The 56,952-nt window shown below is 59.6% G+C and carries 56 protein-coding genes and 1 pseudogene (1 of these 57 only partly in view); 13 read left to right on the forward strand and 44 right to left on the reverse strand.

Annotated elements, in window-relative coordinates; all coding sequences use genetic code 11:
• Positions 1-104 precede the first annotated feature (104 nt).
• From PQR42_RS40135 to PQR42_RS40160, 6 genes are all read right to left on the reverse strand, one after another.
• Positions 105-482 (reverse strand): hypothetical protein, encoded by a 378-nt coding sequence (locus PQR42_RS40135; protein WP_408495273.1) that lies wholly within the window; start codon positions 480-482, stop codon positions 105-107.
• Between the two features lie 20 nt (positions 483-502).
• Positions 503-829 (reverse strand): hypothetical protein, encoded by a 327-nt coding sequence (locus PQR42_RS40140; RefSeq protein WP_408495275.1) that lies wholly within the window; start codon positions 827-829, stop codon positions 503-505.
• The gene (locus tag PQR42_RS40145; protein ID WP_408495277.1) at positions 826-1,854 is read right to left on the reverse strand and encodes a D-2-hydroxyacid dehydrogenase family protein; all 1,029 of its coding nucleotides are present in this window, start codon (positions 1,852-1,854) and stop codon (positions 826-828) included. Before PQR42_RS40145 ends, PQR42_RS40140 begins: the two co-directional genes overlap by 4 nt.
• A gap of 54 nt (positions 1,855-1,908) precedes the next feature.
• Positions 1,909-2,508: a glutathione S-transferase N-terminal domain-containing protein gene (locus tag PQR42_RS40150; protein ID WP_408495279.1), complete on the reverse strand. Its 600-nt coding sequence runs from the start codon at positions 2,506-2,508 to the stop codon at positions 1,909-1,911.
• 7 nt (positions 2,509-2,515) lie between these two features.
• Positions 2,516-4,168: an MFS transporter gene (locus tag PQR42_RS40155; protein ID WP_408495281.1), complete on the reverse strand. Its 1,653-nt coding sequence runs from the start codon at positions 4,166-4,168 to the stop codon at positions 2,516-2,518.
• 142 nt (positions 4,169-4,310) lie between these two features.
• Positions 4,311-5,249 carry a LysR family transcriptional regulator gene (locus PQR42_RS40160; protein ID WP_408495283.1) on the reverse strand — a complete coding sequence of 313 codons (939 nt, stop codon included), beginning with the start codon at positions 5,247-5,249 and terminating at the stop codon, positions 4,311-4,313.
• A 144-nt stretch (positions 5,250-5,393) separates the two neighbouring features.
• On the opposite strand from PQR42_RS40160, the gene PQR42_RS40165 reads away from it, so the two are divergent.
• From PQR42_RS40165 to PQR42_RS40200, 8 genes are all read left to right on the forward strand, one after another.
• Entirely contained in the window at positions 5,394-7,073 is a 1,680-nt protein-coding gene (locus PQR42_RS40165; protein WP_408495285.1) for a thiamine pyrophosphate-dependent enzyme, read from the forward strand.
• 41 nt (positions 7,074-7,114) lie between these two features.
• Positions 7,115-8,572 (forward strand): NAD-dependent succinate-semialdehyde dehydrogenase, encoded by a 1,458-nt coding sequence (locus PQR42_RS40170; RefSeq protein ID WP_408495287.1) that lies wholly within the window; start codon positions 7,115-7,117, stop codon positions 8,570-8,572.
• 66 nt (positions 8,573-8,638) lie between these two features.
• On the forward strand, positions 8,639-9,976 hold the full coding sequence (locus tag PQR42_RS40175; protein WP_408495289.1) for an MFS transporter: 1,338 nt from the start codon (positions 8,639-8,641) through the stop codon (positions 9,974-9,976).
• Positions 9,977-10,089: 113 nt separating this feature from the next.
• Entirely contained in the window at positions 10,090-10,917 is an 828-nt protein-coding gene (locus PQR42_RS40180) for an HTD2 family dehydratase (RefSeq protein WP_408495291.1), read from the forward strand.
• 24 nt (positions 10,918-10,941) lie between these two features.
• Positions 10,942-12,102, forward strand: coding sequence for an acyl-CoA dehydrogenase family protein (locus tag PQR42_RS40185; protein WP_408495293.1), 1,161 nt, complete (start codon positions 10,942-10,944; stop codon positions 12,100-12,102).
• A gap of 12 nt (positions 12,103-12,114) precedes the next feature.
• Positions 12,115-13,293, forward strand: a complete 1,179-nt coding sequence (locus tag PQR42_RS40190; RefSeq protein WP_408495295.1) for a CaiB/BaiF CoA transferase family protein — start codon at positions 12,115-12,117, stop codon at positions 13,291-13,293.
• Positions 13,294-13,353: 60 nt separating this feature from the next.
• The gene (locus PQR42_RS40195) at positions 13,354-14,181 is read left to right on the forward strand and encodes an HpcH/HpaI aldolase/citrate lyase family protein (protein WP_408495297.1); all 828 of its coding nucleotides are present in this window, start codon (positions 13,354-13,356) and stop codon (positions 14,179-14,181) included.
• Between the two features lie 28 nt (positions 14,182-14,209).
• Complete coding sequence (locus PQR42_RS40200) at positions 14,210-14,935, forward strand: hypothetical protein (protein ID WP_408495299.1); 726 nt, start codon at positions 14,210-14,212, stop codon at positions 14,933-14,935.
• A 796-nt stretch (positions 14,936-15,731) separates the two neighbouring features.
• Here PQR42_RS40200 and PQR42_RS40205 read toward each other — a convergent pair.
• From PQR42_RS40205 to PQR42_RS40220, 4 genes are all read right to left on the reverse strand, one after another.
• Positions 15,732-17,174 carry an aldehyde dehydrogenase family protein gene (locus tag PQR42_RS40205; protein ID WP_408495301.1) on the reverse strand — a complete coding sequence of 481 codons (1,443 nt, stop codon included), beginning with the start codon at positions 17,172-17,174 and terminating at the stop codon, positions 15,732-15,734.
• Positions 17,175-17,253: 79 nt separating this feature from the next.
• On the reverse strand, positions 17,254-18,558 hold the full coding sequence (locus tag PQR42_RS40210; protein ID WP_408495303.1) for an MFS transporter: 1,305 nt from the start codon (positions 18,556-18,558) through the stop codon (positions 17,254-17,256).
• A 78-nt stretch (positions 18,559-18,636) separates the two neighbouring features.
• On the reverse strand, positions 18,637-21,687 hold the full coding sequence (gene ydiJ / locus PQR42_RS40215; protein ID WP_408495305.1) for a D-2-hydroxyglutarate dehydrogenase YdiJ: 3,051 nt from the start codon (positions 21,685-21,687) through the stop codon (positions 18,637-18,639).
• A gap of 223 nt (positions 21,688-21,910) precedes the next feature.
• Entirely contained in the window at positions 21,911-22,717 is an 807-nt protein-coding gene (locus PQR42_RS40220) for a phytanoyl-CoA dioxygenase family protein (protein ID WP_408495307.1), read from the reverse strand.
• 104 nt (positions 22,718-22,821) lie between these two features.
• Between PQR42_RS40220 and PQR42_RS40225 the strand changes: the two genes are divergently transcribed.
• Entirely contained in the window at positions 22,822-23,730 is a 909-nt protein-coding gene (locus tag PQR42_RS40225) for a LysR family transcriptional regulator (RefSeq protein ID WP_408495309.1), read from the forward strand.
• 709 nt (positions 23,731-24,439) lie between these two features.
• Here PQR42_RS40225 and PQR42_RS40230 read toward each other — a convergent pair.
• From PQR42_RS40230 to PQR42_RS40355, 26 genes and pseudogenes are all read right to left on the reverse strand, one after another.
• The gene (locus tag PQR42_RS40230; RefSeq protein ID WP_408495311.1) at positions 24,440-25,666 is read right to left on the reverse strand and encodes a cell envelope integrity protein TolA; all 1,227 of its coding nucleotides are present in this window, start codon (positions 25,664-25,666) and stop codon (positions 24,440-24,442) included.
• 14 nt (positions 25,667-25,680) lie between these two features.
• Positions 25,681-28,008: a hypothetical protein gene (locus tag PQR42_RS40235; protein WP_408495313.1), complete on the reverse strand. Its 2,328-nt coding sequence runs from the start codon at positions 28,006-28,008 to the stop codon at positions 25,681-25,683.
• 399 nt (positions 28,009-28,407) lie between these two features.
• Positions 28,408-28,586: pseudogene (locus PQR42_RS40240) on the reverse strand (IS3 family transposase); the annotation flags it as partial.
• Between the two features lie 244 nt (positions 28,587-28,830).
• Entirely contained in the window at positions 28,831-29,145 is a 315-nt protein-coding gene (locus PQR42_RS40245; protein WP_408495315.1) for a TrbM/KikA/MpfK family conjugal transfer protein, read from the reverse strand.
• 11 nt (positions 29,146-29,156) lie between these two features.
• The gene (locus PQR42_RS40250) at positions 29,157-29,615 is read right to left on the reverse strand and encodes a hypothetical protein (protein WP_408495317.1); all 459 of its coding nucleotides are present in this window, start codon (positions 29,613-29,615) and stop codon (positions 29,157-29,159) included.
• Complete coding sequence (gene stbB, locus PQR42_RS40255; protein ID WP_408495319.1) at positions 29,615-30,328, reverse strand: StbB family protein; 714 nt, start codon at positions 30,326-30,328, stop codon at positions 29,615-29,617. The genes PQR42_RS40250 and stbB overlap by 1 nt, the downstream gene beginning before the upstream one ends.
• 76 nt (positions 30,329-30,404) lie before the next feature.
• Positions 30,405-32,078, reverse strand: a complete 1,674-nt coding sequence (locus PQR42_RS40260; protein WP_408495321.1) for an LPD7 domain-containing protein — start codon at positions 32,076-32,078, stop codon at positions 30,405-30,407.
• A complete protein-coding gene (locus tag PQR42_RS40265; protein ID WP_408495323.1) occupies positions 32,075-33,856 on the reverse strand; it encodes a type IV secretory system conjugative DNA transfer family protein in 1,782 nt (593 codons plus the stop codon). Before PQR42_RS40265 ends, PQR42_RS40260 begins: the two co-directional genes overlap by 4 nt.
• A 2-nt stretch (positions 33,857-33,858) precedes the next feature.
• Positions 33,859-34,215, reverse strand: coding sequence for a hypothetical protein (locus PQR42_RS40270; RefSeq protein ID WP_408495325.1), 357 nt, complete (start codon positions 34,213-34,215; stop codon positions 33,859-33,861).
• A 9-nt stretch (positions 34,216-34,224) separates the two neighbouring features.
• Complete coding sequence (locus tag PQR42_RS40275; RefSeq protein ID WP_408495327.1) at positions 34,225-34,785, reverse strand: hypothetical protein; 561 nt, start codon at positions 34,783-34,785, stop codon at positions 34,225-34,227.
• A complete protein-coding gene (locus PQR42_RS40280; RefSeq protein WP_408495328.1) occupies positions 34,782-35,072 on the reverse strand; it encodes a hypothetical protein in 291 nt (96 codons plus the stop codon). The genes PQR42_RS40275 and PQR42_RS40280 overlap by 4 nt, the downstream gene beginning before the upstream one ends.
• Entirely contained in the window at positions 35,069-35,296 is a 228-nt protein-coding gene (locus tag PQR42_RS40285; RefSeq protein WP_408495330.1) for a DUF3717 domain-containing protein, read from the reverse strand. Before PQR42_RS40285 ends, PQR42_RS40280 begins: the two co-directional genes overlap by 4 nt.
• Entirely contained in the window at positions 35,293-35,556 is a 264-nt protein-coding gene (locus PQR42_RS40290) for a hypothetical protein (RefSeq protein WP_408495332.1), read from the reverse strand. Before PQR42_RS40290 ends, PQR42_RS40285 begins: the two co-directional genes overlap by 4 nt.
• Positions 35,553-36,590: a P-type DNA transfer ATPase VirB11 gene (virB11, locus tag PQR42_RS40295; RefSeq protein ID WP_408495334.1), complete on the reverse strand. Its 1,038-nt coding sequence runs from the start codon at positions 36,588-36,590 to the stop codon at positions 35,553-35,555. The genes PQR42_RS40290 and virB11 overlap by 4 nt, the downstream gene beginning before the upstream one ends.
• Before the next feature lie 54 nt (positions 36,591-36,644).
• Positions 36,645-37,307 (reverse strand): hypothetical protein, encoded by a 663-nt coding sequence (locus PQR42_RS40300; RefSeq protein WP_408495336.1) that lies wholly within the window; start codon positions 37,305-37,307, stop codon positions 36,645-36,647.
• Positions 37,308-37,318: 11 nt separating this feature from the next.
• A complete protein-coding gene (locus tag PQR42_RS40305) occupies positions 37,319-38,671 on the reverse strand; it encodes a TrbI/VirB10 family protein (protein ID WP_408495338.1) in 1,353 nt (450 codons plus the stop codon).
• Positions 38,672-38,689: 18 nt separating this feature from the next.
• On the reverse strand, positions 38,690-39,601 hold the full coding sequence (locus PQR42_RS40310; RefSeq protein ID WP_507028579.1) for a TrbG/VirB9 family P-type conjugative transfer protein: 912 nt from the start codon (positions 39,599-39,601) through the stop codon (positions 38,690-38,692).
• Positions 39,598-40,440: a VirB8 family type IV secretion system protein gene (locus PQR42_RS40315; RefSeq protein WP_408495378.1), complete on the reverse strand. Its 843-nt coding sequence runs from the start codon at positions 40,438-40,440 to the stop codon at positions 39,598-39,600. The genes PQR42_RS40310 and PQR42_RS40315 overlap by 4 nt, the downstream gene beginning before the upstream one ends.
• Positions 40,441-40,448: 8 nt before the next feature.
• Positions 40,449-40,592, reverse strand: a complete 144-nt coding sequence (locus tag PQR42_RS40320; RefSeq protein ID WP_408495382.1) for a hypothetical protein — start codon at positions 40,590-40,592, stop codon at positions 40,449-40,451.
• 149 nt (positions 40,593-40,741) lie between these two features.
• Positions 40,742-41,614, reverse strand: a complete 873-nt coding sequence (locus PQR42_RS40325; RefSeq protein WP_408495380.1) for a TrbL/VirB6 family protein — start codon at positions 41,612-41,614, stop codon at positions 40,742-40,744.
• Between the two features lie 69 nt (positions 41,615-41,683).
• A complete protein-coding gene (locus tag PQR42_RS40330) occupies positions 41,684-41,929 on the reverse strand; it encodes a hypothetical protein (RefSeq protein ID WP_097397545.1) in 246 nt (81 codons plus the stop codon).
• Positions 41,919-42,692 carry a TrbJ/VirB5 family protein gene (locus PQR42_RS40335; RefSeq protein ID WP_408495340.1) on the reverse strand — a complete coding sequence of 258 codons (774 nt, stop codon included), beginning with the start codon at positions 42,690-42,692 and terminating at the stop codon, positions 41,919-41,921. Before PQR42_RS40335 ends, PQR42_RS40330 begins: the two co-directional genes overlap by 11 nt.
• A 25-nt stretch (positions 42,693-42,717) precedes the next feature.
• On the reverse strand, positions 42,718-45,237 hold the full coding sequence (locus tag PQR42_RS40340; RefSeq protein WP_408495342.1) for a VirB4 family type IV secretion system protein: 2,520 nt from the start codon (positions 45,235-45,237) through the stop codon (positions 42,718-42,720).
• A 50-nt stretch (positions 45,238-45,287) separates the two neighbouring features.
• Positions 45,288-45,725: a VirB3 family type IV secretion system protein gene (locus PQR42_RS40345; protein WP_115783676.1), complete on the reverse strand. Its 438-nt coding sequence runs from the start codon at positions 45,723-45,725 to the stop codon at positions 45,288-45,290.
• Between the two features lie 7 nt (positions 45,726-45,732).
• A complete protein-coding gene (locus PQR42_RS40350; RefSeq protein WP_408214857.1) occupies positions 45,733-45,996 on the reverse strand; it encodes a hypothetical protein in 264 nt (87 codons plus the stop codon).
• A gap of 152 nt (positions 45,997-46,148) precedes the next feature.
• A complete protein-coding gene (locus tag PQR42_RS40355) occupies positions 46,149-46,808 on the reverse strand; it encodes a lytic transglycosylase domain-containing protein (RefSeq protein WP_408495344.1) in 660 nt (219 codons plus the stop codon).
• A 524-nt stretch (positions 46,809-47,332) separates the two neighbouring features.
• Here PQR42_RS40355 and PQR42_RS40360 point away from each other — a divergent pair.
• A complete protein-coding gene (locus PQR42_RS40360) occupies positions 47,333-47,620 on the forward strand; it encodes an Arc family DNA-binding protein (RefSeq protein WP_408495346.1) in 288 nt (95 codons plus the stop codon).
• 71 nt (positions 47,621-47,691) lie between these two features.
• On the opposite strand, the gene PQR42_RS40365 is transcribed toward PQR42_RS40360, so the two are convergent.
• The 8 genes from PQR42_RS40365 to PQR42_RS40400 all read right to left on the reverse strand — a co-directional run bounded on the left by PQR42_RS40365 (position 47,692) and on the right by PQR42_RS40400 (position 53,784).
• Positions 47,692-48,684: a fatty acid desaturase gene (locus tag PQR42_RS40365; RefSeq protein ID WP_408495348.1), complete on the reverse strand. Its 993-nt coding sequence runs from the start codon at positions 48,682-48,684 to the stop codon at positions 47,692-47,694.
• Positions 48,650-49,369 (reverse strand): autoinducer binding domain-containing protein, encoded by a 720-nt coding sequence (locus PQR42_RS40370; RefSeq protein ID WP_408495350.1) that lies wholly within the window; start codon positions 49,367-49,369, stop codon positions 48,650-48,652. The genes PQR42_RS40365 and PQR42_RS40370 overlap by 35 nt, the downstream gene beginning before the upstream one ends.
• A 14-nt stretch (positions 49,370-49,383) precedes the next feature.
• On the reverse strand, positions 49,384-49,647 hold the full coding sequence (locus PQR42_RS40375) for a hypothetical protein (protein WP_408495352.1): 264 nt from the start codon (positions 49,645-49,647) through the stop codon (positions 49,384-49,386).
• A 315-nt stretch (positions 49,648-49,962) separates the two neighbouring features.
• On the reverse strand, positions 49,963-51,024 hold the full coding sequence (locus tag PQR42_RS40380) for a hypothetical protein (RefSeq protein WP_408495353.1): 1,062 nt from the start codon (positions 51,022-51,024) through the stop codon (positions 49,963-49,965).
• 257 nt (positions 51,025-51,281) lie between these two features.
• A complete protein-coding gene (gene mnmH / locus PQR42_RS40385) occupies positions 51,282-52,310 on the reverse strand; it encodes a tRNA 2-selenouridine(34) synthase MnmH (RefSeq protein WP_408495355.1) in 1,029 nt (342 codons plus the stop codon).
• Positions 52,311-52,904: 594 nt separating this feature from the next.
• Entirely contained in the window at positions 52,905-53,123 is a 219-nt protein-coding gene (locus tag PQR42_RS40390) for a hypothetical protein (protein ID WP_097397556.1), read from the reverse strand.
• Complete coding sequence (locus tag PQR42_RS40395) at positions 53,123-53,470, reverse strand: hypothetical protein (protein WP_408495357.1); 348 nt, start codon at positions 53,468-53,470, stop codon at positions 53,123-53,125. Before PQR42_RS40395 ends, PQR42_RS40390 begins: the two co-directional genes overlap by 1 nt.
• Positions 53,470-53,784, reverse strand: a complete 315-nt coding sequence (locus PQR42_RS40400; protein WP_408495359.1) for a hypothetical protein — start codon at positions 53,782-53,784, stop codon at positions 53,470-53,472. Before PQR42_RS40400 ends, PQR42_RS40395 begins: the two co-directional genes overlap by 1 nt.
• An 86-nt stretch (positions 53,785-53,870) precedes the next feature.
• Between PQR42_RS40400 and imuA the strand changes: the two genes are divergently transcribed.
• The 3 genes in view from imuA to PQR42_RS40415 are tightly spaced (at most 6 nt apart) and all read left to right on the forward strand, a layout consistent with a single transcriptional unit that may run on beyond the window.
• On the forward strand, positions 53,871-54,578 hold the full coding sequence (gene imuA, locus PQR42_RS40405) for a translesion DNA synthesis-associated protein ImuA (protein ID WP_408495361.1): 708 nt from the start codon (positions 53,871-53,873) through the stop codon (positions 54,576-54,578).
• Positions 54,508-55,977, forward strand: coding sequence for a Y-family DNA polymerase (locus PQR42_RS40410; RefSeq protein WP_408495363.1), 1,470 nt, complete (start codon positions 54,508-54,510; stop codon positions 55,975-55,977). Before imuA ends, PQR42_RS40410 begins: the two co-directional genes overlap by 71 nt.
• A gap of 6 nt (positions 55,978-55,983) precedes the next feature.
• Positions 55,984-56,952: the start of an error-prone DNA polymerase gene (locus tag PQR42_RS40415; RefSeq protein ID WP_408495365.1), read on the forward strand. 2,181 nt of this gene lie beyond the right edge of the window; only the first 969 of its 3,150 coding nucleotides appear in the window; it begins with the start codon at positions 55,984-55,986; the stop codon falls past the right edge of the window.

The following is a 56,952-nucleotide window of genomic DNA, read 5'->3' on the forward strand; positions in this document are numbered from 1 at the left end:
GTAGGAATCCGAAATTTATCGGCAGCCAAAATCAATAACGCAGCGACCTCTTCGGCAAGTGCTCCACCTGAATCGCAATCTGCCAAGGTTTGCCGATACGTCGATTACGGGATCGGGGAATGGTCCGTTCCCATCAAAAACCCCCTCAGCTGCCGCTCCGCTTCGAATACTTCGTGAAGAGGAGCCCTTCCGAGCTGGGCGTCATACAGCGTCAGCAGCGCTTCAAAGTCGCTGATTAACTCAGACGCGAGCCGCCACTCCCCCGTCTCGTGAGCGTGCGCCAGGGTGTTCTCGACCGCATATTCGGCGGTCTTGAACTGCTCCACCAGTTGGTTGCCATAACCAGCACGCTGCAGATACCAGCTCAGGTACACCGCGCGCATAAGTTCATTGACCAGATGGCTGTTGCCATGTCCGTCGCGGCATGCGACCAGCGCGAGATGACAGGACAGCGACCGTTCACTGGCGGAGGCCCGATTCATCGGCAATAGAAGTGCTTTCGTCAGCGGCCTGCGGGCTCGGCCGGGGGATCTGTTTCGCCTGGAAGACATTTTTTCGACATTGCGACGCCGGGAAGCGATTGATTATAGCGAAGCCTCATCAGAGATACGGCCGCGACGACAACCAAGGGCCGAGTTCGGACCCTATGCGGCCAGCCGAGGCGCGGCGGCAAATGCCCGCTGAACATCCGGATTCGGCCGTTCACGATGCGCTGCGTCGCTTGTTCGTTGGTCAGGAAGAAAGCCGGTTCGCCGGCTTCGATCCGTGATGCGATTGGGTTGTCGCTGCGAAACACGGCCAGCCGGGCGTCTTGTACAGCGTCCGTCAAGGCGTGATTCCATCAAGGCGCTCCGGCGCAGTTCGCTCACCGGCGGCCAGATGAGTTAGCAGGTTTCTGAACGCCGAGCCGAACAGGATTTCATAGCTGTTCTTCTCGACGTATCCGAGGTGCGGCGAACACAGACAGTTCTCCAGGTGCCGGAGCGGATCGTCTTGCAGCAGCGGTTCGGTGTCGTAGACGTCCAGGGCCGCCATGCCCGGACGACCCTGCCCGAGCGCGCGCACGAGCGCCCCTGGCGCTACCACGCCCGCACGGCTCGTATTTACGAAGAGACTGGTCGGCTTCATTCGGGACAGGTCTTCGTACGTGACTGCGGCAAGCGTCGAATCGCTTTGCCGCAGATTCACCGACAGAACATCGGACTGTTCGAACAGCGCTTCGCGCGAAGACGCGCTCTGGAATCCGTCCGCGAGCGCAGCGGCGCGCGATCGGTCGCTGCCCCAGACCTGAATCTTCATGCCGAAAGCAGCGCCGTAGCGCCCGAGGATCCTGCCGATCCGGCCATAGCCCCAGATGCCCAGCGTGTCGCCATGCAGTGAAACACCAATGCCGAACCCGCGTGGAAACGCAGGATCTTCGAGGCCGCTGTATTGCCAGCGGCCCTGGTCCATGTATCGTAGGTACTGCGGCAGCCGTCGACGAGCCGCGAGAACCAGTGCCCACGTCAGTTCGGCAGCCGAGACGCCGTCACTCTCGCCCTCGATGATCGCAATGCGGCGCTCCGTGCATGCGGCGATATCGATATGTGCGGTGCTGTCGCGTGCTACCCGTCCCGTCTGCACAATGACACGCAGCCGTGGCAGACGCTCGATGACCTCGCGGGTCAGGCGGGTCCGCTCGCGGATCAGCACGGCGATGTCGGCGCCCGCGAGGCGCGCAACGAGCTCATCGCCGGAGTCCGCCCATTCGCGGTGAACAACGATGTCGGCTTGCGGCAGCCGTTCGCGCAGCAACGCAAATGCGTGGAGATGGCGTACGAGGTCCTGGAAGTCATCGAGTACGACTATTTTCATGGCGGTGTCTGTGGCAGTCATGGCCTGAACCAGAAGAGGATGATGTAGCGACGCTCACGCGGTCGACCGGGTCGCAACCATGCTCTCGCGCGCCGACACATCGTCGAGCCACGCGGCAAGCGAGGGCTGCGCCGCGCGCCACGGGATGCCCGGAAAACGGAAATCGAGGTAAGCCAAAGCGCAGGCAATCGATATGGCGCCAATGCCGAAGCCCGAAGGCGACGCTTCGTGCGCCAGCGTCGTCACGCCCCGTTCGATCACTGCGCGCCAGCGACGCAACCAGTGCGTCGACTGCATTGCTTCAGGCCGCCTGAGTTCGAGGACGGACGCAACCGCCGCGTCCATCAACCCGTCTCCGAGCGCCTGGGCGCGCAGCGCAGCGATCCGCGCTGGGCCGTCTGGCGGAACGAGCCGCGGGCTGCCGCCAAGCATGTCCAGGTATTCGCAGATCAGCGGACTGTCGAAGAGCGTCGTATCACGCGTGCGCAGCGCCGGCACCTTGCCGAGCGGATTGGCGGCCAACAATTCGGGCGCATCGTCATGCGGACTCAACGCCGTCTCCTGCAGGACATCCAGCAGTCCGCGCTCTCGGGCAAGAACGCGTATCTTCCTCGCGAACGGCGAACCAGGGCTGTAGAAAAGCTGCATCGTCATCGTGTGCTCATCCATCGATGTCGACGCCCCTCGTTTCGCGGATGAACAGCGCCGCGACGATGAACGTAAACCCGGCAATCACGCTGGGATACCACAGCCCGCTATAGATATTCCCGCTCGATGCGATCAGCGCGAACGACACCGTAGGCTGCAGGCCGCCGAACCAGCCAGTCGCAATGTGATAGGGCAGCGACAGTGACGTATAGCGAATGCGAGCAGGAAACATTTCTACCAGCATCGCGCCGAGCACCGAATAGCTCATGGCCGCGTAGATCATCAGCAGGATCAGAAGGGTCATCACGCCAGGAATGTTCATCTGCTCTGGCGCGGCCTTCAGCGGATAACCCGCCGATTTGAGTGCAGCACCAAGCGCGGACTTCAGCGCCACTTCCTTCGCTTTCGCGTCGGCAGGCGCCAGCCCCTTGGCGTCGTACGACTCGATACGTTGCGAGCCGATGACGATCACCGCATTGCTGCCCGCGGACGCACTCTGCGTCGAGTAATTCGCCGAAGCCTGTGCAAGTGCGAGCTTGGCGATATCGCAGGAGCTGGTAAATTTCTTGGTGCCGGTCGGATTCATCTGGAACGAACACGTATCGGAATCGACGAGCACCGAAACGGGCGCCGTGGCTTGCGCCGCGGCAAGCGCCGGGTTGGCAAAGTGAGTGAGACCGCGGTAGATCGGGTAGAACGTCAACGCGGGCAACAATAAACCGACGAGCAGGATTGGCTTGCGTCCGATCCGGTCCGACAGCCAGCCAAAGAACAGGAAGAACGGACAACCGACCGCAAGCGCGACGATCACCATCAGATTGGCCGTGCCGATGTCGACCTTCAGCGTCTGCGTCAGGAAGAACAGCGGAAAGAACTGGCCGGTGAAATACACGACCGTCTGGCCGGCACACAATCCGAAGAGCGCAAGCAGGACGGCACGCAGGTTTTCCCAGCGGCCGAACGCCTCCTTGAGCGGCGCTTTCGACGAGCGGCCTTGCGCCTTCATCTGTTCAAATACCGGCGACTCACTCATCGAGAGCCGGATATAGAGCGAAATGCCGAGCAGGATCACTGATACGAGAAACGGAATGCGCCAGCCCCAGACGTCGAACTCCGGGCCACTCAGCTTGATGCTCGCCATCACGACCAGCAGCGACAGCACCATGCCCGCAGTGCCGGTGGTCTGAATCCACGCCGTGAAATAGCCGCGCCGCTCCTTCGGTGCGTGTTCAGCGACGTAGGTCGCCGCCCCGCCGTATTCGCCGCCGATGGCGAGACCTTGCACCATGCGCAGCACGATCAGCAGCACCGGAGCGAGCACACCCACCTGCTCGTAAGTCGGCAGCACGCCCGTCAGGAATGTGGCGGCGCCCATCACAACGATCGTCAGCAGGAACGTGTGCTTGCGCCCGACGATATCGCCGAGCCGGCCGAACAGCATCGCACCGAGCGGCCGCACGATGAACCCCGCCGCAAAGCCTAGCAGCGCGAAGATGAAGCCATACGTGGGACTGACGCCTGCAAAGAAGCGCTTCGCGATGACTGCCGCGACACTGCCATAGATGAAGAAGTCGTACCACTCGAACACGGTCCCCAGCGAGGACCCGAAAACGACTTTGCGCTCCTCCGCCGATAACGAGGGCCGACTCGTCGTGATAGTTGCCATATTGCTGTCTCCTGTTTTTTTGATATGTCTTCGTGCGAGCGTATTCTTTCGCCCGCACCGGACAAACAGCAATGGCTTAGGTGTTATAGCAGATGTGCCAAAATGGCATCGCCCAGCAAGCGAACCGGAAATGAGCTTGCGTTTATGTCTCCAGCGCGACGAGCCCGAATCCGTCCGCCTTGTCCGCGACGAGTTCCGTGACGAGGGTCTTGATTTCCTGCTCGACGAGGCGAATGCCGCGCGTGATTGGACGCCGGACCGCTGTCGCGAGCATCAGTTTCGTCTGCAGATCCGGCGCGGCGATACGGTGCGCGACCAGCGTACCCGCCGCCAGTTCTTTGAGCACCGCCGGTTTGGCCAGCACCGTGCACGCCAACCCGGAGACCACGATCTGCTTGAGCAGTTCGAGTGTGTCGACCTCGTATTCCACGTTCAGCCCGATGCCCGCGTCGCTCGCCGCGTATTCGAGGGTGCGCCGCAGTCCGTGATTGCGGGTGGGCAACACGAGTGGCACCTCGCTGAGCGCAGACAGCGTCGCCTCGGTGGGCAGATCGAAAGCCGTATCGGCGCTCGGCATAATGAAGAACAGTTCGGCCGCCGCGAGCGGATCGACCGCGACGGTCGACGAGCGCCGTGCATCGTGAAGGACCGCCATATCGAGCCGCCCGTCAACGAGCCATTCGTGCACATAGCCGCTGTACCCGGACACGACGTTTACGCGTAATTGCGGATATTTGTCGCGTGTTGCGGTGATGAGCTTGAGGCCGAACAAGTTACATACCGTCGGCGTCAGCCCCACCGTGACAAGGCCGCATGGAGAGTCGCGCTCTGACTGAAGGTCAGCGGGAATCGCCGCGAGCTGGCGCACGAGCGGGCGCGCCCGCTGGAGCAGCGTTTCGCCCTCCGGTGTCAGCGACACGCCCCGCCCGTGGCGATAAAAAAGACGTACGCCGCACTCCTCTTCGAGCTTCTGGATTTGCCGCCCCAACGCGGGTTGCGCGATGCCCAGTACCGTCGCCGCTTTCGAAAAACTGTCGAACGCCGCCACCTGCATCAGCAGTTCGAGCCGCCGTAGATCCACCTTTCCTCCGCTGCCAGAACGGCATAGCTGATATGCCAGCTATCTAATTGATATCGATCCGGGATCATACAACAATGCCCCCCATAGCTAGCTCACCGGCGCCCTGCAGTTGCGCCGGCCGCACAAAACCCTCGACTCCACGTCATGAAGCACAACGAACTGACTACCTCTTCACACGCACTTCTGTCCGTTTTTGCCGCCAACGGCATTGACCGGATCTTTCTGGTACCTGGCGAAAGCTATCTCGGCATTCTCGACGCGCTAGGCGATTTCCCGGAGATCGACGCCGTCACGTGCCGGCATGAAGGAGGCGCGGGCTTTATGGCATGCGCGGATGGGCGTCTGACGCGGCGTCCGGGTGTCGTCATGGTGAGCCGCGGACCCGGCGCGACGAATGCGTCGATTGCCGTGCACACGGCCCAGCAAGACGCCATTCCGCTGATCCTGGTGGTTGGGCAGATTCCGAAAGCCGATCTGCGCAAGGAAGCGTTCCAGGAAATCGATTATCAGAAGATGTACGGATCGATCGTGAAGTGGGTCGTCGAAGTGACCGAACCGGAGCAACTCGCCACGGCGGCATTCAAGGCCATCCGGATCGCGACCAGTGGTACGCCGGGTCCGGTGGTGCTCGTGATTCCCGAAGACATCCAGCAACAGGCCGTCGAACCTCAGGTATGGCAGGCGGCGCCGCTCGCGTCGACCGTGCCGCAGCCCGGGACCGTCGACCGGATCGCGGAGCTCCTCGATAATGCGGAACGACCGTTGATTATCGCAGGCGGCGCGCTCGGCGCGCCGGGTGGCCGCGAAGCGCTGCTGCGCCTCGCGGAGAAATATCACGTGCCGGTTGCTGTGTCGTTCCGGCAGCAGGATCTCTTTCCGAACCAGCATCCGCTCTATGCCGGCGACCTCGGCCTCGCCAACCCGCAGGACCAGATCAACCTGTTCGAGACGAGCGACCTGATCTTCGCGCTCGGGACGCGCATGGGCGATATCACGACGCAAGGCTATCGCTTCCCGCGCCTGCCGCGTCCGACGCAAATCTTCGTGCATTGCTACCCGGACGAGCATATCGTCGGGCTGCATTTCGCAGCGGATATCGGAGCCGTGTGCGACCCGGCGGCGCTCGCCGATGCGCTGGTTGCAGCCTCAGGATCGCGTGCTTCCTCCCCCCAGCGAACCGAGTGGTCACGCAGCGTGCGCGCCATCGCAGCGCGCATCGCGAAGTGGCCCGAGCAGAACGCTGACGATGGCGTGCCGTTCGTCGACGTCGTGCGCTCACTCGCAACGCTGGCGCCGGCGGACGCTGCGCTCTGTCTCGACGCGGGTACGTTCGCCGCGCCCGTCTACCGGCATTTCCCGTTTCGCTACCCGCAACGGCTGATGGCGCCGCTCTCCGGCGCGATGGGTTACGGCACGCCGGCGGCAATCGCGACACAGTTGCGCAACCCTCGCCAGAAGACCATCTGCCTTGTCGGCGATGGAGGTTTTCTGATGACAGGCAACGAAATGATCGCGGCCGTCGAGCGTGACTTGCCGATCCTTTTCATCGTGTCGAACAATAACTGCTACGGCTCGATCCGCATCCACCAGGAGCGCGCCTATCCGGGAAGGCATGTCGGCACCACACTCTCCAACCCCGATTTCATCCAGATCGCACGCGCGTTCGGCGTCACGGCCGAGCGCATTTCGGCTGCGCATGAAATCGATGCAGCGATCGCACGCGGCCTCACCGCGCAGGGGCCGTACTTCATCGAGGTGACGACAAGCCTCGCGACCGTCCTTCCCGCTGCGCCGGCTCAAGCCGCTGGCCGCTCAGGAGATTGAGGCATGCGTCCAGACATCCTCAACCGCAAAAGGAACCCGATATGTTGAAACTTCAACGAGCGGACCTCTTTCGCGAGGCCGCTTACGTCGGCGGCGAATGGTCCACAGGAAATGGTCACACGTGGGTCCCGGTACACAATCCGGCGACGGGCGCGCAGCTCGGCCGTGTGCCGTCGCTCACGCGCGCGAATGTCCAGGAAGCGATCGCCTCGGCAAATGCCGCGTTTGCGCAATACCGGCAATGGACCGGCAAGGCGCGCGGCGCTGTGCTGCTCAAATGGGCGGCGCTGATGCTCGAACACAAGAACGATCTCGCGCAGATCATGACCGCCGAGCAGGGCAAGCCGCTTCGCGAGGCCCAAGGAGAAATCGACTATGCCGTGTCGTTTCTCGAGTGGTTCGGTGAAGAAGCGAAGCGCGTCTATGGCGATACGATCCCGGCGCCGCGCGGCAATCAGCGCATCACGGTGATTCGCCAGCCGGTAGGCGTATGCGCGGCGATCACACCATGGAATTTTCCTTCGGGCATGGTCACGCGCAAGGTCGCGCCCGCGCTCGCAGCGGGCTGCACAGTCGTGCTCAAGCCGGCTCCGCAAACGCCCTTCTCCGCGCTCGCGCTGTGCGTGCTGGCCGAAGAAGCCGGCCTGCCTAAAGGCGCATTGTCGGTTGTCACCGGCGATGCCGTGGAAATCGGCGCAGCCCTGACCGAAAGCGAAACGGTGCGCAAGCTGTCGTTCACCGGCTCGACCGCGGTGGGCAAGAAACTGATGGCCGCCTGCGCCGGCACGGTCAAGAAAGTGTCGCTGGAACTGGGCGGCAACGCGCCCTTCATCGTCTTCGACGACGCGAATCTCGACCAGGCCGTGCAAGGCGCGATCGCGTCCAAGTTCCGCAACGCCGGGCAGACCTGTGTGTGCGCCAACCGCTTTCTCGTACAGGCAGGCATTCATGACGCCTTCGTCGAACGGCTCACGCAGGCGGTGCGCGAAATGCGCATGGGACACGGCACCGAAGACGGCGTGACGCTCGGTCCGCTCATCGACGATGCCGCGCTTCGCAAGGTCGAACGCCTTGTTGCCGACGCGCGCTCGAAAGGCGCGAGCGTCAATGCCGGCGGCGAACGCCACCCGGCTGGCCGGTCGTTCTATGCGCCGACTGTCCTGACCGACGTGACGGACACGATGTCGATCACGCAGGAGGAGATTTTTGGCCCGGTGATCGCAGTCACCCGGTTCACCGAAGAAGCTGAAGCGGTCACCCTCGCGAATGCAACGCGCTATGGGCTTGCCGCTTATTTCTACACGTCGGATCTGAACCGCAGCCTCCGCGTAACCGAAGCGCTCGACTTCGGCATCGTCGGCGTCAACGAGGGTGCGATCTCGACGGAAGTCGCCCCTTTTGGCGGCGTAAAAGAATCGGGCTTTGGCAAGGAAGGATCGCGCTACGGGATCGACGAATACTCGGAAAGAAAGTACGTCTGCGTCGGCAATGTCGCCTGAGACGCGATAGATGACGCACGACCCATCACGCAAAACGCGCTGGTTGTTACACAGGAGACAGGCAACATGGACGTAAGCAGCACCGACACCGCAGCAAGACCCGCGGTACCGGCTAGACCCGCAGTATCCACCCTGACGTTCCCGCAACGCATCAAGTCGATTTTCAGCGGCTCGGTCGGCAATCTGCTCGAGTGGTACGACTGGTACGCCTATTCCGCGTTTTCCCTCTACTTCGCGAAGTCGTTCTTCCCGAGCGGCAGTGGCACCGAACAGCTGCTGAATACCGCTGCCATCTTCGCGGTCGGCTTTCTGATGCGGCCGATCGGTGGCTGGCTGTTCGGCCTTTACGCGGACAAGCGCGGCAGAAAGGCCGCCCTCCTGCTGTCGGTGTGCATGATGTGCGGCGGCTCGCTGATCATCGCAGTGTGTCCCACGCATGCGAGCATCGGCATCGCCGCGCCCGTGCTGCTGGTGTTCGCGCGCCTGTTGCAGGGCCTGAGCCTCGGCGGCGAATACGGCACGTCTGCCGCTTACCTCGCGGAAATGGCCACGCCGAAGCATCGCGGCTTCTATGCGAGCTTCCAGTACGTGACGCTGATCATGGGCCAGTTGCTCGCGATCGCGTTGCTCGTGCTGTTGCAACGGGTGCTTCTGAGTTCTGCCGAACTCGAGGCGTGGGGCTGGCGGATCCCGTTCGTCATCGGTGCGATCATTTCGGTCGTCGTGTTGTATCTGCGTTCGGCGATGACTGAAAGTGTGGCCTTCACGCAGCGCAGCCGGACGAAACCGGGCAGCTATCTGAAGGCCTTGGCGGGCCATCCGCGTGCTGTCGCCGTGGTGATCGGTCTGACGATGGGCGGTACGGTCGCGTTCTACACGTACGCCACCTATATGCAGCGATTCCTCGTGAATAGCGTCGGTTTGTCGAGGGACGAGGCGACGCTCATCTCGGCCGCCAGCAATTTCATTTTCATGCTGCTTCATCCCCTCGTCGGCGCATTGTCGGACCGCATCGGACGGCGTCCGATTCTGCTCGCATTCGGCGTCCTGGGCACGCTTTTCACCGTGCCGATGATGACCGCTATCCAGTCGACGCATAGCGGCTGGACGGCATCCTGGATCGTAATGGCCGCGCTGGTCATCGTGAGCGGCTATACGTCGATCAACGCGATCGTCAAGGCGGAGATGTTCCCTGTCGAGATTCGCGCACTCGGCGTAGGTTTTCCGTATGCAATCGCCGTCTCGGTGTTCGGCGGCACGACCGAATACCTCGCGCTCTGGCTCAAGAACGCAGGACACGAAAGCTGGTTCTACTGGTACGTGACAGGGTGCATTTTCTGTTCGCTGCTGGTTTATGGATTCATGCGGGAAACCCGCAATCAGTCGATGCTGGATCGCGACTGATTGCCGGCTTACATTATCGATGATCGGGTTAGCGACCCACGACACCCATCGCGATTGAGGAGCAATACGTGGATCTGTCTCATCTTCAGCAATGGCGCGGGCGGGAGTCTACCGTGTCCGAACCCATCGATGCCCGCCTGGCCGTCGCGCTCGGCGCAACGCTCGACCGCGCCGATCCGGTGCCTGCACCCGGCGACACGTTGCCGCCGTTGTGGCACTGGGCTTATTTCAATCCGATGCAACGTCAATCCGAACTCGGCACGGATGGCCATCCCGCACGCGGCGGCTTCCTGCCACCCGTGCCGCTGCCGCGCCGCATGTGGGCAGGCGGGCGTCTGCGGTTTGTGCAGCCGCTGCGCGTGGGCGCAGAGGTTTCGCGCACGTCAAGAATCGCCGACGTGTGCGAGAAACCGGGCCGTTCGGGCCACCTGGTCTTTGTCGAAGTGACGCACGAACTGCGCGATGCGTCGGGTCTGCTGATGGTCGAGGAGCAGGACATCGTCTACCGCGACGCCCCGGCCGCAGATGCACCGAAGCCATCGCCGACGGCCGCGCGCCGCGACGAATCATGGCGGCGCGCCGTTCATCCTGACGAGACGATGCTGTTCCGCTATTCAGCCGTCACCTTTAACGGACACCGCATCCACTACGACCATCAGTATGTGACCCGCGAGGAAGGCTATCCGGGTCTGGTCGTGCACGGCCCGCTGATTGCCACGCTGCTTGCCGATCTGTTGCGTGGCGAGATGCCGTCCGCAACGCTGCATGAATTCGAATTCCGGGCACAACGGCCGACGTTCGTCGGTCACTCATTCGAGGTGTGTGGCAAGCCTGCTGACGACGGCGAAACCATCCACCTTTGGGCACGCGATCACGAAGGCTGGCTAACGATGCAGGCCACCGCGCGCGTCTCGCATGAAACACCTGTCAATACCCGCTAGAACGCCAGAACCATGGATAACACGATGTACAACCCAGACGATCACTACCAGGAAATCCGCGAAGCCGTACGTGATCTTTGCAGCCAGTTTTCCGGCGAATACTTTCGCAAGATCGACGAAGCACGGGGCTACCCGGCCGAATTCGTCGACGCGCTGACACAGGCTGGCTGGCTTGCCGCGCTGATTCCGCAGGAGTACGGCGGCTCAGGACTCTCGCTCACCGAGGCTTCCGTGATCATGGAAGAAATCAACCGCTCAGGCGGCAATTCGGGTGCCTGCCACGGCCAGATGTACAACATGGGCACGTTGCTACGGCACGGCTCGGAAGCGCAAAAGCAGAAGTACCTGCCGAAAATCGCCAGCGGTGAACTACGGCTGCAGTCGATGGCCGTGACCGAGCCGACCACCGGCACCGACACGACGAAGATCAAGACGGTCGCCGAGCGTAAAGGCGATCGCTACGTGGTGAACGGACAAAAGGTGTGGATCTCGCGCATCCAGCACTCGGACCTGATGATTCTGCTCGCGCGCACGACACCCATCGACCAGTGCAAACGAAAGTCCGAAGGGATGTCGATTTTCGTGGTCGATCTTCGCGAAGCGATCGGCAACGGTCTGACGGTTCAGCCGATCATGAACATGGTCAATCACGAGACCAACGAACTGTTCTTCGACAACCTGGAAATTCCCGTGGAAAACCTCATCGGCGAAGAGGGTCAGGGATTCAAATACATTCTGGACGGCCTGAACGCCGAACGCGCACTGATTGCGGCTGAATGCGTCGGCGACGGCTACTGGTTCATCGACAAGGTATCGCGTTACGTGAAGGAACGCGTGGTGTTCGGCCGCCCGATCGGTCGGAACCAGGGCGTGCAGTTTCCGATTGCACGCGCCTACGTGAACGTCGAAGCGGCAAGCCTGATGCGCTTCCAGGCCACTGCACTCTTCGACGCCCACAAGCCGTGCGGCGCCCAGGCGAACATGGCGAAGCTGCTTGCGGCCGATGCGTCGTGGGAAGCGGCCAACGCGTGCCTGCAGTTTCACGGCGGCTTCGGCTTCGCGTGCGAATACGACGTGGAACGCAAGTTCCGCGAGACCCGCCTTTATCAGGTCGCACCGATCTCGACCAATCTGATCCTGTCGTACGTGGCCGAGCACGTGCTCGGCCTGCCGCGTTCCTTCTGAGCGGAGATGAAGATGCGTCCACTCGATGGAATCAAGGTCATCACGCTCGAACATGCGATCGCCGCGCCGTTTTGCACGCGGCAACTCGCCGACCTCGGCGCGCGAGTCATCAAGGTGGAGCGTCCGCTCACCGGCGACTTCGCGCGCGGATACGACGGGCGCGTATCGGGGCTCGCGTCGCACTTCGTGTGGACCAACCGCTCGAAGGAGAGCATCACACTCGACGTCAAGCAGCCGGCGGCGCGTGAGATCCTGATGGCGTTGCTGGCCGATGCGGACATTCTCGTGCAGAACCTGGCTCCCGGCGCAGCGGCGCGCCTCGGTCTGTCTTACGAAACGTTGCATGCGGATCATCCACGCCTGATCGTCTGCGACATTTCCGGTTACGGAGACGACGGCCCGTATCGCGACAAGAAAGCCTACGACCTGCTTATCCAGAGCGAAGCTGGCTTTCTTTCCGTGACGGGAGGCCCTGACGCTCCAGCGAAAGCGGGCTGTTCGATTGCCGACATCTCGGCCGGCATGTACGCCTATACGAATATCCTCGCCGCGCTCATGCAACGCGAACGCACGGGCGCCGGCACGAGAATCGAGGTGTCGATGCTGGAGAGCATGGTCGAGTGGATGGGTTATCCGCTCTACTACGCGATCAACGATCAGCCGCCGCCGCCCCGCGCCGCAGCCGCGCATGCGACGATCTTTCCGTATGGACCGTTTCGCGCGGGCGACGGCAAAACCGTCATGCTCGGGCTCCAGAACGAGCGCGAGTGGAAGACATTCTGCGAACACATTCTGCTGCAGCCTGAACTGGTGAACGATGTGCGCTTCGACGCAAATCCGCGGCGCGTCGAGCATCGCGACGCGCTAACCCGCATCGTCACCGAAGCATTCTCTTCGCTGACGGCGATGCAGGTCATCGAGCGTCTCGAACAGACGGGCATCGCAAGCGCGCAGATGAACGAGATGAAGGATGTGTGGAATCATCCTCAACTGGCTGCCCGCGAACGCTGGACCGAAGTGGCGACGCCGGCCGGCCCGATCCCGGCGCTGTTGCCGCCGGGCACACCGGGTGCCTGGCAGCCGAGAATGGACGGCGTGCCGGCGCTCGGTGAGCACACCGCGTCGATTCTCGATGAACTTGGCTATACCCCGGCAGACATCGAGCGTATGCGCGCGGATGAGGTGATTTAGAAGAACCACCGCGCCTTCACGGCATCCTCGATCCCACGCGACCGCACAACCGACGATCAGATGACTCTCCCGCTTCCCCGTTCATATCTGTTTGTTCCTGGCAATCGCCCCGAGCGCTTTCAGAAAGCGTGCAGCAGCGGCGCCGATGCAGTGATCATCGACCTCGAAGACGCGGTGCCACCGGCAGATAAAGTGGCGGCCCGTGCCCACGTGCAGGACTGGCTCGCCCGGGGCGGTGCCGCTTATGTGCGCGTCAACGCGCCGGACACAGAATGGTTCATAGACGATGTCCGGGAGATCGCACTCATTGCGACCGTGCGAGGCATCGTCTTGCCGAAGGCGGAACGCCCCGAGCAGATCGACCACGTCTCCCAGTTCGCTCATCGCAGCGCAGAGTGCCTGCCGATTCTGGAGAGCGCGCAAGGCTTTGTCAACATCCGGTCGTTGTGCGAGACGCCGCGCGTGAGTCGGCTGCTTTTCGGGTCGCTCGATCTGCAGGCCGATCTGCGCATCGGCGCCGATGACGAGGCGCTTCACTATTTTCGCTCGATGATCGTGCTGCATTCCCGCGCGGCCAGGCTTGTACCGCCCGTCGATGGTGTCACGACGAGCTTCAAAGACGTCGCTCAAATACGTCACGACACAGAGCACGCGAAGCGCTTCGGCTTTCGCGCGAAACTGTGCATCCATCCGAAGCAGATCGCACTCGTTCACGATGTGTTCGCCCCGAGCGCAGCCGAGCTTGAATGGGCCAGACGGGTCATCGCGGGCATCGATGCAAGCGCGGGCGGCGCGGTGGCGATCGACGGCAAGATGGTCGATGCACCGGTAATCCTTAAAGCGCGCGAAATCCTTGCCAGCGATCATGCCCACGCCAGGCATGAGTGATTGGACCCGATGATCCGCCTGATCCAAGATGCTCGTTTCGCTTTGCCTTTCCAGGCCGATGCGCCTCCGCCGGCTGATCCTGCCTTTTGATCTTGCCTCGCGTCTCGAGCGCGGCAGGCAGCTGTTCGAAGTCGGAGGTCACGCGAAACGCGCCGAAAACGATGGCACGGTCCGTATCGCCGCATGGACGCGCTTCGACTACACTGTTGCGCCGGACGAGTGCGGGAGCGTATCTTCTTTCTGGAGCATCGACGTCAGCCTCATGCCCTTCGCTGACGCGGACCTCCGCCGACGCACGCGGCATGACGTCCCGCGAACGCTCGCGCAACAGATGTTCTGCAAACCCGGCCATGCGTGGAACGCTGAAGAGGTTGCAAGGCAGCTAGGCTGTACGGAACGGAAGCTTCGTTCGCTTCTCTTCGCACAAAATGAAAGTTTCACGAGCATCTTGCGCAGGCAACGCCTGATGTGCATTTTGCTGAAAATGTTCGATGAAGGTGCGCTTACGGAACATGCCTGTCGGGTTGGGGGCGTGCGCGACGTCAAGCAACTGGGCCGGGAATTCGCATTGGAATTCGACGGCGAACTGAACCACGTGCTCGAAGCCCTGGCGGTGCGCTCGATCACGGCTGCGCATCCGCGACGTGACAATGGCGTTATCAGGGCTGGGCTTAAAGCGAAGCGGTGGCCGACGGACCTTTCGTTCGAAAACCCCTGGCAGAACGGTAACGCCACGCCGCATATCGACCCTTGACTTAGGGTCATGCCGATTTGCGCAGCCCTGCAGAGCGCGCTTCCCACGGCGAGCGGGTGCCGGATATTTGCTTCGGTCGCGGCGTCGCTGGGCCGGACGACCGACGTGCTCATGCTAAACGGCCAACCGGCGTCGCGGGGACGCCCAAAAATCAAGCTGCTTCGTGACGTACAACTGCTCGAACCGATTGGCCGACAGATAGGTCTGCGAAGAGCATATGCAGCCATCTGCGAAACCGGCGCCCCCGCCGCTCCTAAGTCAGCAGAGAACGACCACTATCAACCGCATTCCGCCGTTCGGCGCCGGTTCGTCAATGGCCCTAATTGGCCGGGGACAACCTGATGCAATCCGCATACGCAGCCCGAACCTCGCGATGCGGCGATCGGCGGCACGCGACCCGCATCTGCCGTTCAACAGCCGCTGTCTTCGCCGTCCCTTCTTGGGTCACTACGGTCATACGTTCACATGCATGTTTAGTTGAGAGGAACCGCGCCAATTTAGTCTCCACTGACATACACGTGTCCAACGTTAGCGTTGTCGACGACGAGGCCAATGGTCTTGTCAATGCGGGTGCCCACACCGAGCGCATCGATCGACACGCTTCAGATCCGGGCGTCGAAAGACTGGTCACGCCGCTCCGACTGTTGTGACCTGTCTTCCAAGTGCTGCGGAAGACCGAGGCTATTCATTTTCGACACCGCAATACTCGCCAATGATCCGAACGTTTCAACTTTGAGGATCCCCGGCTGTTCGGATTAACTAGTGCACCTCAAACAACGGGGCGAGCGAACCTAGGTCACACGATACCCGCCGCGATGTAAGCGGTCTTCACCGTCGTGAAGAACTCTTGCGCATAGCTGCCCTGTTCTCTCGCTCCGTAGCTGGACTTTTTGCGACCGCCGAACGGCACATGGTAGTCGACCCCGGCCGTTGGCGTGTTGATCATCACCATGCCGGCCTCGACGTTTCGCTTGAAATGGCTTGCGTACTTGAGCGACGTCGTGCAAATTCCTGCGGACAATCCAAAGCGCGTATCGTTCGCTACGGCAAGCGCCTCGTCATAATCATTGACCTGAATGACCGACGCAACCGGGCCGAACACCTCTTCCTGATTGATCGTCATGGATGGGTGCGTACCGCTCACCAATGCAGGCGCGAGAAAAAATCCTTCCGTGTCGGCATCTACACGAGCACCGCCGAACACGCTTCCGCCTTCACGCTTTGCGAGTCGAATATAACGTTCGTCCTGCGCAAGCTGCCTCGCATCGACGACCGGCCCTATTTGCGTCTGCGAATCCAGCGGGTTGCCTACCTTCAGCACTTTCATGCGTGCATGCATTGCTTCGACGAACGAGTCATGAATGCCGCGACCGACGATCAGACGACTCGATGCAGTGCAACGCTGTCCAGTCGAATAGAAAGATCCGTTGATGCAGGCATCGACCGCGACGTCCATATCGGCGTCGTCGAGCACGACCATCGGATTCTTTCCCCCCATTTCAAGCTGTACCTTTTTCCCGCTCGACACGCATTTCTCGGCGACAGCTTGACCCGTCGCCGCCGAGCCCGTAAAGCTGATTGCATCGATGTTGGGAGACCGCACGAGCGCTTCTCCCACGGCCGCACCTGGTCCCATCAACAGGTTGACGACACCGGGCGGCGCCCCGGCGTCAGACAGGATTTTTACGAGCGACCATGCACATCCCGGCACCAGTTCTGCCGGCTTGATCACGACACAATTCCCATATGCAAGAGCCGGTGCAATCTTCCAGGCCGGTATTGCGATCGGGAAGTTCCACGGCGTGATGAGACCAACTACTCCTATCGGTTCCCGAGTGACCTCGACCGTCAGACCTGATCTGATCGATGGAAGTAGTTCGCCATTGGTTCGCAACGCTTCTCCAGCGAAGAACTTGAAGATCTGTCCCGCTCGCTGCACTTCGGCGGCAGCTTCCGAAAGCGTTTTGCCCTCTTCTCGCGATAGCAGCGTCGCCAGCTCCGCCTTCCGAGACAGGATGATCGAAGCCGTCTGATCTAATAAGTCAAAGCGTTCCTGTGGACCACTCTTTGACCATGATCGAAAGGCCTCACGTGCCGCAGCGGCTGCGATCTCGGTCTGCAGCACATTGGCGTCGGCGTATTCACCGATTACATCGTTGCTATCCGACGGACTCACATTGGGTCGCCAGTGTTCGCCGGCTACCCATTCACCGTTGATCAGGTTTCTATACTGATTCATTTAACTTCGCCAAATGAAAGAAAGTCTTTCCGTGTGCCGGAAATTTTATGGAACGGTTATACCGGCCTGCGCAAACTGGTTACGTCGCGAGCGGCGGTGTCGACACGGCGACTTTCGGCTCGTCGACGCGCTTCCCAACCATCAGTGCGTAGACGAGCGCAGCCAGAAGCGCGATTCCAGCACTGATAAGGAACGCGTCGACAAACGAATGCGTCCGATCGACGACAACACCGGTGACAAAAGGCGCGAACGAGCCGCCGAAATAACCGCCGAAGTTTTGAATGCTCGCAAGGGATGCCGCCATGTGCCGCGGCGCAGCCACAGACACAAGCGCCCAACTCGCACCACATGCCATCTGGACAAAGAACATCGCTACGCTGAGATAGAGAATCGCAAGTGTCAGATTCGGCGTGAACGCAGCGGGAACCGTAAATAAAGCCCCACCAATCAGACCGATACAGATAGGCCATTTTCGGCTTCGAATCGGTGCGATACCGCGGGCCTGCAACGCATCAGCAACGAAGCCGCTCGATAACATGCCAATCGTGCCGAAAAGATATGGGATCGACACCAACCATCCGGTACTTGCGAGCGATAAATGACGCTCACGCTCAAGATATGCAGGCAGCCACGTCAGGTATAGCCACAGCATATAGATGATGCCCGCGTTGCCGAGAATCATGCCCCAGGTGGTACGCGTCAGAAACAGATTGCGCCATTCCGACATGGTCATCTTTCGCTCGACCTTGGTGTCACTTGCACCTTCGTTCAGATAGGCAGCTTCTCTGTCCGAGAGCGTCACGTTTTTGCGGTCACGATAGATCAAGTACCAGCCGATCGACACCGCAATTCCGAAGCCGCCCATGATCATGAACATTTGTCGCCAACCGCACGACAGCATCATGACGGTCAGAATCGGGGGCGCTAGAGCCGGCCCAATCGTCGATGAAGTAATGAAGATGCCCGTCGGCCGACCTCGCTCACGAATTCCAAACCACTCGCTGACCACTTTCGCGCCAGCCGGAAAGTTCGGCGATTCACCTACCCCGAGCGCGATACGCGCAATGATGAACTGATGGAGATTAGTTATCAGCCCTCCACTAAACTGAGCGGCGGACCAGACGAACATTCCCAGCCCGAGCATCACTCGCGAACCCAATTTGTCGAGAAGCACCCCGACCGGCAGTTGCGCAAAGGCGTAAGCGAACGAAAAGGCAGACAGCAATATTCCCATCTGAGATGCCGACAACCCGAGTTCACTGCTGACGGAATGGTTCGCGATAGACAATGTGCTCCGATCGAGATAGTTGACAATCCCGGCCAGCGTCAGAAGCGCTATTGATGCCACCTGTATGCGCTTTAATTTCTTCGACTTCTCGATCATTCCGTCTCCTTATATTTTCGAAAAATAGGTACTTGCTTTCACATTGAACACTGCTACGTCCGGAGCTACATCTAATGACTATCGGCGGTAGATATCCGCAAGCACCTGCACAGGGTGACGAAGCGTCTTGCCTCGCAGACGCTTCACCTGACAGCGACAGGAATAGCCTGTCGCCAGGACCTCTGGGCTTTCCTCGTTCCTGACCGGGCAATCGGATTCAGGAATCTGGTGCGCCCACGACAGCGCGAAGATGTCGGTCGATGTAGTCACGTTCCTCGCTTCATGGCCGTAAGTGCCTGACATCCCGCAACACCCTGTTAAGGGCATCGCCACGTCCAGACCTGCCGCGGCAAAAACCGCTTTCCAAAGCGCTGTAGTTTGCCCGGCATTGGTCTTCTCCGTGCAATGAGGTAGTAACTTGAACGACACACGTGCCGCTTTGGGCATGTGCGACGAACTGATCGCAGTCGCGAGCCACTCCTGCGGCAATAACACATTCGGGACATTTTCGCTCCCGAGTACTTTGGAATATTCCTGGCGATACGTCAGCGTCATGGCCGGGTCGACCCCAACCAGCGTGACACCCGTGTTTGCAATATCGAGCAGTGTCTGGGCGTTCTTCCGCGCGGCCCGCGCGAACCGTGCCAGAAAGCCCAGAACGTGGAGAGGTTTCCCATTCGGATGAAAGGGCGCGAAAAATACGCGAAATCCCAAAGAATCTGCAAGCTCGACAAATGCGGTTTCGACGTCGCCACTAAAAAAACTCGTGAAGGTGTCGCGGACCATGACCACGCAACGTTTCCGTTCGCTTGCGTTCATCCGCATCAGAATCTCAGGCGTCGCGATAGCGCATCGGTTCGACTTGCTGGCTTCGCTCTGGGCAATAATCGGTGTGTCGACTACTCCAACAACGTGCTTGAGCAATAGTCGCGCGAACCGGCTTTCCACAACGCCGTTGTAAAACTGTCGCCCCCCGGGCACGGAGACCAGCCGCGGAATCGTGTATTCGAGAGAAGCAATCATGTAGTCGCGAGCCGGGCGAAGATATCGCGTGTGGTAATGCTCCAGGAATCGTGATCGGAACTCCGGCACGTTCACCTTGACAGGACACTGAGCGACGCAAGATTTGCAGGCGAGGCAGCCGCTCATCGCCTCATACACCTCGTGCGAAAAATCATCTTTGTTTCGACCGCGACGCAGCGAATTCAAGAAACGTACGGGCAAGCGCTTCGCACGCGGTCGAGCGATCAGATCGGTACCTGCAGCTACCTGCAGACGTAACCACTCACGCATCAACGACGCACGGCCTTTCGGAGAATGAATGCGTTGACGTGTCGCTTTCCATGAAGGACACATCGAATCGTCCGGATCGAAATTAAAGCAAGCGCCATTGCCGTTACATTGGACGGCGTCACTGTTCGCTTCCCACACAGCGTCGCTGATCTCGCGATCGAGTTCACCTCGCAAAGTGGTGGAGTCAATCTTGAGAAGTGTGCTATGCACGCCTGCCGGTACGGCGATCTTTCCGGGATTTAGCTGGTTATATGGGTCAAACGCTGCCTTGATTCGCTGCAAGGACGGGTAAAGGCTCCCGAAGAAGGTCGGTGCGTATTCCGAGCGCACGCCTTTCCCGTGCTCTCCCCAAAGAAGTCCTCCGTACTTCATCGTGAGCACCGAGACGGCATCCGAGATGGGCCTGATCAAGGCAGCATCCTCGGGGGCTCTCAGATCGAGCGCAGGACGCACGTGCAGCACGCCAGCGTCAACATGCCCGAACATTCCATACTTCAAGCCATAGGAATCGAGCAACGCGCGAAACTCTGCGATGTACTCCGCAAGTTGCTCCGGAGGGACAGCCGTGTCCTCGACAAACGGCTGCGGCCGCCTTTTTCCGCGAACGTTCCCAAGAAGGCCGACTGCGCGCTTTCGCATTGCATAAACACGGCTAACCGCCACATCTCCCCAGGCGATCGTGTGGCCGAGACGCCGAACGCTCTGGTCCGTGCTGATGTGCTCGACAAATTCAGCGACACGGCTTTGCAGCTGACCGAGATCATCGGCGCTGAATTCAACGAGGTTGATACCTTGAGCGCTTCGCTCGTCGTTATAGTCCGGGAAGAACTCGGATATCGAAGTCCAGACAACGTCATCGCGGGCTAGCGCGAGTACCGTGGAGTCCACCGTCTCGATGGACAGCGGTCGATGTTCCATCAGAGCGCGCGCATCCCTCAGCGCATCCATGAATCCTTCATACTGGATGTTCACCAGCGCCGAATTAAGCGGTATCGGCAACACGTTCAATGTCGCCTCTACAACGAAGCCGAGCGTACCCTCCGCGCCGCAAATCAGGCTATTCAGGTTCAGCCTTCCGTCACGTTCGCGAAGATGCGCGAGATCGTAGCCCGTCAGGCAGCGATTAAGCGGCGGGAAAGTGTCTCGGATGAGTTCAGCCTGGTTGTCGGAAATCTCGCGGGCAGTTTTGTAGGCCCGTCCGACAATATCCGTCCGTGCGCAAAGCTGTTCCAGTGCTGCATCGTCGACCGGCTCGGAGACGAGCGGAACCCCTCCAAGCAACACGTTCTTCAGAGTGATGACGTGGTCGCGCGTTTTTCCATAGGTGCAGCTGCCTTGTCCGCTGGCGTCCGTGCTGATCATTCCGCCAATCGTGGCGCGATTCGACGTGGACAGTTCCGGAGCAAAGAATAATCCGTGCGGTTTGAGAGCCGCATTCAATTGATCCTTGACGACGCCTGCCTGAACCCTTGCCGTGCGTTTAATCGGATCGATTTCAATGATGCGGTTCATGTGGCGGGACAGGTCGACGACGATACCGTCGGTCAATGACTGGCCGTTGGTGCCGGTGCCACCGCCTCGGGGCGATACCACGACGCTTCGAAATCGGTCCTCGGCGAGCAGCCGCGCGATGCGCTCAACGTCAGCGGCGTTGCGAGGGAAAATCGCAGCCGTGGGTCTGCGCTGATAGATCGAATTGTCCGTTGCGAGTACCGTGCGCGTCGCATGGCTGACGTCGATCTCGCCCTCCAGTCCCGCAACCCGCAGAGCTTCGAGAAACGCTGCTTCGGAAGTAGTGTCTCGTGCTTCTTCTAGTTTTATCTTTATGACCTTCATGTCGCTTACCTTTCATGCGTCCTTGCGCGGCACTCTGCGTACGTATTGCTTCACCTGCGTCCATCAGAGCAACAGGCCTGACGCGTCGTCGTGATGGCCGCATTTGGAGAGAAAACGCGAGGTCACGCGTCGGCGACATTCAGGAGATAAGGCTTACCCTGTTGATGTGACTTGCCGCTGCTCGCCAGGTACATGCGTCCCGGCGAGCGACGCGCGCGCAAGTTCAGCCGATCTGAACTCTGTCGAGAATCTCGTCTGAGCCAACCTCGAGAGGAACGAAATTGGTCGAGCGCACATAATCCGGTCGCGGCTGCTCGACCTGTTCAGGCTTGTTCTTCACCTGGTTGTAGACGACATAGGCCTGCCATCGATCGTCACCGGACAGGTTGTGACCCGAGGAATGCACGATGTTGGCGTCGAAGAACACGACTGTTCCCGGGCGGCCGATGATAGGCACGGCCTTGGGATGACTGGACAAAATATCGAGCATCGTCTGCTTGGGTACAACGTAGAAGCGGTAACCGGTTGCCTCATCGAACGTCGGATCGAGTGAACCAAGCTTGTGGCTTCCCGGGATGAAGTAGAGACATCCGCCCATTTCGGTCGGCTCGTCGAGCATGACCAACGCGGTTGTCATCTGCGGTTCTTTCACGCCGTCGATATGCCAGGTGCCGAAGTCCTGATGCCATTGCCAGACGGAGCCGTCGATAGCCGTCTTCAGATTGCACTTCGTGTGATAGACGTAGAGTTCGGGATCGTCGATCAGTTGTTGTGCCGACTCGAGCAATCTGGGGGAGCGCACGGCGGAGTGAAAGACCGCCGATGCCGTCGGACTTTCGGTTTCGTGAACTTTGTAGATCGTCTTCGCGATGCCGCCCGTTTTTTCACGGACGAGATGGTCGGTGTCGATCTTCTGGATCCGGCGCAACTCGCTCTTCATATGCTCGACTTCTTCTTCCGAGAAAAGCTCCGGCAGAACAACGAATCCATCGCGCTCGTACGCTTCCAATTGTGACGCGGTAAGTTTCATGAGGGCATCTCCTGACTTATTGGTGTGATGTCATGATCCTAAAACCCCTCGCGTCCAATGTAAAAGATATAATAAGTTGCGTATCGATACCTAAAAGGTTTCAAATGGAGCTGCGTCATCTTCGCTACTTTCTGACGGTGGCACGCACACTCAACTTCACGAAGGCGGCCGAAGAACTGCACATGGCCCAGCCGCCGTTGAGCCGGCAGATACGGGAACTGGAAGAGGAACTCGGCGTGGCGCTTTTCGAGCGCCGGGGCAAACGCGTTTTCCTTTCATCGGCGGGCCAGGTTTTCGAAGAACGGGCCAGGCGAATTCTGGCGGACACAAACTCCGCGATCGTGGATTCGCAACGCGCAGCAAGAGGGGAAATCGGCCGGGTGGCGGTCGGGTTCTTTGAGCACATCGCGTACACGCTGCTGCCGCCGCTCTTGCGTGAATTCCAGCAGCGTTACCCCGCGGTGACAGTCGAACTTCGATGGTTTTCCTCTGCGGAACAGATCAATGCGCTGGATCGAGGGGACGTCGATCTGGCCTTCGTTCGCTCTTTGCCGTCGGATACCCAACTGAACAGCGTCTTGTTGCTTCAGGAGCCGTTTTACGTTGCCATCGCGAAGGACAACCCTCTCGCAGCGAAACGGCAGATTTCCATCAAGGACTGTATGCACCTGCGCGTCATCAATTACCGGAAAGATGTCGCGCCGGACTATCACGCCACCATCAACCAGTTGTGCGCACTGGCAGGCTTCTCTCCTTCCACGAGCTTCGAAATGGGACAGATCTACGCGTCCCTTGGCCTCGTAAGCGCCGGGTTTGGTGTGACGCTCGTACCTGCGTCGGTTCAACGAACGCACATGGACAACGTCGTTTATCGTCCGCTGCGTGAACAGCACGCGCGAAGCGAACTCTACCTCGCGTGGAAGGAACCCAACCCGCCCGCTGCGCTAGGCTCTTTTGTTCAACTCGCGTGCGAAATAGCCGCGCGCGCATCGGGCAAAGCGAAGGTCGAGTAAAGCAAGCGGTACGACTTCAATTGCGATGAACAGGTTAGTTTTCCGGCTGAACCGTCAGCACAACTGCTTTGATTTGCGGCCGCCGTATGTAGCGTTGATTTGACTGCTTGTCCGGTCGCGTTAGAAGGAAGTGTGAAGCCGCTGAAGCAGCTCATTTAACGTCATGTCTCGCTTTGGCACGATCCGCATTAGCTAGGACAGCGGCCAAATTATCGGGGGATATAGTCGACGCACGGAGATGTCTTGATCACAATAGCTGGGTGACGGACAGCTATACGGTGCAAAGCCGCCGTTCGACTGTCCTTTCATGCCGTGGATACCAACGACTGCACATGGCCGAACCCGGTCCGAAGAAGACCTCGACGGATCTTTGATCGCAGCAGGTGTGCGAAAGGCATAAACCGACCCTCAACCGCCGGTGCGACTGTCACCACATCAACGCCCGCTTCCGATCGCCCAACGGTCATCATGAGTTCGCGGAGGCAGGCCCGTTCTCAGCCATCATCGCCATTCCTTCTCCACGGAAGCGATGGACGATCAATGAGCGGCCGCCCTCAAGTTCCGTGCCATCCATTGCACGGTCCGTATCTTGCTCTCAGCCAGTGACTCACACCGATAGTCCTTTTCTTCGAAAACCATATTAAGTGAGCCCGAAGATCGTCAGATTTAATAGCCGTCGATCGGCGTTCTCGAAGTGTGCTCGTCTTCATCAAGGATGACTTATCGTAGCGCCCCGTTCGTCACTGTTGTCGAAGTCCGCCGGCGCATACTCAATGTGACCGCCGTAATAAACGAATGGACGCGGGATGAAAGGCGACGGAAGCGGCACATAAGCCGACTGCGGATTGGCGATTGACTGTTGGAAATATGTCGGAGGGGTGCTAGGAGACCATGGCGTCGTTGGTATATTTGATGTCGGTCTAGTCGAAAAGTAGCGCGCACGATCTGCATCCTGCTGACTGCGCATCGCTTCCTCTTCCCCTGCGAGCTGTCGTTGGCGCTCCTCTTCTTGTAGCTGCAGTTGGGCCCGCCGCTTTTGTTCTAGGGCCTCTTGGTAAGCTCTAATTTCTGCCTGTTTTTGTTCCTCCGCCCGCTGTTTGTCTTGCTGTTTCATCTCTTGATAAAGACGAGCGTCATACTTTAGCGCAGCATCTTCCAGTGGCTTCGAGCGCTTTTCTATTTCTTGGTCTGCACTTCGCGCCAAGGATCGCCTTAGTTGTCCGTACGTCAGTCCAGGCCCTCCCATCTCCGCTGGAAGCGGCCGAGCTTCATCGATAAATTGCCTTACAACTTCGCCTGACTCGCTATAGTCATATCCCATTTGTTCAAGAATCCAGCCACGAGGCTTGCCGCCATGCGTTGGACCCGACCACCATAGACCATAATCAACATCCGAACCTTGACGAATATTTTTGACCAGGTTTGTCATTACCTTAACACCGCCAGTGCCAAGAGCTAAAAACTCTCGGGAAAATAGTATTTCACCAGTTAATCCGTTTACAAAATTACCGGCATCAGAGAGACGCAGCGAATAATCGCCGCCAACATCTTTGCCGTATTTCTTGAAGTCCCAGATCCCTCCCTCCCGTTGTGAATTGATCCACATACCGATTGCGAACAAGCTTCCATAGCTCAGCCATCCGGTCGCTATATTTGTAGTCTGTGCATAGATATCGGCTTCTGACGGTACGAGTGGTTCTGACGCAGACTTCGGATATACCGGTGGAGCGAACTGCACCCCTGGGACGATCGATATCTCGGTCTTTGCGAGAAACTGACTAGTGTCGCCAAGTTGCGGCAATTTAAGCAGCGTAAATCCAGCGTGCCTCCAGATGCGCTCATCCCAAGGTAAACTGTTCGGCTCGCGAACTGCCTGCCCGTACGCCAAAAATGGCGCGGAAAAAACAATGAACGCAGTGAGTCCAGGAAAAGTCATTTTGAAATACCTGCTCAGTTTGCCGACACCAGGTCTAACCACCTTTTTTGCTCTTCAATTGTTTCTAAAAGTGCTTTGGAAGGTACCAAGATACCGTTACACTTCGAGCCTATTTCGACCGGCCCGGCATCGAGTGTTATTATCGCGTCCTTGTTACTCACACTTACTTCGAAACCCACGGCTTTAAGGTCAGCGACGGTTGAAGCAAATGAAGTGCCCCCCAACTCCCCCTTAGAAAATCGTACAGATTGTTGCGAGTCGCCCACTTTCACTGACACAAGCAATTGCTTAGTATCCCGCGCGCCCGAATTTGCAGCTGACAGGGACTGTTCGTCTAGGACTCCTTCGAAAGTGTGCGTTGACACATACTTCCGCTCGACACGATCAAGTAGTTTGACCAGTTGCTTTCGTCGTGGCATCTGCAAGATAAGGCGTCTTTGCGCCGCCGTCACAGGCAATGTTCCACTGCACGAAAGCCTCACTGCGACAGACACTCCCTTTAATAGGTATTCTCTCAGTAGCGGATTCACCGAAGTGACTCTCAGTCCAAAACGAGCGACGGGTCGAAACACAGCTAAAGTCGTCCCCGCGGGGACCCATTGGCCATCTTCGACAGACACGGCATCTACCTGAGACTTCTCAGGCACCTGAAAATTTCCATTGCGTAACGAAGTTGTATCGTCGAAATACTGCCTCAGCAAATCAATAGCGTATTGACGAAATGGAATCGCACTGCGTGCGAGGTCGTCCATCATTTGGCTCTGGATTGTATGAATCAGCTTAACAATCTGTGCTGCGCGGTCTATATTTAATCGGCCACTAGGCCAAGGGGAACTAAGAGTGGAGTACAGTCCAGTAATAGCCTGTATGATTGAATTCGTGAATGGATTGCCGCTCGCCAAATCCATACCAATCAATTGAGATTTATATTTAATTAACGTTTCCCACAATGCGCTGCCGGGTTCGACGGGTAGCTGAATGCTACTGCCCATGGCGAAATACGGTATTAGCGGTGTATTCAAATAAAATACAAGCCGTGAGTCAACCGAGGAATTTTCCTCAATTAGATCGATTAAAGCGCCTTTGAATTTAATTGGTGGACGCATCTGATCAGTGATGATTGACATCGACTCAATCGTCGGCCACTCAGTCTCAGTTGTTTGGGGCGTGGCTAATTCCCTAACATGGTCGGCAGCCAATTTGATGGCATTTATATCCAAGTCAAGGAGTGCTGGAGTGACCGTTCTAAGGTCAGAATCGAGATTTGCGAGGGCTGCCGCGTTATTCTCTGCGTTCTTCCATCTGACGCTTCCAGCATACCTTGTAATGTGCTGATAAACATGTTCCCAGTTTGAAATTGCGACGTATGCAGCCGCACAGTCTGCCAGAATGATATCTAGAATTTCGTCTGGCGATTTACTATTCTTATAACTGGTGTAAGATATAATCGATAGATAATTTAAGTCGGCGGAATTCAAGAGCTTCTCGTCGTGCACCGTTTTCCAGTATTTCCAATAGCGCATAAAGTTACCGGCGTCTTTACCGTGGCCCTGCGTTAAAGGGTCGGTATTAAAGCTAGGTCTGCCAACCCGAAATACCCTTGTGTTTGATCGATCGAACGCAGCATTATTTGGTTCAGTGTCGAAAACATCGGAGCCATTAAACGATACGTAATAATCGGATGAGTTTAACCTCCTTGCCTCGCGCATTTCGTAGATAACGATACTCCTGATAACGTTGCGCCATTCGTTAGGCGACAAAGAACGGGGCAAATGGGCGTCTTCGCTGATCTTTTTTGAGACTTCCTGCAATAACGGAGATAGGGGTGCGCCGTCGGGCTCTTTGCTGAGCTGATCTTTCTCGCTCTCAAGCGTCGGCGTATCGTCGTGAATATGAGTACCGGCTTCAATCGCGGCGCGAATGACCGGATTATCTACTCCGTCCCAAGGACGGTTTGAGATTGGAAATGACGCGCCCCGTTGTCCGTAGTCCTGCAAGAGGCCGTCCATAGCCTGATAGTGAGTGAACTTTGCCTGCAGCACATCGACGACTCCCCTATGCAACTTGAAGATTACAGGCGAATTCTCCTCGTCGTCGGGAGTAGGGAAGTAAATGCTCCAAGGCTTCGCCGATTTATAGACGTCGCCATATGAAGGCGCTTTAATAACTGTGCCATCGGCCGGTGCACTTAGTGTGTATCGCGGCCCGGCCTCCACCACGGCATCGAACTGAAATACAGAAGGGAGTGCGCCTGTACTCGCGACTGGCTGCGATGACCGCATCTGTCCGATGCCAACGCTGAACAGTATGATGAGAAGGGGCCGCAGCATCTTACGGAACATGCCATTCTCCCAGACCGAGTTTGACCGCCAAAGTCATGACAAGTCCAAATCTGAAGCCCAGCAAAGCCTGAAGGCTTCAGATTTGAATGGTATGGCCAATCAGACCGCAAAGGCAACCGTGTTGAGGCTGATATGCCTTAGACCAATAACGCTTCGGAGTGGTTGTAGGTAAAGAGCTACTGGAGTGACAATCGGTCGAGCCGCGCAGCGCGTTCGTCAACCCTGCTACTGCGTCAGCGCCGACGCAGTAATTGATGCGTTGCCTTGGCAACCGTATCGGGACGGAACCTATTCCCGCAGCGCATTGGAGATGGCGGCCTTCACCATCCTTCTTTATCCCTGAGGTCGGACGGAGACGGTGGACGCCAACGGGGTAACTGCAGCGATGCGGTTTAGATGCTAACGCTGCGTAAATGCAGCAAGCGACAAATAGTTGCGACGCGCCTGCGTGCGCTGTCGGTTGTAGATCTCAATGTATTCGCTGATCACGCACACTGCGCCTGCTCGCGTGACGCAAAGCGCTCATGATAGACGAAGCCGCTTTTGAGCGAACCCCAGAATGATTCGATCGGCGCGTGCTGGGGGCGAACCAGTGACCGCAATGGCCGATTAACCAGCATTTTCTGTTGCCAATCGAATGACCGTTTGCTGAAGAGGCACAGCCGTCTGAACGACCGAACGACACGATTGCCCAATGACGCTTCTTGGCCGAATCCGGAAGCCTGCTACCGCGTGCTGTCGACTGCGGGCCGTAGCCCGCACCGCAATAGTCCTGACTTCCGACGGCAAAACTTTGTCAGAACCTGAGAGAGCGGCTGCGCGTCACGGACCAGATTGAACGTTTCCGTACCGGTCGTTCACACCTTTCTTCGTATCCGGTCCAACGCTCTGGCACTGGTTCGTGAAATCGCTACGGGCATCCGACGTGCCTGTCTCATCGAAGTGACCGTGGTGAAATTTCACGATGGAAAAGTAACCCGTCATATAGTTTTTGCAGTCCCCGCCGGCACTGCCACCGGCGATCAGGCCGGCGAGACACAGGACGGCCCCGCAGGCGGACGGGTTGTCGTCGTCGGCCAGCGCCACCGTCTGGGTAGCGACCGCGCCGCAGACTAATATTGCGATCAGTCGTTTCATGAGATCTCCTGTCAGGTGGTCAGAAGGCGCAGCGCAGCAAGGGCTCCGACCGTGAGCGCCACCGAGCCAAGCATGGCGCACGCGGTCCATGTGGCCAGTTCGATTCGTCCGATGCCCCGGCCATGGCCGGGGCCGCGCTCTTCGCGCAAGACGTCGCGCAGCAGATCGCGGCTTCGTCCGTTGGCTTCGTCGTACTGCCTGAGCGAGATCTCGCCAAGCAGTTGATCCCGGGCCTCCGAAAACCGCCCCGCTTCGGCCAGCACATCGGTGCTCGATGCTGCGAACTGGTTGAGGAACTGCTCGTAGCGGGACGTGAAGCGCAGCAGCGTGAGTTCACCATCGTCCTTGAACTGCTTGCCCGTGGTATCGAGCAGCTGGGACAGACTCTTCACGTCCCGTCGTAGCAGCGATAGCTCACCCAGTACTGCGCCGATCAACTCCTCGCGGATCGAATCGTCCGATGCGCCCATCAATGCACCACGAGTTTGAAGACTGCGTCCAGTTCGGTTGTTACCCGTGTGGCCAGACGTTTGATTGCAACCAGTTGGCGAATCTGTGCAAGATGTTCCTCGGGCTCCCCGCTCTCCATTGCTTCGGCGTTCATCGCGACATAGTCGGTCGGATCGTTGCGAATATCGATGATGGAGCGATCGAACGCCTTGATCTTTTCGTAGATAGGGTTCTCATACATCACCGCATCGCGATTCAAGACGAAATTGCGGTTTTCCGCGTAGTAGTCGAAAATTTTCGAGAAAACCTTTGACACGTCGTCTTTCGGGGTGACCGTGTTAAACACGACGCGTATCCGGTTTGCCGGCACACCGATTTCTCCGGTGAGTGCGCGCAATGTCGAAATTGTGTCGACCTGTTGTTTAAGCGCAGGAACGGTCGGTACGACGAAGGCATCGAAGTCCTCGTGAGAACCTTGATAGTCACGCATCAGCGAGACAAAGTCTTCAACATTCGATGCCCCGATATCGACCACGGCATGCCGCAAGGTCATCAGTTTGTCCTGCAGTTCCCCAAACTCCTTTCCACGCATCGCCGATCCTTTTTCGCTGTCGTCCGAGTTGATCGACTCGACAGGAATCACCCGGGCACCGTCCAGCCGTGGCGCGAGAAGGTGATGTGCAACGGTACTCTTGCCAACATTGCCTGAGAAGTTGATTACCGCGATCTTCATGATGGTTTGCTCCTGTTGTTCGATTTGACGATGACGGTCGCGAGGCGATCGCGGCCGCCCGGCGTTGTCCGCCGCCTTATGGTTCCATTTCGAGCGTCGGCCCATCGTGTCCGGCGGTCTGCGACTGCGGGTCCTGTCCGCGCTCCAGCGTCGCCTGATGACTGGTCTGCTGTGCAGCGTGAGTTTGGCCCCGTTGCTCCCGCTCGACCTGCTTGCGTACGGCCTCGATCGTTGCTTCGCTTACCTGGGGCATGGGCACGTCCAGTGGCCGGTTAGCTGCGCGCGCCTCGGCCACGGCGCTTTCGAACTCCCCCATCAGCTTCTCCTGCTGCTGCTCCGGCAGACCCTTGATCTCGTCACGCAGCACCTCGCGCGCGGCCTGCGCCTTGATGCGCTCGCGTGCCTCATCGAGCGTCTTCTGCTGTTCCTTCGAGTATTTCCAGTCTCCGCTCAGGAACCGCTCGCGTGCCTCATTGATCTGTCGGCGCTCATCGGCGTCGCGGCGCGCGCTGGCCAGCGCTTCGCGCTGCTCGCGCGTGGGCAGGCCCGGCACATCGGGCGAGAACACCAGCCATTCGTTACGTCGGCTCTCGACTGACTTTGGCGCGAGTTCGGTACCCTTCTCGTCGAACTGGCGCTGCTGCGCTGTTACCGTCTTGCTGCCGCCCTTTTCCAGCTCGATCCGCTGACCGGGCTGCACACCGCTTTCGACGATCGCGCGCTCGATGTCCAGTCCCCAGACGGTGTGCTCGCCATCCTCTGTCCGCACCGTCGCGTAGTAGCTGTCGTTCTGCTTTTCATCGTGGTTGAACGGGGCAGGACCGTGCGCCACCAGCACCCCCGCCGTGACACCGGCCGGCGTTGGCACGCTCTGAACGGGGCTCGCCGGCGCAGCTGCAGACGGTTGCGGGGCGGTCGTCGGTTTATCTCTGGGCGCGGAGTTTTCACGTCCCGGAGTGGCCGGTTTCGCCGACACCGGCGCGGCGGGTTTTTGCCCCACTGCGTCTGCTGCCTCCATCTCATTCGTGCGCGCCTTGTCCGTATTATTGGATTTGTCACCGGCCCCGATGCGCATCGCCTCGCGCGCAGCGGTCAGTACTGCCCGATCCTGCACACCAGGCTTGAAGCCACGCGTCGGCACGCCAGCGAGTTCGGCGGCGATCCACGCCTGCCGTCGAAACTCTTCGCTGCCCTTAAGCTGCAGCTCACTCCAGTTTTTCGCCTTCGCGACTTCGACCATGTGTGCGATCACGTCGCGGTCCTCGCTGGCCGTCGACAGCGAGCGGCCCTTGTCCTCGAAGTGCACCGTCGCGCTTTTGCGATCCAGAAACTTGCCTTCATGCGCGACATACTGGTTAGTGACCGACTTCGGCACGTCATAGCCAGTCTTCTCGAAAACCGGTTTCGGGCGGATGGTGTTCTCCGGCCCATCGCCCTTCTTCCCGAGTGGCTTGCCGGTGCCGGCGGCCGGCTTCACCGACTCGTCGGTGGCTGTGCTGGTCGCTGCGTTGGGCAATGGGTCGCGCTTGAGAAGCTTCTCGACCTGCTCCCGATCGGCCGCACGGATCTTCTTCAGGCGCTCTTCGGTTGCGTCATCGACCGGCGCTTCCGGACTGCCGGGCACGGCGCCCGCGTCTGGCTCGTTCGCCGGCGGCGTGACGCGCGCGTGGATGGTCGACGCATCGTCGGCGTTTGCCGCGTCGCGTTCGCGGTAGTCGATCCGGTCGGCGGGAAATTCGATCTCGTTCATACGGTCACTCCTTGCGGTTCAGGGTGTGATTGAGGTGCTGCGGTCTGCGCCGACACGGCGGCCGCCGCGTCCGGCAGGACTTCTCGCAGGTAAGGCATCAACTGGAATAGTGATGCGCGGATGCTGTTGCGGTTGGCCAGGTGGACAGGCGCGAGTACTCCAATCTCGTGCTCCCGGACGTCGCGCGCCTGACCGGCTGTCTGCCTGGCTGCGTCCGACGCCGCCGCGGCCTGCTGCGCGCGGCGCGCCGCGTTCTGCGTCTGCCACCACTGCTCGACGTCGATCTTTGGCACAGGTGCGCACAGCTCGCGCTCGACGAACGCGGCATGTTTCATCTGTACTTCATTGGGAAACTTCGGACCGAAACCGAACCAGGCACGCTGGCGATTGGTTTTTTCCAGCTTCGCCATTACACCCCGCAGGTAAGGGCTCTGCCGCACGAGCCGGTCGACGAGCTCGGCGTCTTCATAGAAAAACGCCTTCTCGCACAGGATCGGCTCGCACCCCTCGATCGTGATGATCTGTTTGTTGTGCTTCAGCGCCCGCAGCTCCTGCGGCATCATCAGTGCCCTGCCGTGTTCCGACTCATTGGTGCTCGTCGACGAACTCCGCCCGCGACTGCGGTTACGCGAGCGCGCCATGTACGTGAAGGTCCCCAGCATCTTCGAGTACTCTTCCGATTCCTTGACCGTACGCGGCGCATACAGGCTGCGCATCTTGCAGTTGATCGCCAGCGTTTCGGCGCCGTGCTTGCCGTACAGCTTCGGATCCTCGATCTGGGACATGCCCTGAAAGATCAGCATCAGCCGGAGGTTGTAGCCAGCAATGAACGGGTTGGCAGTATCGATGATGTCGATCTTGCCGGGCGCTGCAAACTCGTCCAGGATCAGCGCGCACTGGTATTTGAGCGCAGGATTCTCGGCAGGCAGCTCGCGCGTGTTCAGGTCGATCAGCTGCGAGAAAAAGAGATTGACCAGCAGCGCGCCGGCCTTCAGGTCGCCCGGCTTGATGCCCACATAGATCGACATGCGCTTTTTGCGCACATCGGCCAGATCGAAGTCCGAGCGGCTGGTTGCCGCGTCGACCACCGGATTGCTGAAGACGTTCAGCGGCGCGGTCATCGTCGATACGATGTTCGCGAACGCTTCCTTCGACTGCGACAGGAAGCGGTTCAGCGCATCGAGACATTCGAAGGTGAGCGCCGGCAGCCCGTCAGTCGCATGCGCTGCATCGGCACGCGTGCTGACGATCGACGAGACGTGTTCACGGATCGCCCTGCCCTTGCCGGAGGCCTGCCGCAGCACCTCGCCGAACGTGCACGGCAGCGAGGGCGTTTCCAGCAGGTACAGCACAAGCCCGATGAACAGGTTGCGGGCGTTGTCGTTCCAGTACTTCAGGCGCGCGTCGACGTTGGACGGATACAGGTGTTCGCCGATCGTCATCACGTCGCCAACGCGCGCATAGGCGGGGCGGCTGGCGATGTACTCGAGCGGGTTGTACGCGTGCGAGCGGCCGTCTTCCGAGAAAGGCGCCCACAGGTAGGTTTCGTGGCCGCATGCCCGTCGGTAGCCGGACGTATAGTGGTAGTTCTCTTCCTTGATGTCCTCGACCACGACCGAATCGGGATAGGTGAGAAGATTCGGGATCACAAGCGACGTGCCCTTGCCGGAGCGGGTGCCCGCAGCCGTCATCAGGAAATCCTGGCCGTAATACTTCAGGTATTCACCTTTGTACTTGCCGACAATGAACGGCGGATACAGATGTTGTGCAGTGGTCATGGTTATTTCCTCTCCAGCAGACCGGCTTTCACAATGTCGTTACGGGTTGCGAACCGGGCCTCGCCAAACTGGGCGAGGCGCTTGCGGCCCGACACGAGCGCCATCGTGATCACGACCACTGGCAGGCCGGTGATGACCACCGACAGCAGCGTGCACACCTTGAGCGCGCGCACCACCGCAGGCACGTCACCGTAGGCATGCCAGTAGTCGTACAGCGTGAACATGCCCGCGCTGCCCTCCGGCAGCTTCTGCATCTTCGCGAAAAGCTGGCCGCCGGCGAACTGGCCGAGGAACGCGAAGCCGCACAGGATCAGCAGGAAGACCACCACGGGAATCAGAATTCGAAGCGGTTTCGGCATGGTCGGTCCTCAGTGGGTGGCTGCATCGCTATTGACCTCAAATTCGGCCGCGTCAAATCCGACGATCGGCTTCGCAGGGAACCCGCCGGCCTGATCGGCGGCCGCGATCAGCACATGCAGGCCTGCGGCCGTCTCGTCGTCACTGTGTTCGAGTACGCGCTGCGCGGCGCGAAGGACCGGCATGCGGGCACGCAGGCGCTCGGCGCTCGCATAGGCATGGCGTGCGAAATTGAGCGGTCTGTCAGCAAGGAGCCGGTCCAGCACCGCGCGATCGTCCTCTCCGAAGGTGAACGTCAGCGGCGGCTGGCCGGTCTCGCCCACCGTCTGGCTGTTCTGCCAGGTTGTTTCCGGCGTCATGCGCTCGGCGAGCACGTTCAGCCGCAGCCCGATTTCCAGCACCGTGCGTCGAGGGACCGAAAAATTAGCGGCGACACGGCCGCCCGGTTTGCCACTCGCCTTAACGTCGCGCACCGCGAACGTCACGTGATCCGGGTAATCCGGCACATAACCGTTGCCGTCCTCGATGCAGATCCACTTTTCGCCAATGCGGAATTTCGGATGCGTTGTCATGCGGCCATCTCCTGTTGTTGCAGATGCGCGGTGAGGTCGCGATGCAGGCGCATCGCGTCGCGCACGTGATCGTTGGGTCCGTGGAACTGGTTGCTGTTGGCCGCCGTACAGCAATCGATCGGCTCCCACAGCAGGTAGCGCCACTCGTCATAGACTGAGTACCGCGCGATCGTCCAGCCCGACGGGTGGACCAGCGCAAAGTCGCCGGACGGTCGCCATTTGCACTGGCTGTCATCGTTCGCGTCCGCCGCATCGGCAATCGCGGGAACCGGAAGATCTGCCTTCATTGCGGGAACTCTCCGGGTGGATCGGCGGACAGGATCCGCAGGGCGTCGCGCTGCGCGTCGTCCAGCCCGGCATCGGTGATAGCCACGCAGCCGTGCACGATCACGGCGCCGTAGAGCCGCGCCAGCGCGCGGGCCTCTGTACTGGCCGCAAATGCTTCGTCGGACGGCGAGCGCATGCGCCATCCCTCGATCGCCGCCTCGATATCGCTGATCGCGAAGTTCATACATGGTCCTCCCTGCGTACGAGCCAGTGCGCCGTGAAACCGCGCGCCCACGACGCGGCGTAGACAAAGCACAGCGCGAGCACGCCGTACTGATGCGCTCGCCACGCCATGTCGCACCAGAACGGTTGCGCGGCCAGCCCGAAGATGCAGGCCCAGCGCCGCCAGTGCGCACGCCTGTCCTGCGACAGAAACACGGCGAGCGCACCGCACAGGCTGATCGCGATCTGTTCGATCATCTGGGCCGCGGCATCGGCGCTCATGAGACACAACCCAGCAGTTGAGCCTTGCCGATCGGGTCGTACCAGAGCTCGGTGAGCCGTTTGTTGCGCATGAAGAGAACCAGATCAACCGTTACGCGAACCTGTTCCAAGATGAATTGCCAGTCGAGCGTCTGGCCGACCGCGCTCTGCTTGACCAGCGTCGCGATGCGCGAATGTGCCGAGCGCGCATCGTTGCAATGCACTGTTGTGATACCGCCGGGCGTGCCGGTGTTCAGCAGCGTCATGTAGTCCCACGTCTCGTCGCCACGCAGCTCGGCGAGGAAAACGCGGTCAAACTTCATGCGCAACGTGGAGCGCACCAGTTCCTTCGCCGGCAGCGTGTCGCTGAAGAACATGTGTACGCGGTTCGGGTGGTTCGGCAGCGACAGTTCCGACGTGTCCTCGATCGTGCCGATCCGCTCGTCGGACGGCACGAGGTCTGAGAGCGCCTTGTTCAGCGTGGTCTTGCCGGAGCCGGTGCCGCCGGCGAGCACAATGTTCAACCGGTTGGCAACCGCAAGCTCGAGCATGCGCGTGACGTTGCGCTGACCTTTCGCCGCGAGCATCTCGAGCTCGAACGGCTGCAGGTCCAGCGACTGGGACATGTCGCGGCGCGGCGACACGTCCCGATAGCCCTCGAACCAGCCGTTGCGCTCGTACTCGGCGACCGAGAAGCGCACGTCTGACGGGATCCGGATCGTTATGGATATCGTGTCCTGCTCGCAGGCCGGCTGCATCAGCACGTGTCCACGTTGGCCCTCGGGCAGGACCACCGGATGAATCGGCTCCTTTGTCGAGAACTTGCCGCCCTTCATCACCGTCAGCGCGTTGGCGAGCTTGAAGCACGCATCGAGCGAGCAGGCCGGTGCATCGTGCCGTCGCCATCCGGCACTGCCCTGTGTCCAGATCTCACCGGGACGGTTGATCGCAACTTCGGTGAGGCTTCCGTCGAAGAAGTTCGAGATGCCCATCTGTTTGAGAAAGCTGCGGGCGATCGTGCCCTTCTCGATCACATCGATTACGACTGCGCTCATTCGCACTCCTTTCTGGTTTAGGGTCACATCCGTTAATCAAAGTGCCGCGCAGGTTCAGCGAGGCGTGGTGCCCGAATCCTGCGGCTCGATCTGCACTGAGACGCGATACGGGCGTCGATCGTCCGGCACGCTGCTGGCGAGTTCCCGAAGGGTTTGCGCCGGCGACGTGGAAACCACGGTCGCGCTCAAAGGCACGGCCGGCCGGGTCAGTTTCCAGGCCGCACCGCCGATCACCACAGCTGCGCATAGCCCCGTTACAAGCCAGATGCGCAATATGCGTGGCGTCTGGTGATCGTGAATCGCTGGGGTTTCGATGGGTTGACGGTTAGTTGCGTGCACGTCCATTGCGTGAGCGGCCGCGCGATTGACCAGTTCATCGAGCGATGGCAAGGCGCTGTCGCCCCATTCCGAGATCGTCAGCCCGATACGCGCCCCGACATTACGGAGCAGGTTGCGTCGCAGCGGCGCTGACATGTCGTCGATCCAGCACCCATCGAGCGCCATGCAATCCTCGAACGCGTGCTCGTCGGCAATCTGACGCAGTGGCAAGGCATCGGGAACCTCGCGCGCACGCCGTGCATCGACCCGCTCGGCCAGCTGGCGGACCGTGTTGCCGTAGAAACAGAAACGCAGAGCGTTGCGTAGTTTGGTCTCGAACATGTCGCGATCGAGACCATGCAACGGGAAGTCGTTCGGGTAGCTGATCTTCAGGTTCATGGGTCCGCTCCTCATTGCTGCCCGTTCTGGCCAACAGGGTTGCCCTGCGCGTCGACGTTCTCGTACACGCCGGTCAGGTCAATATCGCGCGCCACAAAGATATTGATTACAGAGCCCTGGTTTGAATAAGCCGTCGGCGGAATGTTGATGGTGTTACGCAGCGTCTCCGCGGCCACATCCTGTGTGGCGTTCGAACTGTTGGAGAACGTGATCTGCTGGCCAGACCCGGTTGCCTTGTTCGCCAGCGCCTGGCCGAAGTCGCCAATCAGGCTGACCATCAGCGCGCCCTTGAACCGCAGCCAGAAGTGCTCGTCGACATAGGCTGGGATACCGGCGGCACCCAGCGGATCGGTCGCTGGCGAGTTCAGCGGAATGTGTACGTCGCCGTCGTCGATCTCGTCCCAGATCGCGCCGATCACGCCCTGCCCCTGGATCACCGCATCGCGCTGCTCGCCCTTCGCCATCGCACCCTTGCGAACGAGCAGCGTCGTGCCATCGTCGGACCAAACGTCCTGCGCGATCGGGCACCCAATCAGGCCCGGCCGGTCGGTACGGATCGCCGTCGACTGACCACAGCGGATCATCGTGTTGCGACTGAGCAGGTAATGCCGTTTCGGCCGGAACGAGGCCTGCATCGGCTGCAGCTTTGACGGCTGCAAGGACTGGTCGATCGCGGAGCCCTTGCCGTCGCCCGCGTCCGCCTTGCTGGTTGAGCTGGGCGCACCGCCTGCACTGCCGCCGCGCAGCGCTGACAGACCCATCGACTTCGCCAGACCAGCCAGACCAGACGCATCATGGCCGCTGGCCCCGGCGTTGCCGCCGCCGGTGTTGCCACCGCTGTCACCTGCAGTTTCATTTGATGCTACGGGACCATCGTTGCTCTGGCCGGAATCGTTGTTGCCGCTCGCGACGAGCACGCTGCCCTGCAGGCGGCGCTCGGCCGGCGTGAGCGGCCGCGGCTGGTTGCTCACGGCCACCGCCTGTCCGTTCGTCGGCGATGCCGCGCCAGCCGGCGTCGCGAGGTGGGAATTCGCGGCAGCGGCGGTCGCAGCCTCCGACGCTGCACGGGCCTGATCTTCCGCGCGCTTGATACGGTCCTTCTGCGTCTCCAGATCCGCACCGGCGTCACTCGCGCCACTGTCTTTCGGTTTTGTCAGCGCCGCCTGTTTCGCGTCCTGATGCTGCTGGAACAGGCGCTGCAGATAGATCGTGACGCCCGATGCACCCAGCGCAATAACGGCGAGCGCAACCAGCACCAGACGCAGCTTGCCCACACGCGTTTTCCGACGGCCCGGCAGGTCGAGCGAAGGCTGCGGGCCGACGTCGGTCGACGCCGCATGTTCCATTTCGTTTCGTTCAGTCATACCCTGTTCGCTCCCTGATCAGTTCGTCGACGCATCGGTATGGTCACGCGCGACGCGCGCGCTGCCCGGTACCGACGAGCCCGCACGGTTGTAATGACCATCAGGCGAATAGCCGTCGTTGCGGATACCCAGCACCGACTGACCGTAGCGGATGACAAACGACTTCGACACTTCGTGCACGACGACCGTATCGCCCTCCATATGAAAGTTCGCCGTCGCCTCGCCACCGTCGGGAAGCTTCGTGAAGATCGTCGGCAGGTCACGCGCGGTTGAGTACTTGAAGTACGTGAATCGGCCGTCGTCCCAAAGCGCAGTCGGTGCGAGTGCGTCGTCGCCGCGCATCATGTACTGGATATTGGCCGCAGGAACCGACGCCACAGGCGTGGATTTCGCAACGCCAACGCTGTTCGCGATCGATGCTGGAACCGCTGGTCCATTGCCCTGCTGACCGCCCAGCGCTGCGCTAACCGCTTCCTGCCGGTGCAGCTGCGCGCTCGCCGCCTTGGCACGCGTGTCCGGATAGTCGAAACGCAGTATCCATGTCGCCGGCTGTGCGGCCGACACGTCAACAAGCGAGAGCGGATAGGTGCGCCGGTTGGTGACCAGCAGAAGATTGGTTTCCGGCTGCGGCGCACCCGGTTTCAGCATCGCGCCACTGTCGTTGATGGCCACGTGCCAGGCCCTGCCGTCTCCGATGCCCTCACCGCTGTTGATGATGTGTTCGCCTGGCTCGAACTGGATCATCACCGCACGCCCCGGCATGGTCGCCACACGATAGGCCTGGTCCGGATCGTAAGTCGCGCACTGGATGTGCGGGTCTGAACCGCAGCTGCGCGGCGTTTCGAGCGCTCGCGCGTGGATCGGCGCCAACGCGAAGCTTAGTGCGACCGCCGCTGCGCCTGCTGACATCCGGATCGTTCGTCCTTTCATGCTCCACCTCCGGCTGCCGCAGGGTCCGACGCCGGCGCAGCATCGGCAGGCGCCCGGGTCCAGTCGCGCGTGACCTCGTAGCTGGTGCAGCGAAAACCGTCCGCGTTGAGATCCTGCTGGTCCTGCTTTTCCGGAACGTTCACACGCTCGAATGCGACCGTCGCAATCCAGTACGTCGGATCCGGACGCTTTACGGCCGCGTTGAGCCAAACCAGTTGCCGCGAGCAGAACACCTGTGCCGTCGTTCCCACGAAGGTGATCGAGCCGACGTGTGCAATGACCCGCGCCTGATCCTTCAGCAGCTTGAGTGGGCCCGCCGGGCCGCGCACGAACCCGTCATAGGCTTCCTTCTCGTGGTCGTCGCTCATGAACATCACCGCGGCGTGCGTGTCCGAAATCGTCTCCCAGTCGTAGCTCTCGCGCAGTTCGACGTAACGGTGCAGATCCGCGCGATCGGTCTTCTCGGAAAACGTAACGTGTCCGTTCGCGGTCGTCGGCAACACATCCACCTTCCCTGTCGTGTCGTTCACGCGCAGCACAGCCGGCGGGTTCGGCCGCTTTAGGAGTCCTAAAGCCACCATGCCAGAAACAGCGGCGAGAGCGATAACGCCCGATAACACCGAGCGCCGGTCCGCAATACGGGCCTTCTCTTCCGCTGCTTCGACCTTCGATTTTTCGAAGGCCTGTGCCTGTTTCAGGTACCAGCTGACCGCATCGCGCTCACCCGACTCAACACCGCTCACCGGCGCGTCTGCGCGCGCGGTCGACCCGGCCGAGCTTCCCTTACGTTTGCGCGCGTTCGCTCCCGACGCAAACCATTGCCTGATAGTCGATGCCATCCTGTTCCTCACTTCAGTTCCGTATGGCCCGATTGCTGGGCCAACGGCTGGTTGACGGGTACCCACTGACCAGTCGGCTCGGGTGGCTTTGGCGCCGAGCTGCACGCCTGCAGCGCGAAGGCCATCAGCAAAATAGCGACAGGATATTTCATGGTCTCCGTTTCTCCTTTGGATTGAGCAAAACAGGCGTATTGCGTGGCATCTAGTAAAACAGCTTGATCGATACCATCGCGCCGATCGTTGCCACCACCGCCGCGATCAGCCACCAACGCGCGATGGTTTTGAACAATCTGATCATTTTTTACGCCTCACTCAAGCTACCGCCAGTCTTCGGCGCTCCGCCGCCGCCCATTTTTCCAAGCGAGCCGGCAAATCTCGCGACGCTACCCAGCTTGCCCACCATCGTCGAGATACCGACACCGCCCGCTAGAGACGAAGCCAAACCCGGCAGGTTAAGCGAGATAACCCAGAAGGACAGCCCCATGATGTCCAGGTCAATGACCTGCGCGATAGAGGGGGATCCGTTCAGCGGTACCACACCCATCGCGAAATTGACTTCGAGTGCACATGCAGCCGCGAAGAGTGCGACCAGCAGGGTGTAGTTCATGCATTGACCGACCCAGTTCCAGAAGAACTGTCGCGATGGCGGGAAGAGCGCCGCTGAGATGAACAACGGACCGAGTGCGAGCAGAAGCCCAAGCGCAAACTTCGCCAGAATGATGTACGCAATGGCTATCGCCATGAACGGGCCACCGAAAATGATCATCAGCGCGATCGTCCAGATGGCCGCAATAACCTTCAGACCGGACGCCTGTGCATAAATCGCCTGCGCTGCGTTGATGTATGCATTGAGCAGGTTGTCGAGGCCGGACACCGGGTTGCTACCGTTGGTCAACGCGCCGGCCATCTGTTCGCCAAAACCATTGAAGAATGGAACGACGTACTCACTGTAGAACTGGATGTTCATCCCGCAGGTCAGGATGAGCGCCCACGTTGCCATGCGCATCAGGAAATCGTTGATCGGCTCGTCGTTGCGCCCCTGCCAGTACGTCCAGAGAATCAACAGGACATAGATGCTGAAGCAGGTGGCCATCAATGGCGAGATCAGCGCAATGATGTTGCTCGAACCGGTCGAGATCGTGTTCAAAACGTTCTTGTCGAACGAATTGGTCATTGAGGTGAAAAGCTGGACGTCTGCCACGGATATCTCCTGCTTCGTTCAGTGATTGATGGACGAGCCGGATTACTTCAGCCCGGCCGCGCGGGCTTCGGCATCGTCGCTTGCAGCGTTGATACCCTTCGCCTTACGCTCAGCGGCAAGCTTCTCGGGCGTCGTGCCGAGAAACGCCGCATCGAACTTCAGATCCTGCTGCTGCTGTTGTTCTTCCTGCAGGTTGTGCTGGTGACGATCCCACGCGAGGTATCCGAGATAGCCGGCGATCGCGACCAGCAAAGCGATGATTGAGCCTAGAAGTGTCTTATTGACCATTGGTTTTCCCCAGGAATGCGTTGTCGAATTCACGGTCGCGCTGCTGTTCGGCAAGCTGCAGCTCTGTTTTCTGCAACTGCGCGGTGAGCTGCAGGCGCGTCTGGTCATTTGTGACTATCGCCTCTTCCGCGGCCATCCGGTTCTGCAGATCAGCCTTTTGCGCCGGATCCTGCGTCAGGTTGGACTGCTGCATCAGCGCCTGGATGTTGTTCAGGCGCGCCATCGTCGCGCTGTACGCCTGCTCGTTCATCGCCTTGTTGGCCGCGAGCGTGTCGTAATAGCGCTGCTGACCGGGCGTGCCGGCGCCGGTCATGCTTTCCTGCTGCTCGATCGACCGCATCGACGAACTGATACCCGAGAGACCGCCGTTCTTCGCCTGGTCGTAAATGTTTTGCCACTGTTCCGGAAGGTAGTTACGCAGCGACGCATCGTTCATGATGTTGCCGAAACTGCTGTTGCCAGTCAGCGCACGGTACTGGTCTTCCTGATTCTGGATCTGCTGCCCCAGCTGCTCGACCTGCATCATCTGTTGCGCGAGCTCCGCCGGCGAGATGGTCGGCACACCCTGCGCGTGAGCCTGTGAAAACGCACACACGCACAACAACGCGACCAGACCGCGGCGAGGCCAAAGCGTAATTCCCCGCAGATAGGCAAAGACGCTCATGCCGGCGCGCGTTGATCGTGCCCGCAGCGCCTCTCGAAGGTTCCAGATCGCTGGGTCAACCGGCCGGCGCACGGCCGGATAGACATCGGTGCTGTTCATCGTTCCCTCCTTGGGTTGCAGCACATCAGGCAAAAACTTCGTCGTCAACCGGCTCATTAACCGGTGGATAAATCTGCGCAAGCTCGGCACGCTTGCGCGCGAGGCCCCGCTGCAGTTCTGCGGACCACAGACGCTCATCGGCGCCGTGCTTCGCCGCGAGCCGCGTGCGCAGCTTGCGTTCGAATACGCGGTACAGATGGACGGGCAGCCAGACGTCCGGATCGTCGCCAAACTCGGCGCGCACCCCGTCGGAGATCAGGGCGTTCTCGCGATCGCCAGAGAACACCGCAATCGCATCGTCCAGGCCGCTCAGGTCAAAGCTGGCGAAGGCCGACTGGTTGCCCTGCTTGATCAGGAATCGGCGCGACTGTGGCGTGAGTTTTTTGAATTCCTTGAACTCCTTGCGGGTCATGCCATCGCGCAGATAGGCCTCTTCTTCGGCCGCCGGATCGGCCAGCCAGATCTTCGTGGCGACCAGACTGCGCAGCGCGGGAAACAGGTCTGCCGCCCGCTGTGCCTGTTCCGGCTGTTGCGTGATCAGTCCCATGAATTCCCCTTCCTTACGCCCGCTCGCCAGCGTTTCCTCGATCTGCTCGCGGATCGTGCGAAAGCGCAGCGGCAGCCAGTACTCTTCGATCACCGTCAGCATCAGGGTGCCTTCCCGACGCATCAGTTTCTTGAGATGGAACAGGTAGGCAAATGCAGGCTCCGACGGCTGATAGTTCTCGACAAGAAACGCCTCAACATCGAACCCGATCCAGCGTTGCTCGCTCATGTTCAATGAGAGATTGGGCGGGTTATCGAACACCCACCAGAACCGGCCGCCCTCCGACTTGCACCAGATCGACAGACGTGCGCGCAGGCCGTCGTCGCCCTCGTCCGGAATGCTGTCCAGTAGCAGGCTGAAGCGGCGCAGCCGAACGTCATCGACCCCCATTACCGCATCGACGGCGATGCGGCAGTGAATCTTCTCGCCGGCCGTCAGGTCAATCTTGATTGGCTTACCCTGATGGTCGACACCGTTCTTGCGGCCGCACAGTTCGACGAGCCCGTACAGGAATTCGCGATTGTCTGGCGTGTCGGCGAGTTCGAACGGCGCCCACCCGGTCGGCTTGCCTTTCTCCAGATAGACATAGGCGCCACCCATCGCCCGGATGAACACTTCCCAGCCCCGCCCCTTGTCCAGCACGTACAGCATCGGATCGAAGCGGGACAGCATGCCGGTCGCCGCCACGATGACCGTAGACTTGCCGCTGCCCGTCGTGCCTTTCGCTTCAAAATGCCCGGCGACCTTCTCCGAAACGTTGATGTCCCCCAGCCGGCTCGCGTGCGAGCTGTAGTTGTACACGCCCGAATCCGAGCGAAACGGGATGACGGCTGACCCGTCACCGATCGGGTTACCTTCCGCCTTGCCTGACGAGTAGTCATGGCAGGTGTACATCGCCGCAAAATTGCGCGAGGACTGCACTTTCGGACGAGGTTTTCGAGCAGCGCCCGGGACCTGCGAGAAGTATGTGAACGGAGCAGACCCCGTCGCGGGCGACCATTCAACTCCACACTCGTTGCGTGAGCGCGACGCAAACCTGTCGGCGTTCTCCAGCGCCTCTTTCGCTGTTTCGCCGTAGATAACCGCCGCGCCGTGATACTCACCGAACGACAGCTCGCCCGTGTTCACGTAACCCTGAGCGTCACGTAGTTCCTTGACCTGATGCTTCGCCTTGTCACCGGCCGACTCCAGCTTGTTGATTACCGAGTCGATGGTCCGGTTTGACTCGAAGCCCGTCATACAGTTGAACGTATGCGTAATCGTGAATTCCATGTTCAACGTGATCAACGGGTCGAGCTGGCCCCAGCCCGGGTTCTCCGGGCAACTGCGAAGGTCGAGGCAGGTTGCAACGCGCCGGTACGCCGGCACGTCGCTTCCCGCGATCTCAAGCGTGTTGTAACCAAAATGCAGATGGCTCGATGGGATGACATCGGTGCCGGGTACCGCTGCGACCGGCAGATCACCGGTCTTGCCATTGATGAGATAACTGACGAGCCCATACAAAGGCGAGAACAGCATCTTCGTGCCGTTCATGTGCTTGCGCTCGTACACTTCAAGCAACTCGGCTTCATACTCGGCGAACTGCAGCAGCGCCTGTTGTGCGAGAGACCCGATTTCTTTCAGCCCGTCGTCGAACTCCTCGTATTTCAGGATCAGCGACAGGTAGTAGCGGTTCTCGAAGAACTTTTCGTCTCCGAAACGTCGTCCGATGTACTCGCGTACGAACCACTGCAGGAAGCGTTGTTTGAACCGGTACACGCGGTCAAAATTTACGCGCTGTCGCGTGAACGTTGCGTGATAGCCAAGGCGGCCACCCAGATCGCGACCCAGCTTGCTGTACGCTTCTGTATCACGATCGAACATGCGCTCCATCACGACATTCTCGTGCACTTCAAACGGCACGCCGCGCATGGCCAGCGTCACCATGAACCGGTTGCCCTCAAGGTGCTGTACGTGTTTCGTGACAGGATGCCGGTACTTCGGAATCCAGTCCTCCACGGCGCCGATCGCGCCGAGGATTTCGCTGGTGACGGCGGGTCTGCTCTGCATCAGGCCTCCGGATCGAGCTCACGCAGTCGGCGCTCACCCTTGGACAACGGTTTGAAAAAATCGCGGTAGACGCGGCGTTGCCGTCCGTATCGCAGCGGCGCGAGCGTAGCGGTATTGCCGAAGCGCGGGGCAGCTCGCCCGGCATTTAGCCGCGCGCGGACCCGCAGCTGCCAGAAGTAGAAGCGGCAACGCAATTCCAGCCACATGATCCGCAGGCCTTGGTCGTCGGTTTCGCAGATGTGCTTGAAATACAGCAGCACCGGAAAACCCAGGAAGACAAACAGCAGACCGCCTGGTCCGACGAAGAAGGAGATCAGCACGCCGACAAACATCGATGCGACGACGACAACCAGCATCGCCATATAGGGAACGCCCCAGATGGCCGCCGTGCGGCCAAGGCCGTTGAATCCGGGATAGCGGGTTTTTTCGTCCGACATGGCGTGCTCAGCTAAACATGTTCCACAGATACGGTGCGAGCACGCCGACCACCGAGCCCACCGCCGCCACCTTGCCGCACATCGTCACAAACTCGCTCCAGTGCGCGCGATCGGCCCAGCACTCCGCCCCTTTCCACATCAGCACGCAGGCCGCGACGACACCAAGGAACGAATAAAGCCAGATCTTGAAGGTGGTCGCGCCCTGCGTCGCCGAATCGAGCCCACCACCCGCGAATGCAAGTTCCGGACCGATTGCGATGCCGAGGGCCATCGTCTGGCGCATATGGGTTGCGATTCGCCGCATTGATATGCGATATGAATAACCTTTCAGTGGTACTAATTTTATGGTCGCGAGCTTCGTATTGCGATTCATGTCTTCTCCTTTCACGTGGTTGAGATCAGGCCGCGTCGTCGCGGCTCAAGTCAGTTGCAGTCGTTGTCACAAGCGGAATCGCCGAATGCATCCCATGACGGGTGCGGTGCGTCCTGCCGTTGTTTTGGGCCACTGCGGCGCGCGGAAGATGTTTTGGCATCGGGCGCTGCTGCGCGTGCTGGTCTGTCGGACTGACTGTCCATCACAACAGGAATCGCAGGAACGACATTGGTTGAACCTGCCGCCGTCTGAGCGTTGGCAACAACGCGCTGTACGTAGCTTGTACCGCCGGCGTCGGCTGTCTCCCCGCGCGTGAAATTGCCGCTGTAGTAGCAGCTGATCGCCGCACGCAATGCCGGTGTGCCCTGCCCCATTGCTGCGACCGCCCGCTGATAGCAGTCGTGCAGGATGGCGCTGCCCGCGCGGAGGTTTTCGCATGGGTCGAAGGCTGTTTCGTAGGTCAGTCCGTATCGGGCGAGGTTGGTCTTGTTGACCTGTCCAAGCCCCATGCTGAAGTTGATGCCTTGCGCTTCGAGGTCCTTCGCCGTCGCCACAGCTTCAGCACGATCATGCGGCTGCCGAACAAGGTGGCCGCCAACAACGCCAATCGCATACGGATTGAAGCCGGACTCGGTCTTCACGACCGCCTGCAGCGTCGTGGGGTGGACGTTCGGCGCGCATTGCTGGGCCAGTGAGTTGAAATCAAGCATGACTTCCCCCTTCGTCAGCTCGATCGTTGGCTGCGCCCGAACGATATAATGGCTTTGGCCATTGTCGACCTCTCAGGTTTCAACAACTGGTCAGGTCGGCGCCAATGCTCGCAACATCGACGCTGACCGCTTCTACTACCCGTACTTCCACGCCTGCCCTTCCCTGTCTGGCGTTCCCTCGCCAAGATCCGGCTCGCGCGATGCGAACCAATTTAATCTCCTTCTGACAGCTCCTCCTGTCGCGACGTTGGCGACGCGGGGGGCGCATCCGACGCGCACTCCTTGCAGACCGCCTCATCCTCCAGTTCGGCCCGACGAGTACGAAGCTCAACAACCAGCTGCGCATTTTTTGACCGTGCCTCCTGCTTTGCCCGATCGATGAGCCACTCATTTAGCTCTCGGGGGAGTCGACACTGCGAGCGAACGATGTCACCCGTTCCCTCTCCTCTGGTGCTTTATAGTCACTACTATGCAGTGACACATTGTCACTATATTCCGGCGCCAACGTAGTGTCAAATGTCACTATGAAAGACAGCTACCGCTCACAATTCCGGCTACCGTGGTCCCTCTACCACCAGTTGAACGAATCCGCCACGAAGAATCAGCGCTCACTCAACGCTGAGCTGGTCGCGCGTTTGGAGTCGACCTATCCCCAGCTAAACGTCCGCGACGATACCGATGTCGACGAATTGCGCGAAGCCGTCACGACGATGTCTCTCGCCGAGCTCATGACCCCAGACGAGATAACGATGTTCGCCGAACGCATGCTCGCTCTTGTCGCACGCAAGCGCACTACCAAGACAACACGGTAGTGACACTTTCCAACAGATGAGGTGACGAATTCAAGAGGCCCACTTAGCCTTGCGGCCGCCAGTGTTTTATGCTAGTCGCTTGTCTTTGGTAGCCTATGGTTCATGACCGAGAACCAGAGCGGTGGAATTAACGCCAGGCCAAACATGTGCAGATAGCCGCCAGGAAGCGCACTCCCGGTGTGAACCAGGCCATCATAGGCCTGCGTTTGCTCAAGATGATGGTGGGTGTGAAGCCCGTTATTTACGAATAGGCGATTGGACAACCAGAAATTGACGTCCCACGCAATCTGATGGCCCAGGTCGTCAGGACTACCACACAGGCCATAGTGCTGCAGGTAGCCAACCGCCTCCACGACGAAGACAGAGACTATGCCCTGCCCCGCGTAGAGGACCGCCCCACGCCACCCACCAAACCACGCGAAGAGACCCACGACCGCTACGCTGACCGGGACGATCTGCAGGAGCCGGCTTCCCCTCCAACTGCGGGCCTGGCTTAGCTCGTAAGCAATAGCGGATCTCAGCGCCGAAAAGAAGGAGCGGCCGACGTGACACCAAACCGACAGGCCAACATGGGCCGTTGAACCAAATTGCGGATCGCCGACATGCCCGTGGTGGAGTTGATGTACGACTCGGTAGTGAGGGTAACCAGCGACTGCTAGCGCTACGTCGGAGATCAACCTGGATACACGCCCGCCCCGATGCATTACCTCGTGAATGTGCGCCATCGCGAAAGCACTCACCACCCCGGAGGCAATAACGAGCCCGGCGAACTCCAGCGGCCTCGCGGTCATCGCTCTTTCGAGGGCAACAAGCACCGCGGCGCTCCACACGCAAATGTAAGTGACCGGGACTACAGGACCGCTCGGCGCCTGGCTCGCCTTCTGGTTTGTGACCTCCACGTCCCGCCCGATGAGCGCGTCAGCGGCAGGAACCACCGCAACCAAGAATAGCAAAAACAGCCAGGGGTGCCGGTAAAAGAAGAATGCCGTCGCGGTCGCTGGTAATAGCGTCGACAGCCAGAACCCGCCCTTATTGCTGCGCAAAGATGTCATTTTCTTCCGCAAACCGCACCGCCGCGGTAATGTGCGAAACGCCAATCTTTTCGTTGATCCGTTGGAACTGCCTGTAGACAGTCGTCGAAGACACCCTCAGCTCATCGGCGATCGCACCTGCATTGAAGCCAGATCTTACGAGTCCAATCAACTGCACGTCCTGTTGTGAAAGGCCACACTTTCTGATCGCATCTTCGCGCACTCCCCGCGATGACCAATCGAGGAGCTCCAACGCCAGGGCCCGGAAAAATGCCCTTCCCTCTCTGAGTTTCGGCTCACCTTCCTCGGGCTTCACGCTCGAGCCAAGGTAGAGAGCTCCAATCCGGCCTTTCTCGCTAGCGTGCGCAGGAATGAGGAACGTGCTGAGAAACCCGTGTTCCGCGGCAACCTCAAGCATCCGCTTTTGCCCAGCAGTCCGGACAGGCAACTCCGAGCCCAACACTGGCGCAGTGTTCGATCGTGCGTAATCGAGACAAGGGTCCGTCAGATACCATCGGTTCGCGTTGTACAGTTGGCACCATTCAGGGCGACAACCGATCAAGAATCGATGGGTGGAGCGACTGGCTGAATGATCGGTAGGATGCAACGAAACGAACACAAACCATTCCGCTCCCTTCGATCGAATTGCGTCGCTAACTAGCGGTATCAACTCCAATTCATCCGCTGCATTTATAACGGCATCAAAGCTCAGTTCCATTACGGTCGATCCATCTAGATTGCTTCACCAACCCCATCCGCCCAGACAATGTTTCGCACTTCCATATAAATTGCCCGCATCACCGAATGATGTGGGTCCGAAAGCGCGAACTTTTCAAACTCGCCTTTTGATGAAATCGGCATAATCTGAACCAGCATAAGTTCGTCACCCTGGATCAGATACCTTTCCGCAATGAAACCGCCTGGCACCTGATAGAGACGAATGCCCACCTGCTCGACATCGGCACTAACGGCTCGTTCATAGACAAGGTTCTTCATATTCCTCGCCTTCGATCTCGGGGCGATGTCCGCACGCACGACACGTCCGATTCTTGACTTCATGCTCAGACAGAGACGAAATCACATTGTCTGCCACGCATCTTTCGCACTCGAAGATCGATACGAAAAATTCCGCGCGGCAGACTTCGCACTTCATTTGATGGACTTCGTTTCCCTGCAAGACTTCCCATCCATCATCACCGTGATCGGCCCCACAAGAAGGGCACACAATGCTGATACAGTCGCTCATAGTTTCCAATCCAACAAATCATCTTCACTCCGGCGAATCGCCGGGCCGCCTCATGCACCCGAGTGCTACGCCAGCCTTCTGCCCATCCGCGCTGGATACTTATCGCGCGGTCGACTCGAACCCTGGCTTTGCACGTAATTAACGAACTGTTCTATCTCGGAGTCGGCCATCCCGAGCCATGCGAATCGTATGGTTCCGGGCTCCAACGGGAAAATTAACTCGCGGTCGATGCCGTGATGCTCGAGATACTGAAAGAACACGAACAGGTCGTCGTCCTGCAACTGCTCCAGCCATGTTCGCAGACGCTTCAACTCGTCGTCTCTCAGATCTGCCGGCGATGTGTTTAGAACGCTCAATGCGAAGCGCGTGGGGCAGGGCGCTCGCGGGACGTAGTAAAGATCGCAGTGGTCCTGGTGCGATGTGCGAGGATCGACGCCCAGTATAGGAAACGAAAGCCCCTGCTCCTTTGCTTCCTTCGCACGCTGCACCCACGGCCGATCGTCAGGGGATGTTGGCCAGATGCGTTTCAGGTTATCAGCCCGGTACTTCTCGCGGGATTCCCAGATCTCATGCAGCTCGCAGTACTCCCTTGATTGAGAAATCCGGTAAGCCGCATCGACAAGCGGGCTGTCGTGCCAGTGAGCGAGCGGCCTGGTGCGTTCCGCCGCATACATGCGCTGATGGTCATCTTGCAGATTGACGCTCGACTCCTCGAACAGGCGACGAAATAGAACCAGTGATTTGCGGAAATACTGGGATGCGCCCTCTGACTGCGCATACAGGCGCTCCGGAAATGTTTGCGCATTATCCGGTGCAACATGGCCATTAGCGGCGTCCGTAATGCCCGTGACGAGCCAGAAAGCATAGTGCGGGAAAAGACGTGCCAACGCCTCGATCATGTCGGGCGTGGGTCGTTGTCGGCGATGAAAAACCTTGCGCCAGCGCTGAATGGAAATACGGGTATATTCCGTCAGCCGCTCCAAGTAACCCCGGCCAGGCTCGGGCCTCGGGAGCAGAGTACCGAACGCCCTGCGAAGTGCGCCCTTTGGCCTTTCGTCTTCACTTGGCGCGAGGCGTGCCTGCTCATTCAGGAGCAAGATCATGCGGTCTTCGATCGTCGTGGTCATATTTGAAGCAATCCCAATCAGTCAATCTGTCCCGATTAGATCAATTCATAAGATATGACGATACCCGCCCTCCCTTCCTCTCCACCAATTCAGTTACAAACGGAAACACGAAGAAAGGTACCACTGCTACAAGGCGGAAATTTCTCTGCGTCCATATGCTTCTGGCATAGACGACATGGCAAATTTGCCCTATTCCACCCGTATCGCGGGGGCGATTAGCAATGACACGGTTTTAGTGAGATTGAGATAAGAGTCGTTTAGCCGAAGCGCTGAATGAGCGCAAGCGCCACGGCGCGGAGACTGTTTGGCGACAGTTCCTGCAAGTCAACGACTGGTGCGTCTGCAAGTGCGGGATAACTGCGCCGTGTCGAACGTGCATAGGCGGGATCGTAGTGCGCGACCATGACCCGCTCGAACAACTCGGGTATTTGCCGTGTTCTGGCCATGTCCTGCCACACCTCGAACTCTTTGCCTCCGATAAGGCTCCGCAGAGAGGCGAGTTTCGATACGAAGGCGTCCGGATCTTGCTCGAAATGGTGATAGTCCTCTCGCCACAATATGACTCGCTGGGCCATCGGCGCATTCACGCAGACAGGCTTGCCCTTCATATGCATCGTTTCGAGCAGCGCTTGCGGTAACTGCACGTTGCCAATCTTCTTGCTCTCTGCTTCCACCCACACCGGGCGGCCGGCCGAGAAAGTACTAAGCTTTTGTTGCAGCAGGCTATCAAAGTATTTCTGCGTCGGCTGCGGGGTACCGGGTATCGCACCAATAACCGAGCCCCGGTGAGACGCGAGCGCCTCCAGATTCAAGACCTGCGCACCGACGGCTTCGAGTTGATCGAGCAATCGAGTCTTTCCACAACCAGTCGAGCCTGACAGGACCACATACGAGAACTCGCGCGGTAGCTTTGTCAGTTGCTCGTTGACCCAACGTCGATAGCCCTTCCAGCCACCAGGTAGACGGTCCACCTTATAGCCGATCGTATCGAGAGCATCAAACCAAAGTCGACTGCGCTTTCCGCCGCGAAAGCAATATACAAGCACCCTGCCATGACGCGGGCGGCCCGCAATTACGGTGTCAAGGTGACGCGAAATGTTTTTCAGCGAATAGGACACGCCGATCAGATATGCCCGCATTTTGTCGGTCCGATGCAAGGTGCCGACCTCGGCGTATTCGTCATTGCTGACCACGGGGAGGTTGATTGCCCCAGGGATGTGATCCACGGCGTATTCGCGTTCGCTGCGCGCGTCGATGATGAGGTCGTAATCTTCGAATCGGTACATGCCCACCTGCCTTGTAATTTTTGGCGTACAACGAATTTTTTCTACGCCATCCAGACAATCGGTCGAGTGCAGGCATGGTACGAACCCCTTACCTCTCTGGCAAGCCCTACCACCCGACACGTCTGTCACCGCTGCTGGCTCACGCGGAAGACTTGGCGAGCGCGTCCGGCATATCGGAATTGTGGTTGCTTACAACGACGGCTACGGACTTTTTCCCGCGGGCCGGATATGTAGCGGTGAATCGGGGCCGCGCGTCCTCTGGACTGCAGGCGAGTATGCAGTTTGCGCAACTCTGTCCAGCGAGTGCCGTTTGCATGATGAAGATGTTGTAAAGTCTGTTGGCCACGCAGTTTGCGAGACGTCTGGCCCCGAACGAAACTCTCCGCAGATCAAGGCGCGCACGCGCTGACCTACGGTTTGACATCGAATGTAGACGGGGCAACAGCGATCGCACATCGACCTGCTAGCCGTGGAGCAGAAGCAGCTGCGCGTGGAGCACTGTGTTTTTGAGAACTAGCTTCACGCACGTCGCCGATGTTGGAGCAGTGCCATTCGCACCTGCATAGATTGCCACGGATCGACGCCAGCGAGGTACTAGCCGTGGTTATCGACCCACGCACGTGCCCAGCCTAGTCCGGCGAACTGAGCTTCTTCTTCCGTATCAAAAACACCGAGTATCCCGGAGGCTTCAACCATCTTTGTGTCGCGGGTAATAGTTCCGCTGCCTCCGTATCGCTCAGGTGAAAGGATATCCACTTGCTGAAGTATGGCGTGACCGAAGATGCGGTATCCCTTGTAGTTTCCCGATTCCATCAGCGCACGACCTCAACATACGAGTCGTGAGCATCAACGCGCAGCACATTTCCCTCGGGCGTTATCAGACGGGGGATTTCCGAAACGTCAGGAGTGGTACGTCGCGTACCTGCACCGGCAGTTCCCTGCTTCACGGCGAGCTTGGCGGCGGTGGTCGGCGTGCGATGCGCGCGAGTTTTTAACAAATGGGGTACACGCCGCTTGTGCGCAAACGACTTCGGTGCGCCCGCTCCCTGAAGCAATCCACCTCGAGCTTCGGGCGGATTCCAGATTTCTATGTAGCGATCACCTGCAAACGCGGGCGCAGTACATGCCAGTAAGAGCAACCCGCAGCCAACCAGTTTCACTATCGTTTCTCCTTGGCGATGCGATTCAACCTGTCGCTGCAGGATACATCCCCTCCGACGCATGACCCGTCGCAATCGTCACAGTAGTGGCGGTCACGCACGGCGCCATCAACACGACAGACATCCGTTTTCACCGGACTTGCGGTACCCAACGAGCGGCCATTTTCGCACGCAAAGAACGTCAGCTCCCCGGCTCGCCCACGACGAATGGCTTCATCGATTTCCTGCTCGCCAAACGCAGATTTCATCTCGGCGACAAACGCCGCAATTTCCGGCGTCGGATGGCTGACCGACTTGCAAACGCGTATGTCCATCTCGCCTCTCCCGAAAAAGTGTCCGTTCCCAGCTACGAAAATCCGTGTAGGATACTGTACATCCATACAGGTATTTTCGCAATTCAATGACTGTCCCGCCCCCCATTCCGGAAGCAATACACCCGTCCCTGTGGCGGGCGTCGCAGCTTGCGCGCGGCCGCGGCAGGACGGTTGATACCGGTTACGCGGCGCTTTCAGCAGAGCTGCCCGGCGGTGGATGGCCGATCGGCGTGCTCATCGATCTGCTGGTCCAGCAGGCCGGCGTGGGAGAGATGCGGTTGCTTCGCCCTGCGCTCAGCGCACTGGGCAAACGACCAGTTGCGATGGTTCAGCCGCCACACGTTCCGAACGGCCCCGGTCTGGAGTACATCGGTCTTTCCCCGGGACAGCTGCTGCAGATTCGCGCCGCAAAGACGGCCGACGCATTGTGGTCAGCCGAGCAGATCCTGCGTGCCGGAAGTTGCGGTGCGCTGCTGTTCTGGACGCAGTACGTCCAGACGTCTTCACTGCGGCGGCTACATCTGGCCGCACAGTCTTCGGAGACGCTTTTTTTCATGGTTCGCCCACTGGCGGCCGCACAAGATGCGTCCCCTGCGGTTTTACGACTGGCGCTAAGGCCAGAACGCGACGGCCTGACCGTCGATATTGCGAAGCGACGAGGTCCAGCACGCGCAGACCCTCTGTCCATCCCGCTTCAACCAACCCCTGTTCTGTTTTCGCACCATGCGCGTATTTCTCGCCGTCCACTTGCCCCGGTTGCAGCTCGAGGTCTTCCGACCAAGGTGGCTGCCTGAACCTGCGCACGGCTGCGTGGTCCTGGGCAGCGACAAGGTGCTCATCGCAGACGGGGTTGCCAGGTCAGCGGGCGTGCGGGTCGGCATGAAACGCGGCGGCGTGCTGACGCTCGCGCCGGAAGTGGAGATGTACGAACGCGATCCGGGCCGTGAATATGGGACGCAGCGCGAAGTGGCGATCGCGCTCATGAGGTTCTCGCCAGATGTCGCCGTGCTCGACGAGGCCGTCGTGGTTGTCGACATCGGTGCGAGCCTGCGGCTATTCGGCGGTCTGCTTGCGGTGTGCCGTCAGGCCAAAGCGATACTCGATGCAATAGGACTGACTGCACGAATAAGTGCTGCCCCCACAGGTCAAGGCGCATGGCTGCTCGCGAAACACCGGAACCGGCGTGTACTCAAGGGCGACTCGCTCGAGCGGCACCTGTCCGCATTGCCATTGCTGTCGGTGCCGGAGATTCGACCATTCGCTGACTGGTTCACGGGACTGGGCTGCGAAACGATCGCCGATGTACGACGGTTGCCGCGCGCTGGACTGCAGCGCCGTTGCGGCGAACACCTCCTAGATTCGCTGGACCGGGCCTTCGGCACGGCGCCCGAACTCTTTGACTGGCTGGAACTGCCCCCGACGTTCTCCGCCCGCATTGAAATGCCCGACCGCATCGAGCATGCGGAAGCAGCGCTCTTTGGCGCGCATCGTCTCGTCGTCCAGCTATGCGGCTGGCTGTGTGCAAAACAGCTGGCTCTCACAGGCGCGACCCTCCTGCTGGAGCACGAGCGCGGAAGGCAGGCAATTGAACCGACCCCGATCGGGATTGCGCTTGGCGAGCCAACGTGGCATGAGGATCATCTCGTTCGGCTCATCAGGGAGCGCCTTGGGCGGATCGAGCTGACTGCACCGGTCATTGCACTGCGGCTCGATGCGTCCAGCGTGCAACCTGCAGTCCCTGCATCGGACACGCTGTTTCCGGAGCCCGGCGGCTCGGTCGAGGACCACGCCCGTCTTGTCGAATTGCTGGTTGCACGACTCGGTGAAGAAAACGTCCTCCGGCCTGCGCCAACCGCGGATTACCGACCTGAAATTGCCAATCGATGGGTGCCTGTCGCAAGTGCTTCGAAAAGCGCCGTCTTGCCCGAAGGATTTCCGCGACCCACATGGCTTCTGGAAAAGCCGGTGCGTCTGCTCATGCGCAAACACCGGCCGTTTTACGGCTCGCCGCTACGCATGGTATCTCCGGGCGAGCGCATCGAGGCCGGGTGGTTTGACGGCGAACTGGTGACGCGCGACTACTTCGTCGCCCAGGGCGAAGACCAGAGCTGCTTCTGGATATACCGCGAGCGCGTCAGCAGTCGAGACGCGGAAGAAGACCAGCGGTGGTTCCTGCATGGCCTGTTCGGATGACACGCCATGGACGCCACTTTTTCCACCCTGCCGGCGTATGCCGAGCTGTTCTGCTTTTCCAACTTCACTTTTCTGCACGGCGCATCCCATGCCGAAGAACTGGCTGAACGCGCGGAGCAGCTGGGCTATTCAGCACTGGCCGTGACCGACGAGTGCTCGCTGGCAGGCGTCGTGCGCGCACACGTTGCAGCGAAGCAGGCAAAGCTGTCGTTTATCGTTGGGTCTTACTTCCGTCTGGTAAACGCAGACGGATCACCCGCGTTCGGGCTGATTCTCCTTGCCAGAAATCGCGAGGGATACGGCAACCTGTCCGAGCTGATTACGCTGGCCCGTACACGTGCTCCGAAGGGCGAATACCGCCTGACGCCACAGGACCTGTCGCGGCCCGACAGGGAGAACCGGCACCTGCGCGGCCTGCCCGACTGCCTGGCCATTCTCGTACCGGACTTTCCGGCAAAAGAAGACGTGCTGGCGACACAGGTCGAATGGCTCGATGACACGTTCACGGGCCGCGCCTGGGTGGGACTTGTGCTGCACCAGCGTGCGATGGACGACATCCATCGGGGTTCGGTTGAATTTGTCGCACGGAATCAGGACGTCCCAGTTGTCGCGCTAGGCAACGTCGTCATGCATGTGCGCTCGCGAAAGCCGCTACAGGACACCATGACCGCGATCCGCGTTCGCAGGCCGGTGCATGAGTGCGGCTATGACCTGACACAGAATGCCGAGCAGCACCTGCGTTCCAGATTGCGGCTCGCTAACCTCTACCCCGACGACGCACTGGCCGCAACCGTTGATATTGCAGGCCGCTGCACTTTTTCACTGGATGAGCTGCGCTATGAATATCCAGACGAACTCGTTCCAGCCGGCTTCACCCCCGCCGCCTATCTGCGACAGGAAACATACATTGGTGCACAACGACGTTTTCCGTCGGGTATTCCACACAAGGTGCAGGAACAGATTGAGCATGAGCTT

The sequence above is a fragment of the Paraburkholderia sediminicola genome (assembly GCF_046027355.1).
Classification (GTDB): Bacteria; Pseudomonadota; Gammaproteobacteria; order Burkholderiales; family Burkholderiaceae; genus Paraburkholderia; species Paraburkholderia sediminicola_B.

What these genes read in the sequence shown, in the direction of transcription:
- PQR42_RS40135 (WP_408495273.1), bottom strand. Translation starts at nt 482, where the DNA reads ATGAATCGGGCCTCCGCCAGTGAACGGTCGCTGTCCTGTCATCTCGCG.
- PQR42_RS40145 (WP_408495277.1), bottom strand. Translation starts at nt 1,854, where the DNA reads ATGAAAATAGTCGTACTCGATGACTTCCAGGACCTCGTACGCCATCTC.
- PQR42_RS40150 (WP_408495279.1), bottom strand. Translation starts at nt 2,508, where the DNA reads ATGACGATGCAGCTTTTCTACAGCCCTGGTTCGCCGTTCGCGAGGAAG.
- PQR42_RS40155 (WP_408495281.1), bottom strand. Translation starts at nt 4,168, where the DNA reads ATGGCAACTATCACGACGAGTCGGCCCTCGTTATCGGCGGAGGAGCGC.
- PQR42_RS40165 (WP_408495285.1), top strand. Translation starts at nt 5,394, where the DNA reads ATGAAGCACAACGAACTGACTACCTCTTCACACGCACTTCTGTCCGTT.
- PQR42_RS40170 (WP_408495287.1), top strand. Translation starts at nt 7,115, where the DNA reads ATGTTGAAACTTCAACGAGCGGACCTCTTTCGCGAGGCCGCTTACGTC.
- PQR42_RS40175 (WP_408495289.1), top strand. Translation starts at nt 8,639, where the DNA reads ATGGACGTAAGCAGCACCGACACCGCAGCAAGACCCGCGGTACCGGCT.
- PQR42_RS40185 (WP_408495293.1), top strand. Translation starts at nt 10,942, where the DNA reads ATGTACAACCCAGACGATCACTACCAGGAAATCCGCGAAGCCGTACGT.
- PQR42_RS40190 (WP_408495295.1), top strand. Translation starts at nt 12,115, where the DNA reads ATGCGTCCACTCGATGGAATCAAGGTCATCACGCTCGAACATGCGATC.
- PQR42_RS40195 (WP_408495297.1), top strand. Translation starts at nt 13,354, where the DNA reads ATGACTCTCCCGCTTCCCCGTTCATATCTGTTTGTTCCTGGCAATCGC.
- PQR42_RS40200 (WP_408495299.1), top strand. Translation starts at nt 14,210, where the DNA reads ATGCTCGTTTCGCTTTGCCTTTCCAGGCCGATGCGCCTCCGCCGGCTG.
- PQR42_RS40205 (WP_408495301.1), bottom strand. Translation starts at nt 17,174, where the DNA reads ATGAATCAGTATAGAAACCTGATCAACGGTGAATGGGTAGCCGGCGAA.
- PQR42_RS40210 (WP_408495303.1), bottom strand. Translation starts at nt 18,558, where the DNA reads ATGATCGAGAAGTCGAAGAAATTAAAGCGCATACAGGTGGCATCAATA.
- ydiJ (WP_408495305.1), bottom strand. Translation starts at nt 21,687, where the DNA reads ATGAAGGTCATAAAGATAAAACTAGAAGAAGCACGAGACACTACTTCC.
- PQR42_RS40220 (WP_408495307.1), bottom strand. Translation starts at nt 22,717, where the DNA reads ATGAAACTTACCGCGTCACAATTGGAAGCGTACGAGCGCGATGGATTC.
- PQR42_RS40225 (WP_408495309.1), top strand. Translation starts at nt 22,822, where the DNA reads ATGGAGCTGCGTCATCTTCGCTACTTTCTGACGGTGGCACGCACACTC.
- PQR42_RS40230 (WP_408495311.1), bottom strand. Translation starts at nt 25,666, where the DNA reads ATGACTTTTCCTGGACTCACTGCGTTCATTGTTTTTTCCGCGCCATTT.
- PQR42_RS40235 (WP_408495313.1), bottom strand. Translation starts at nt 28,008, where the DNA reads ATGTTCCGTAAGATGCTGCGGCCCCTTCTCATCATACTGTTCAGCGTT.
- PQR42_RS40245 (WP_408495315.1), bottom strand. Translation starts at nt 29,145, where the DNA reads ATGAAACGACTGATCGCAATATTAGTCTGCGGCGCGGTCGCTACCCAG.
- PQR42_RS40250 (WP_408495317.1), bottom strand. Translation starts at nt 29,615, where the DNA reads ATGGGCGCATCGGACGATTCGATCCGCGAGGAGTTGATCGGCGCAGTA.
- stbB (WP_408495319.1), bottom strand. Translation starts at nt 30,328, where the DNA reads ATGAAGATCGCGGTAATCAACTTCTCAGGCAATGTTGGCAAGAGTACC.
- PQR42_RS40260 (WP_408495321.1), bottom strand. Translation starts at nt 32,078, where the DNA reads ATGAACGAGATCGAATTTCCCGCCGACCGGATCGACTACCGCGAACGC.
- PQR42_RS40265 (WP_408495323.1), bottom strand. Translation starts at nt 33,856, where the DNA reads ATGACCACTGCACAACATCTGTATCCGCCGTTCATTGTCGGCAAGTAC.
- PQR42_RS40270 (WP_408495325.1), bottom strand. Translation starts at nt 34,215, where the DNA reads ATGCCGAAACCGCTTCGAATTCTGATTCCCGTGGTGGTCTTCCTGCTG.
- PQR42_RS40275 (WP_408495327.1), bottom strand. Translation starts at nt 34,785, where the DNA reads ATGACAACGCATCCGAAATTCCGCATTGGCGAAAAGTGGATCTGCATC.
- PQR42_RS40280 (WP_408495328.1), bottom strand. Translation starts at nt 35,072, where the DNA reads ATGAAGGCAGATCTTCCGGTTCCCGCGATTGCCGATGCGGCGGACGCG.
- PQR42_RS40285 (WP_408495330.1), bottom strand. Translation starts at nt 35,296, where the DNA reads ATGAACTTCGCGATCAGCGATATCGAGGCGGCGATCGAGGGATGGCGC.
- PQR42_RS40290 (WP_408495332.1), bottom strand. Translation starts at nt 35,556, where the DNA reads ATGAGCGCCGATGCCGCGGCCCAGATGATCGAACAGATCGCGATCAGC.
- virB11 (WP_408495334.1), bottom strand. Translation starts at nt 36,590, where the DNA reads ATGAGCGCAGTCGTAATCGATGTGATCGAGAAGGGCACGATCGCCCGC.
- PQR42_RS40300 (WP_408495336.1), bottom strand. Translation starts at nt 37,307, where the DNA reads ATGAACCTGAAGATCAGCTACCCGAACGACTTCCCGTTGCATGGTCTC.
- PQR42_RS40305 (WP_408495338.1), bottom strand. Translation starts at nt 38,671, where the DNA reads ATGACTGAACGAAACGAAATGGAACATGCGGCGTCGACCGACGTCGGC.
- PQR42_RS40310 (WP_507028579.1), bottom strand. Translation starts at nt 39,601, where the DNA reads ATGAAAGGACGAACGATCCGGATGTCAGCAGGCGCAGCGGCGGTCGCA.
- PQR42_RS40315 (WP_408495378.1), bottom strand. Translation starts at nt 40,440, where the DNA reads ATGGCATCGACTATCAGGCAATGGTTTGCGTCGGGAGCGAACGCGCGC.
- PQR42_RS40320 (WP_408495382.1), bottom strand. Translation starts at nt 40,592, where the DNA reads ATGAAATATCCTGTCGCTATTTTGCTGATGGCCTTCGCGCTGCAGGCG.
- PQR42_RS40325 (WP_408495380.1), bottom strand. Translation starts at nt 41,614, where the DNA reads ATGACCAATTCGTTCGACAAGAACGTTTTGAACACGATCTCGACCGGT.
- PQR42_RS40330 (WP_097397545.1), bottom strand. Translation starts at nt 41,929, where the DNA reads ATGGTCAATAAGACACTTCTAGGCTCAATCATCGCTTTGCTGGTCGCG.
- PQR42_RS40335 (WP_408495340.1), bottom strand. Translation starts at nt 42,692, where the DNA reads ATGAACAGCACCGATGTCTATCCGGCCGTGCGCCGGCCGGTTGACCCA.
- PQR42_RS40345 (WP_115783676.1), bottom strand. Translation starts at nt 45,725, where the DNA reads ATGTCGGACGAAAAAACCCGCTATCCCGGATTCAACGGCCTTGGCCGC.
- PQR42_RS40350 (WP_408214857.1), bottom strand. Translation starts at nt 45,996, where the DNA reads ATGGCCCTCGGCATCGCAATCGGTCCGGAACTTGCATTCGCGGGTGGT.
- PQR42_RS40355 (WP_408495344.1), bottom strand. Translation starts at nt 46,808, where the DNA reads ATGCTTGATTTCAACTCACTGGCCCAGCAATGCGCGCCGAACGTCCAC.
- PQR42_RS40360 (WP_408495346.1), top strand. Translation starts at nt 47,333, where the DNA reads ATGAAAGACAGCTACCGCTCACAATTCCGGCTACCGTGGTCCCTCTAC.
- PQR42_RS40370 (WP_408495350.1), bottom strand. Translation starts at nt 49,369, where the DNA reads ATGGAACTGAGCTTTGATGCCGTTATAAATGCAGCGGATGAATTGGAG.
- PQR42_RS40375 (WP_408495352.1), bottom strand. Translation starts at nt 49,647, where the DNA reads ATGAAGAACCTTGTCTATGAACGAGCCGTTAGTGCCGATGTCGAGCAG.
- PQR42_RS40380 (WP_408495353.1), bottom strand. Translation starts at nt 51,024, where the DNA reads ATGACCACGACGATCGAAGACCGCATGATCTTGCTCCTGAATGAGCAG.
- mnmH (WP_408495355.1), bottom strand. Translation starts at nt 52,310, where the DNA reads ATGTACCGATTCGAAGATTACGACCTCATCATCGACGCGCGCAGCGAA.
- PQR42_RS40390 (WP_097397556.1), bottom strand. Translation starts at nt 53,123, where the DNA reads ATGGAATCGGGAAACTACAAGGGATACCGCATCTTCGGTCACGCCATA.
- PQR42_RS40400 (WP_408495359.1), bottom strand. Translation starts at nt 53,784, where the DNA reads ATGGACATACGCGTTTGCAAGTCGGTCAGCCATCCGACGCCGGAAATT.
- imuA (WP_408495361.1), top strand. Translation starts at nt 53,871, where the DNA reads ATGACTGTCCCGCCCCCCATTCCGGAAGCAATACACCCGTCCCTGTGG.
- PQR42_RS40410 (WP_408495363.1), top strand. Translation starts at nt 54,508, where the DNA reads ATGCGCGTATTTCTCGCCGTCCACTTGCCCCGGTTGCAGCTCGAGGTC.